At 66.5% G+C, this 55,591-nt stretch carries 51 protein-coding genes (2 of these 51 only partly in view); 20 read left to right on the top strand and 31 right to left on the bottom strand.

Annotated features, from left to right (window positions below):
* Both ABZ720_RS10205 and ABZ720_RS10200 read left to right on the top strand, forming a co-directional pair.
* Positions 1-934, top strand: partial view of a TRAP transporter large permease gene (locus ABZ720_RS10205; protein ID WP_366555413.1) — the 3' portion only. 341 nt of this gene lie to the left of the window's left edge; 934 of the gene's 1,275 nt are visible here — the last part of the coding sequence; its start codon lies off the left edge, out of view; its stop codon occupies positions 932-934.
* 22 nt (positions 935-956) lie between these two features.
* A complete protein-coding gene (locus ABZ720_RS10200) occupies positions 957-2,345 on the top strand; it encodes an SAF domain-containing protein (protein WP_366555412.1) in 1,389 nt (462 codons plus the stop codon).
* 23 nt (positions 2,346-2,368) lie between these two features.
* Here ABZ720_RS10200 and ABZ720_RS10195 read toward each other — a convergent pair whose 3' ends face one another.
* Positions 2,369-3,379, bottom strand: coding sequence for a 4-hydroxythreonine-4-phosphate dehydrogenase PdxA (locus ABZ720_RS10195; RefSeq protein ID WP_366555411.1), 1,011 nt, complete (start codon positions 3,377-3,379; stop codon positions 2,369-2,371).
* An 86-nt stretch (positions 3,380-3,465) separates the two neighbouring features.
* On the opposite strand from ABZ720_RS10195, the gene ABZ720_RS10190 reads away from it, so the two are divergent.
* On the top strand, positions 3,466-4,188 hold the full coding sequence (locus ABZ720_RS10190; RefSeq protein ID WP_366555410.1) for a GntR family transcriptional regulator: 723 nt from the start codon (positions 3,466-3,468) through the stop codon (positions 4,186-4,188).
* Between the two features lie 35 nt (positions 4,189-4,223).
* Here ABZ720_RS10190 and ABZ720_RS10185 read toward each other — a convergent pair whose 3' ends face one another.
* The 7 genes from ABZ720_RS10185 to ABZ720_RS10155 form a co-directional block, all read right to left on the bottom strand.
* A complete protein-coding gene (locus ABZ720_RS10185) occupies positions 4,224-5,438 on the bottom strand; it encodes a CaiB/BaiF CoA transferase family protein (RefSeq protein ID WP_366555409.1) in 1,215 nt (404 codons plus the stop codon).
* A gap of 22 nt (positions 5,439-5,460) precedes the next feature.
* Positions 5,461-6,243 carry an enoyl-CoA hydratase/isomerase family protein gene (locus tag ABZ720_RS10180; protein ID WP_366555408.1) on the bottom strand — a complete coding sequence of 261 codons (783 nt, stop codon included), beginning with the start codon at positions 6,241-6,243 and terminating at the stop codon, positions 5,461-5,463.
* Between the two features lie 13 nt (positions 6,244-6,256).
* A complete protein-coding gene (locus ABZ720_RS10175; RefSeq protein WP_366555407.1) occupies positions 6,257-7,540 on the bottom strand; it encodes a TRAP transporter large permease in 1,284 nt (427 codons plus the stop codon).
* Positions 7,537-8,061: a TRAP transporter small permease gene (locus tag ABZ720_RS10170; protein WP_366555406.1), complete on the bottom strand. Its 525-nt coding sequence runs from the start codon at positions 8,059-8,061 to the stop codon at positions 7,537-7,539. Before ABZ720_RS10170 ends, ABZ720_RS10175 begins: the two co-directional genes overlap by 4 nt.
* Positions 8,062-8,199: 138 nt before the next feature.
* A complete protein-coding gene (locus ABZ720_RS10165; RefSeq protein WP_366555405.1) occupies positions 8,200-9,195 on the bottom strand; it encodes a TRAP transporter substrate-binding protein in 996 nt (331 codons plus the stop codon).
* Between the two features lie 174 nt (positions 9,196-9,369).
* A complete protein-coding gene (gene argC, locus ABZ720_RS10160; RefSeq protein WP_366555404.1) occupies positions 9,370-10,299 on the bottom strand; it encodes an N-acetyl-gamma-glutamyl-phosphate reductase in 930 nt (309 codons plus the stop codon).
* An 81-nt stretch (positions 10,300-10,380) separates the two neighbouring features.
* Complete coding sequence (locus ABZ720_RS10155) at positions 10,381-11,823, bottom strand: aldehyde dehydrogenase family protein (RefSeq protein WP_366555403.1); 1,443 nt, start codon at positions 11,821-11,823, stop codon at positions 10,381-10,383.
* Positions 11,824-11,946: 123 nt separating this feature from the next.
* Here ABZ720_RS10155 and ABZ720_RS10150 point away from each other — a divergent pair, with 123 nt between their 5' ends.
* Positions 11,947-12,702, top strand: a complete 756-nt coding sequence (locus ABZ720_RS10150; RefSeq protein WP_366555477.1) for a 4'-phosphopantetheinyl transferase family protein — start codon at positions 11,947-11,949, stop codon at positions 12,700-12,702.
* Positions 12,703-12,706: 4 nt separating this feature from the next.
* Here the strand turns inward: ABZ720_RS10150 and ABZ720_RS10145 are convergent, their stop codons facing one another.
* The 4 genes from ABZ720_RS10145 to ABZ720_RS10130 all read right to left on the bottom strand — a co-directional run bounded on the left by ABZ720_RS10145 (position 12,707) and on the right by ABZ720_RS10130 (position 16,201).
* Positions 12,707-13,573 carry a metallophosphoesterase family protein gene (locus ABZ720_RS10145; RefSeq protein ID WP_366555402.1) on the bottom strand — a complete coding sequence of 289 codons (867 nt, stop codon included), beginning with the start codon at positions 13,571-13,573 and terminating at the stop codon, positions 12,707-12,709.
* A 108-nt stretch (positions 13,574-13,681) separates the two neighbouring features.
* The gene (locus ABZ720_RS10140) at positions 13,682-14,473 is read right to left on the bottom strand and encodes an ABC transporter substrate-binding protein (RefSeq protein WP_366555401.1); all 792 of its coding nucleotides are present in this window, start codon (positions 14,471-14,473) and stop codon (positions 13,682-13,684) included.
* A gap of 296 nt (positions 14,474-14,769) precedes the next feature.
* The gene (locus tag ABZ720_RS10135) at positions 14,770-15,495 is read right to left on the bottom strand and encodes an ATP-binding cassette domain-containing protein (protein ID WP_366555400.1); all 726 of its coding nucleotides are present in this window, start codon (positions 15,493-15,495) and stop codon (positions 14,770-14,772) included.
* 4 nt (positions 15,496-15,499) lie between these two features.
* Entirely contained in the window at positions 15,500-16,201 is a 702-nt protein-coding gene (locus ABZ720_RS10130; RefSeq protein ID WP_366555399.1) for an ABC transporter permease, read from the bottom strand.
* 82 nt (positions 16,202-16,283) lie between these two features.
* Here ABZ720_RS10130 and ABZ720_RS10125 point away from each other — a divergent pair, with 82 nt between their 5' ends.
* Entirely contained in the window at positions 16,284-17,171 is an 888-nt protein-coding gene (locus ABZ720_RS10125) for a substrate-binding domain-containing protein (protein ID WP_366555398.1), read from the top strand.
* Positions 17,172-17,195: 24 nt separating this feature from the next.
* Here ABZ720_RS10125 and ABZ720_RS10120 read toward each other — a convergent pair whose 3' ends face one another.
* Positions 17,196-17,975 carry an enoyl-CoA hydratase-related protein gene (locus ABZ720_RS10120; RefSeq protein WP_366555397.1) on the bottom strand — a complete coding sequence of 260 codons (780 nt, stop codon included), beginning with the start codon at positions 17,973-17,975 and terminating at the stop codon, positions 17,196-17,198.
* 239 nt (positions 17,976-18,214) lie between these two features.
* Between ABZ720_RS10120 and ABZ720_RS10115 the strand changes: the two genes are divergently transcribed.
* The 3 genes from ABZ720_RS10115 to ABZ720_RS10105 all read left to right on the top strand — a co-directional run bounded on the left by ABZ720_RS10115 (position 18,215) and on the right by ABZ720_RS10105 (position 21,707).
* Positions 18,215-19,096 carry an alpha/beta fold hydrolase gene (locus ABZ720_RS10115; protein WP_366555396.1) on the top strand — a complete coding sequence of 294 codons (882 nt, stop codon included), beginning with the start codon at positions 18,215-18,217 and terminating at the stop codon, positions 19,094-19,096.
* Positions 19,097-19,218: 122 nt separating this feature from the next.
* Complete coding sequence (locus tag ABZ720_RS10110) at positions 19,219-20,223, top strand: GlxA family transcriptional regulator (protein WP_366555395.1); 1,005 nt, start codon at positions 19,219-19,221, stop codon at positions 20,221-20,223.
* Positions 20,220-21,707 carry an L-lactate permease gene (locus ABZ720_RS10105; RefSeq protein ID WP_366555394.1) on the top strand — a complete coding sequence of 496 codons (1,488 nt, stop codon included), beginning with the start codon at positions 20,220-20,222 and terminating at the stop codon, positions 21,705-21,707. The genes ABZ720_RS10110 and ABZ720_RS10105 overlap by 4 nt, the downstream gene beginning before the upstream one ends.
* Here the strand turns inward: ABZ720_RS10105 and ABZ720_RS10100 are convergent, their stop codons facing one another.
* Positions 21,708-23,423 (bottom strand): ShlB/FhaC/HecB family hemolysin secretion/activation protein, encoded by a 1,716-nt coding sequence (locus ABZ720_RS10100; RefSeq protein WP_366555393.1) that lies wholly within the window; start codon positions 23,421-23,423, stop codon positions 21,708-21,710.
* Positions 23,424-23,743: 320 nt separating this feature from the next.
* On the opposite strand from ABZ720_RS10100, the gene ABZ720_RS10095 reads away from it, so the two are divergent.
* The gene (locus tag ABZ720_RS10095; RefSeq protein ID WP_366555392.1) at positions 23,744-24,667 is read left to right on the top strand and encodes a hypothetical protein; all 924 of its coding nucleotides are present in this window, start codon (positions 23,744-23,746) and stop codon (positions 24,665-24,667) included.
* A gap of 62 nt (positions 24,668-24,729) precedes the next feature.
* Positions 24,730-26,058 (top strand): hypothetical protein, encoded by a 1,329-nt coding sequence (locus ABZ720_RS10090; RefSeq protein WP_366555391.1) that lies wholly within the window; start codon positions 24,730-24,732, stop codon positions 26,056-26,058.
* A 12-nt stretch (positions 26,059-26,070) separates the two neighbouring features.
* Here the strand turns inward: ABZ720_RS10090 and ABZ720_RS10085 are convergent, their stop codons facing one another.
* The 5 genes from ABZ720_RS10085 to ABZ720_RS10065 form a co-directional block, all read right to left on the bottom strand.
* The gene (locus ABZ720_RS10085) at positions 26,071-27,189 is read right to left on the bottom strand and encodes an NAD(P)/FAD-dependent oxidoreductase (protein WP_366555390.1); all 1,119 of its coding nucleotides are present in this window, start codon (positions 27,187-27,189) and stop codon (positions 26,071-26,073) included.
* Positions 27,190-27,257: 68 nt separating this feature from the next.
* Positions 27,258-28,502: an energy transducer TonB family protein gene (locus ABZ720_RS10080; protein WP_366555389.1), complete on the bottom strand. Its 1,245-nt coding sequence runs from the start codon at positions 28,500-28,502 to the stop codon at positions 27,258-27,260.
* Positions 28,499-28,915, bottom strand: a complete 417-nt coding sequence (locus ABZ720_RS10075) for an ExbD/TolR family protein (protein WP_366555388.1) — start codon at positions 28,913-28,915, stop codon at positions 28,499-28,501. Before ABZ720_RS10075 ends, ABZ720_RS10080 begins: the two co-directional genes overlap by 4 nt.
* 11 nt (positions 28,916-28,926) lie before the next feature.
* Positions 28,927-29,373: an ExbD/TolR family protein gene (locus tag ABZ720_RS10070; protein WP_366555387.1), complete on the bottom strand. Its 447-nt coding sequence runs from the start codon at positions 29,371-29,373 to the stop codon at positions 28,927-28,929.
* Positions 29,357-30,190, bottom strand: coding sequence for a MotA/TolQ/ExbB proton channel family protein (locus ABZ720_RS10065; RefSeq protein ID WP_366555386.1), 834 nt, complete (start codon positions 30,188-30,190; stop codon positions 29,357-29,359). Before ABZ720_RS10065 ends, ABZ720_RS10070 begins: the two co-directional genes overlap by 17 nt.
* Positions 30,191-30,432: 242 nt before the next feature.
* Between ABZ720_RS10065 and ABZ720_RS10060 the strand changes: the two genes are divergently transcribed.
* From ABZ720_RS10060 to ABZ720_RS10050, 3 genes are all read left to right on the top strand, one after another.
* Positions 30,433-31,818 carry an FAD-binding oxidoreductase gene (locus ABZ720_RS10060; RefSeq protein ID WP_366555385.1) on the top strand — a complete coding sequence of 462 codons (1,386 nt, stop codon included), beginning with the start codon at positions 30,433-30,435 and terminating at the stop codon, positions 31,816-31,818.
* 114 nt (positions 31,819-31,932) lie between these two features.
* Complete coding sequence (locus ABZ720_RS10055) at positions 31,933-32,202, top strand: hypothetical protein (protein WP_275822852.1); 270 nt, start codon at positions 31,933-31,935, stop codon at positions 32,200-32,202.
* Complete coding sequence (locus ABZ720_RS10050) at positions 32,199-32,540, top strand: type II toxin-antitoxin system RelE/ParE family toxin (protein WP_366555384.1); 342 nt, start codon at positions 32,199-32,201, stop codon at positions 32,538-32,540. The genes ABZ720_RS10055 and ABZ720_RS10050 overlap by 4 nt, the downstream gene beginning before the upstream one ends.
* Before the next feature lie 35 nt (positions 32,541-32,575).
* Here the strand turns inward: ABZ720_RS10050 and ABZ720_RS10045 are convergent, their stop codons facing one another.
* Positions 32,576-33,193 carry a TMEM175 family protein gene (locus ABZ720_RS10045; RefSeq protein ID WP_366555383.1) on the bottom strand — a complete coding sequence of 206 codons (618 nt, stop codon included), beginning with the start codon at positions 33,191-33,193 and terminating at the stop codon, positions 32,576-32,578.
* An 85-nt stretch (positions 33,194-33,278) separates the two neighbouring features.
* A complete protein-coding gene (locus ABZ720_RS10040; protein WP_366555382.1) occupies positions 33,279-34,505 on the bottom strand; it encodes an alpha/beta hydrolase family protein in 1,227 nt (408 codons plus the stop codon).
* 447 nt (positions 34,506-34,952) lie between these two features.
* On the opposite strand from ABZ720_RS10040, the gene ABZ720_RS10035 reads away from it, so the two are divergent.
* Together ABZ720_RS10035 and ABZ720_RS10030 are read left to right on the top strand one after the other, a co-directional pair.
* Positions 34,953-36,113 carry a hypothetical protein gene (locus tag ABZ720_RS10035; protein WP_366555381.1) on the top strand — a complete coding sequence of 387 codons (1,161 nt, stop codon included), beginning with the start codon at positions 34,953-34,955 and terminating at the stop codon, positions 36,111-36,113.
* Between the two features lie 57 nt (positions 36,114-36,170).
* A complete protein-coding gene (locus tag ABZ720_RS10030; protein WP_366555380.1) occupies positions 36,171-37,076 on the top strand; it encodes a DUF4339 domain-containing protein in 906 nt (301 codons plus the stop codon).
* A 15-nt stretch (positions 37,077-37,091) separates the two neighbouring features.
* Here ABZ720_RS10030 and ABZ720_RS10025 read toward each other — a convergent pair whose 3' ends face one another.
* The 6 genes from ABZ720_RS10025 to ABZ720_RS10000 form a co-directional block, all read right to left on the bottom strand.
* Positions 37,092-38,357 (bottom strand): MFS transporter, encoded by a 1,266-nt coding sequence (locus ABZ720_RS10025; protein WP_366555379.1) that lies wholly within the window; start codon positions 38,355-38,357, stop codon positions 37,092-37,094.
* A 7-nt stretch (positions 38,358-38,364) separates the two neighbouring features.
* The gene (locus ABZ720_RS10020) at positions 38,365-39,654 is read right to left on the bottom strand and encodes a TRAP transporter large permease (protein WP_366555378.1); all 1,290 of its coding nucleotides are present in this window, start codon (positions 39,652-39,654) and stop codon (positions 38,365-38,367) included.
* Entirely contained in the window at positions 39,630-40,157 is a 528-nt protein-coding gene (locus ABZ720_RS10015; protein ID WP_366555377.1) for a TRAP transporter small permease, read from the bottom strand. Before ABZ720_RS10015 ends, ABZ720_RS10020 begins: the two co-directional genes overlap by 25 nt.
* A 65-nt stretch (positions 40,158-40,222) precedes the next feature.
* The gene (locus ABZ720_RS10010) at positions 40,223-41,233 is read right to left on the bottom strand and encodes a TRAP transporter substrate-binding protein (RefSeq protein ID WP_366555376.1); all 1,011 of its coding nucleotides are present in this window, start codon (positions 41,231-41,233) and stop codon (positions 40,223-40,225) included.
* 48 nt (positions 41,234-41,281) lie between these two features.
* Positions 41,282-42,451, bottom strand: a complete 1,170-nt coding sequence (locus ABZ720_RS10005) for a CaiB/BaiF CoA transferase family protein (RefSeq protein ID WP_366555375.1) — start codon at positions 42,449-42,451, stop codon at positions 41,282-41,284.
* A gap of 8 nt (positions 42,452-42,459) precedes the next feature.
* A complete protein-coding gene (locus ABZ720_RS10000) occupies positions 42,460-43,431 on the bottom strand; it encodes a hydroxymethylglutaryl-CoA lyase (protein ID WP_366555374.1) in 972 nt (323 codons plus the stop codon).
* 132 nt (positions 43,432-43,563) lie between these two features.
* Here ABZ720_RS10000 and ABZ720_RS09995 point away from each other — a divergent pair, with 132 nt between their 5' ends.
* The gene (locus tag ABZ720_RS09995) at positions 43,564-44,274 is read left to right on the top strand and encodes a GntR family transcriptional regulator (RefSeq protein ID WP_366555373.1); all 711 of its coding nucleotides are present in this window, start codon (positions 43,564-43,566) and stop codon (positions 44,272-44,274) included.
* A gap of 31 nt (positions 44,275-44,305) precedes the next feature.
* On the opposite strand, the gene ABZ720_RS09990 is transcribed toward ABZ720_RS09995, so the two are convergent.
* Positions 44,306-45,028 (bottom strand): spermine/spermidine synthase domain-containing protein, encoded by a 723-nt coding sequence (locus tag ABZ720_RS09990; RefSeq protein ID WP_366555372.1) that lies wholly within the window; start codon positions 45,026-45,028, stop codon positions 44,306-44,308.
* A gap of 67 nt (positions 45,029-45,095) precedes the next feature.
* On the opposite strand from ABZ720_RS09990, the gene ABZ720_RS09985 reads away from it, so the two are divergent.
* From ABZ720_RS09985 to ABZ720_RS09975, 3 genes are all read left to right on the top strand, one after another.
* Positions 45,096-45,689, top strand: coding sequence for a hypothetical protein (locus ABZ720_RS09985; RefSeq protein WP_366555371.1), 594 nt, complete (start codon positions 45,096-45,098; stop codon positions 45,687-45,689).
* Between the two features lie 66 nt (positions 45,690-45,755).
* A complete protein-coding gene (locus ABZ720_RS09980) occupies positions 45,756-48,719 on the top strand; it encodes an FAD-binding and (Fe-S)-binding domain-containing protein (protein ID WP_366555370.1) in 2,964 nt (987 codons plus the stop codon).
* 147 nt (positions 48,720-48,866) lie between these two features.
* Positions 48,867-51,560, top strand: coding sequence for a cation-transporting P-type ATPase (locus tag ABZ720_RS09975; RefSeq protein ID WP_366555369.1), 2,694 nt, complete (start codon positions 48,867-48,869; stop codon positions 51,558-51,560).
* Positions 51,561-51,568: 8 nt separating this feature from the next.
* Here ABZ720_RS09975 and ABZ720_RS09970 read toward each other — a convergent pair whose 3' ends face one another.
* From ABZ720_RS09970 to ABZ720_RS09960, 3 genes are all read right to left on the bottom strand, one after another.
* Positions 51,569-52,738: a mandelate racemase/muconate lactonizing enzyme family protein gene (locus ABZ720_RS09970; protein ID WP_366555368.1), complete on the bottom strand. Its 1,170-nt coding sequence runs from the start codon at positions 52,736-52,738 to the stop codon at positions 51,569-51,571.
* A gap of 71 nt (positions 52,739-52,809) precedes the next feature.
* On the bottom strand, positions 52,810-53,340 hold the full coding sequence (locus tag ABZ720_RS09965) for a PAS domain-containing protein (RefSeq protein WP_366555367.1): 531 nt from the start codon (positions 53,338-53,340) through the stop codon (positions 52,810-52,812).
* Positions 53,337-53,732, bottom strand: coding sequence for an acyl-CoA thioesterase (locus ABZ720_RS09960; protein WP_366555366.1), 396 nt, complete (start codon positions 53,730-53,732; stop codon positions 53,337-53,339). Before ABZ720_RS09960 ends, ABZ720_RS09965 begins: the two co-directional genes overlap by 4 nt.
* Positions 53,733-53,824: 92 nt before the next feature.
* Between ABZ720_RS09960 and parE the strand changes: the two genes are divergently transcribed.
* Positions 53,825-55,591: the 5' portion of a DNA topoisomerase IV subunit B gene (gene parE / locus ABZ720_RS09955; protein WP_366555476.1), read on the top strand. 237 nt of this gene lie beyond the right edge of the window; the window shows 1,767 of its 2,004 coding nt (coding positions 1-1,767); it begins with the start codon at positions 53,825-53,827; its stop codon lies off the right edge, out of view.

Raw genomic sequence — 55,591 nt, 5'->3', positions numbered from 1 at the left:
CGGGCTCGGCCGCATCGAGGTCAAGGCGATGACGAAGCGCGGCTTCACCCCGCAGTTTTCCGGCGCCTTGACCTGTGCCTCGGCGGTCGTGGGACCGATCTTTCCGCCTTCCATTCCCCTGATCATCTACGGCTCGGTCACCAGTGTCTCCATCGTGCAGCTCCTGCTGGCCGGCATCATTCCGGCGCTGATCTGTGTGATGCTGCTGATGCTGACGGTCGCGATCATGTCGCGCTGGCGCAAGTTTCCCCGCTCAGAGCGCTGGTCTCGGCCGAGCGAAATTTGGCGCGACCTGAAGCCAGCAGCCCCGGCGTTGCTGACGCCGGTGCTGCTCGTGCTGGGCATGCTGCTGGGATACTTTACACCGACGGAAGCCGCCGCAGTCACCGTGGTCTATGTGCTGCTGATCAGTGCCTTCGTCTATCGCAGCCTTTCCTGGGCCCACATCCGCTACGCGGCTTACGAGACGCTGAAGAGCACCTCGGCCATCCTGATCATTGTCTCCGCGGCGGCAATCTTCGGCTGGATTATGGCCATCGAACAGGTGCCGCAGGTCTTCGCTCAGCAGCTCCTCTCGCTCAGCACCGATCCGTTGGTCCTGCTGCTGATCGTCAATGTCATCTTGCTGCTGGTCGGCATGATCCTGGACAGCACCACGGCCACGCTGCTGGTCATTCCCATCATAGCCGGCCCGTTGCACATGGCCGGCGTCGATCCGGTGCACCTTGGTGTCGTGGCGATCCTTAACCTCATGCTGGGGCTGCTGACGCCGCCCATGGGACTGGCGCTCTTCCTGATGACCGATATCGCCAGGGTCTCCATGCGCGCCATCCTGAGGGAACTTGTTCCCTTCTATATCCCGCTGTTTGGGACCTTGATGTTGATCACCTTCTTCCCGGAAATTTCGCTCTGGCTGCCGAAAATGCTTCGGTAAGCCCGGGCAGACAGGAGTCCCCATGAACCTGCAAGCCCTGCTCCCGGCGCCCGGCGCGCGCCCCGTCGAAGTCGCTCTGGTCGGAGCGGGTGAGTTCGGTCGGACCTTCCTGTCCCAGGTCCGACGCGTTGCGGGCATGCGCGGGCGGGTGGTCTGCGATCGCGACGGTGCACGAGCCGTGGAGACGCTGCGCGCCATCGGTATCGCGGCGGAGGACATCCGGCGCTGCGAGAGCGCGAAGGCGGCCAGCGAGGCCTTCGAGGCGGGCCGGCATGTGGTGGTCGAGGATTCGACGCTGCTGCTCGATCTGCCGCTCGACATGGTCGTGGAGGCAACCGGCATTCCCGAAGCCGCCGCCGCCATTGCCGAGCGGGCCCTGTCCAGCGGCATGCACGTCGCCATGGTGACCAAGGAGGCGGAAAGTGTCGTGGGTCCGATTCTGGGTCGGCGGGCGCACGACGCGGGACTGGTCTACACGCCAGTCGACGGCGATCAGCCCAGCCTGCTCATCGGGCTGGTGGGCTGGTGCCAACTGCTCGGCCTGGATGTCCTCTCCGCCGGGAAGGCCAGCGAGTACGATTTCGTCTACGATTCCGCCAGCGATGAGGTCAGCGCCCAGGGACGCAGCGTCTCGCTGCCCGAGATGCGAGCGCTTTGGGATGTGCCGGCCGACCGGCTCGCGGACAGCGCCCGGCAGAGGGCAGCGTTGCTCGCCGACTTCTGGCACCGCACCGTGCCTGACCTCTGCGAGATGACCATCGTGGCAAACGCCACGGGTCTGCTGCCGGATGCACCGGCATTGCATGCGCCGATCGCCCGGACCGTGGAACTGCCGGATCTCTTCGGCCTTCAGTCGGAGGGTGGACTGACTGCACGGCGCGGCAGCGTCGACATCTTCAACTGCCTGCGCCGCCCCGACGAGCTGAGCTTCGCCGGCGGCGTCTACGTCATCGCCGCCGCTCCGGACCCGGAGACGGCGGGCCTCTTCGCCGAAAAGGGCATCCCGGTGAGCGCCGACCGCAAGCGTGTCCTGGTGCATAACCCGGTTCACCTCTTGGGGGCGGAGGCGCCGATGTCGGTGCTGTCAGCCTGCCTGGCGCGGAAATCCACCGGCGGTGCGGCGCCACAGCCGCTTGTCGACCTGGTGGCCCGTGCAGAGCAGGACATTCCGGCCGGGACGGTTTTTGAACTTGGCTGGCGGCACAGCATCGCTGGCTTGGCGCCGGAAATGCTGCTGACCGGAGAGATGGGCGGGGCCGAAAGCCCCTTGCCCTATTACCTGCTGCCGGGCGCGCGGGCGCGGATGGATATACCTGCCGGCGCCCCGGTCACCCGCGCTATGGTGGCGCCGCCCGAAGACTCGGTCCTCTGGCGGCTGCGCGCTGAGCAGGACCGGGTCTTCACACAGTAACGCGACCCGCTCGAGCGCTCACATCACTTGCGGCTTGCGGCCATCTGCTTCGCCATGTTGAAGGCGAGACGCGTTGGCTCCAGGCGGGCGATGCCCTTGCCGGCGATGTCGTAGGCGGTGCCATGGGCCGGGGTGGTGATCGGCACGGCGAAGCCGGAGAGCACGGTGATGCCGCGGTCGAAGCCCAACAGCTTGATGGCGATCTGCCCCTGGTCGTGGAACATGGTCAGCACCGCATCGAAGTGCCCGTCGCGCGCACGCACGAAGACCGTGTCGGAAGGGTAGGGACCCTCGACCACGAAGCCCTGCGTCTGGGCCAGCGCCTGCGCCTTGCGCACGGTGGGCTCGATCACGTCGATCTCTTCCCGCCCGAAGGAGCCGCCGTCACCCGCGTGTGGATTGAGCGCGGCCACGGCAATCCGCGGCCGCTCGAAACCCGCTTCCTTCAGGGCACGAACCGCCAGGTCCAGGTGCTCCAGCAGCCGCTCCTCGGTGATCAGATCGGCCACATCGCGCAGCGGCACATGCGAAGTCACTCGGGCGTTCCAGAGATTGTCGACGACATTGAACTCCGCGACCGTGCCGCTGTGACCCAGGCGGTCGGCGGCAAAGCTCATCTCGTCATCGAAGGGATTGCCACCGAGACGCAGCGCTTCCTTGTTAAAGGGCACGAAGGTGATGGCATCCATCTGCCCCTCGCGGGCGAGGTCGAGGGCAAGGCCGAAGTTCTCCAAGGCCGAGCGGCCGCCGATGGCAGACGCCGTGGCGGCGGGCAGTTCGGCCGGGTCGAGATTGCCCATGTCGTAGAAGATCGGCCGGCCGGGCTCCGGCTGGGGCGGAGCGGCGTCGCGAGGGCGGGTTTCGATATCCAGGCTGATGCCCAGTGCCGCCTCACCCTTGGCCAGCACACGCCGGTCACCGATGGCGAGCACGCCGGCGTCCGCGCAGGATTCCGGCAAGTTGAGCACACCCGCCATCAGTTCCGGGCCGATGCCTGCCGGGTCGCCCATGACCAGTGCGATTCTTGGTGTCACGCTTCTGTTCCTCCAGTGGTAAGGGTGGCGGGGTTGGACTTCCGCGCAGGTCGCTTGCCGTGGTATGCAATATGCGGAGGCAAGGAATGACCAACAAGATCACACAGATTGCCGATCCTGCGGCGCTGAGCGCTCCGAGCGATGGGGGGCGAAAAGGCTCCCGCGTGGCGGCGCGCATCCGGGAAATGATCATTCAGGACGAGCTGCCGCCGGGCGCTCCGGTGCGTGAGCGCGCGCTGTCGGAGCGTCTGCAGGTGTCGCGCACGCCCCTGCGCGAGGCGATCAAGATTCTTTCGGCCGAGGGCCTTGTGGAGGTGCAGCCGCACCGGGGCGCGGTGGTGGCCAATCCGAGCAATGAGGAACTGCGCGGTCTGGTCGAACTGCTGGGCGTGCTCGAGGCCTATGCCGGTGAGCTGGCCTGCCGGCACCGCACCGAAGCGGACTTGCAGGAACTTCGTTTGCTGCAGAATGAGATGGAGCAAGCCTTTGCTCGCGACGACCGCTTGGGGTATTTCCGCTGCAACCAGGCGATTCATGTGAAGATCGTCAGGGCATCGCGCAACCGTTCCCTGATCCAACATCACGAGGTCGCCAACGCGCGCCTCTACCGGGCGCGCTATATCTGCAACCTGCGCACCCGGCGCTGGACCTCGGCCCTGCAGGAGCACGAGGAAATCCTGGAAGCCCTGGAGGCCCGGGACGAGGCGCGGATCACCAGCATTCTGCGCAACCATGTGCTGCAGGCCTGGGACAAGATGGTCGTGATGCTCGAAGAGGCGGCGGCCGAACCGAAGCGCAACGCCTCCTGAGCTGCTCGACCGCGCCACGCTCGACCTCCCGCGCCTCAGGCGCCTGAGGCGAGGTCGGCAGCGATCACTGCACCCTCGCTCACCAGCCGGTCGATCTCCTCGGCCGTGAAGCCCTGCTCCGCCAGCACTTCGCGGGTATGCTCGCCCAGCACCGGTGCCCCCTGACGCGGCCCGCCGGGCGTGTCGGAGAACTTGATGGGCAACCCCAGGGTCTTCACGGAGCCCAGCGTGGTGTGGGGAATCTCCGTCACCATCTCCCGGGCCAGGACCTGCGGGTCCTGGTGCATCTGCACCACGTCGTTCACCGGGCCCGAGGGCACGCCGGCAGCGTCGAGCAGTTCCAGCCACTCGGCACTGTCACGCTGCCGGAAGCAGGCGTTGAGTTCCGCTTCCAGGGCCGGGAGGTTGGTCATGCGGTCCGCGTTGGTGTTGAAGCGCGGGTCTTCGGCGAGCTGCGGGGCTTCCAGCACATCGACGAGACGCAGCCAGTTGGCCTGATTGGCCCCACCCACGACAATCCAGCCGTCGCGCGCCTCGAAGGCCTGATAGGGCGCGGAAAGGGGGTGGGCGGAGCCCATGGGCCCCGGTGCCTCGCCGGTGGCCAGGGCCATGGCCGACTGCCAATAGGTGTGGATGATGCCGGCCTCCAGCAGCGAGGTCTCCACCATCTGTCCCTGGCCGGTGCTCTCGCGGTTGCGCAGAGCCGCCAGGATGCCGATCACCGCCAGCAGGCCGGCCGTGATGTCGGTGAGCGGCGGGCCGCACTTTACCGGCGGTTCGTTGGGTGAGGTGCCGGTGATGCTCATGATGCCGCTCATGGCCTGCGCCACGAGATCGAAGCCGCCGCGATCGGCATAGGGGCCGGTCCGGCCGAAGCCGGAGATGGCGCAGTAGATCAGGCCGGGGTTCTCCTTGCGGAGATCCTCATAGTCGAAGCCAAGCTTCGGCAGGGTCTGGCGTCGGTAGTTCTCGACCACCACATCCGCGTCCTTGAGCAGGCGGCGCAGCACTTCCTTGCCGCCCTCGCTGCGGAGATCCACGGCAATGCCGCGCTTGTTGCGGTTCATCATCAGGAAGGAGGCGGCCTGGTCCCCGACACTGGGAGGAATGGAACGGCGGGTGTCGTCGCCACCGGGGATTTTCTCCACCTTAATGACGTCGGCCCCCATGTCGGCCAGCATCAGGGTGCAGGCCGGACCGGCCATGATGTGAGTCAGGTCGACGACCTTGAGGCCCTTCAGTGCAGTCATGTCTTCTCTTCTGACTAGGAGTTCAGCGGCCGGTGAAGGCCGGCTTCTGCTTGTCCAGGAACGCGCGGTAGCCGATCTGGAAATCCTCGGTGCCAAAGCAGGTAAAGCTCTCGTCGTTCTCTTCGGCGGTTAGGGGTGCGGGGTCCAGCAGGCGTCGCGCGAACTTCTTGTGCCAGCGGGCGACCAGCGGTGCGCCTTCGGCGATGCGCTTGGCGGTGGCGAGACTCTCCTCCGCCACCTGCGCGTCCTCGACCACGCGGTTGATCAGGCCCATGCCCAATGCTTCCTCGGCGCCGAAGATGTCGCCCTCCAGCAGGATGCGCAGGCTGTTCGAGCGCCCCACCGTTTCGATCAGGCCGCGCATCTCGTCGTAGGCGACAACCAGTCCCAGGCGCTTCACCGGAATGCCGAAGCGTGCGCTCTTGCCGGCAATGCGCAGGTCTGCACAGAGCGCCGTCTCCAGCCCGCCACCGACGCACAGCCCGCGGATCTCGGCAATCACCGGATGGCGGCAGGACTGAATGGTGCGCAAGGCGCCGTGAGTGCGCTTGGCATAGGCGCGGGCCTTCTCGACGGTCGAGCGGTTCTCCTCGAACTCGGAGATGTCCGCGCCGGTGCTGAAGGCCTTCTCGCCGGCACCGGTGATAACGATGCAGCGCAGGTCGCTGTCGGCATCGAAGCGCTCGAACAGGCTGCGCAGCTCGTCCCACATGGCGTTGTCGATGGCATTGAGGCGTGGCTCGTGGTCGAGCACGACGCGCGCGATGCCGTCATCGAGGATTTCGTGTCGGATTGTTCCGGACATGGTGACTCTCATCCTATCGATAGAACATTTCCACCAGCGTCATCGACACCGGCGGCACGTAGGTGATCAGCAGCAAAAGTGCCACCAGCACGCCGATGAAGGCGACGTTCACCTTGCTGACGTCCCAGACATCGGCTTTCGCGATAGAGCAGGCGGTCATCAGCACGCTGGCAACCGGCGGCGTCTGCTGGCCGATGGCGAGGTTGAGGGTGACGATCAGGCCGAAGTGCACGGGATCGATGCCGATGGTGTGCACAATCGGCATGACGATCGGCACCACCAGGATGATCGCCGCGGCCCCATGAAGAAAGCACCCCAAGAGCAGGAAAAGCACGTTCAGCATGGCGAGAACCGCGTAGGGGTTCTCGGTGACCGAGATGATCGCCTGGGTGAGCTGCTGCGGCACCCGCGCCTGGGTGAGATACTGGCCCAGCAGCGCCGAGGTGGCCACCAGCAGCATGACCACGGCCGTCTGGATTACGCCGCTGCGCAGGCTGTCGAAAAGCTCGCGGAAGCTGAGCTCGCGATAGACGACGCCGCCGACGAAGAGTGCGGCCGCGACCGCGAGCCCGGCGCCTTCGGTAGCGGTAACGAAACCGCCGAAGATGCCGCCCAGGATGATCAGTGGCAGCAGGAAGGCCCAGGCGGCTTCCTTGAAGGTCACCCAGACGCGCCGGAGCTGGAAGGTTTCCTCGACGGGGAAATTGTAGCGAACGGCGAACCAGTAGGCGAGCCCGGCCATCATGGCGGCGCCGATGATCCCGGGGACGATGCCGGCCACGAAGAGCTGCACCACCGAGGCATCGGCGATCACCGCATAGAGGATCATCGGGATCGAGGGCGGGATGATGATCGCCAGCGAGGCCGAGGAAGAGGTGATCGAGGCGGCGAACTCCTTGGAATAGCCAAGGCGCTTCATGGCCGGGATCAGGATCGAGCCCAGGGCCGCCACGTCGGCCACGGCCGAGCCGGAAATCTCTGCGAAGAAGAGCGAGGTGCCGATGTTGACCATGGACAGGCCGCCGCGCACGAAACCGACCAGCGCCGAGGCAAAGGCGATCAGCCGGCGCGAGATGCCGGAGGTGTTCATGATCGCGCCGGCCAGGACGAACAGCGGTATGGCGAGCAGCGGGAAGGAGGTGGCGCCCTCGAAGAGCACCACTGCGGACATCACCAGATTGTCGAAACCATAGGTGTACCAGAGCGCCCCCATGGCGACGACGCCCAGGGAGACCGCAATGGGGACGTTGATCATCACCAGGGCGATCAACACCACGAACATGAGAATGGGGGTCATGTCTTGATCTCCCCCCCGAGGACCCGCTCAGGGTCGACCGGCCCAGCGCCGCGTGCGGCCTCCTTGAGGCGATCGGGGAGGGTGAGCAGCTCGGCCAGTATGAAAAGCGCGCCCGCAATGGGGATGACGCTCTGGCTGAACTGGGTGGTGACCCAGGGCAGGGAGATCAACGTGTCGCCCCAAAGGATCATCACCACCTGAAAACCGAACCAAGTCACCAAACCGAAGAAACCGATGACGATGGTTTCGGAGAAGATGACCAGCGCGATGCGCAAGGGTGGGGGCGCCAGGGCGACCAGGTTGGGGAAGCCGAGATGCGCCCGTTTCAGGGCGGCCAGGGCGGCGCCGTAGTAGGTGATCCAGGCCAGCATGATCGAGGCGACCTCGTCATACCAGCTCAGCGATGCGCCGAGTTTCCTCGTGGTAACCCCCCAGACGATCAGAATGGCCAAGGCCGAAATCAGGAACACGCAGAAGACGATCAGTATCCATTCCAGGCTCTTGCTCACCGCTTTGAGCATCGCTCACTCCCTGTACAGCCCCATGCCGTTCTCCCGGTGCGCGGCGGGCGCAGGCTTGGGCCCGCCGTGCCCGGGGGTGGTGTCGATGGGCTGCCCCCGCTGCGGAACGGATCACGCGCCGCAGCGGGGGCAACGCGATCAGCAGCCGTCGGCCAGAGCCAGGGCGCGCTCGATCAATTCCGCCCCGCCGGGAACCTCCTCGGCGAAAGTGTCGTAAACCGACTGGGAACCGGCGACGAAGGCCTCGCGATCGGAGACATTGAACTCCATGCCGGCGTCGAGGAGCTGTTGCTTGGTTTTCTCTTCCAGATCTGCCGCTTCCTCGTAGGTCCAGTCCTGGGTTTCGCGACCGGCTTCAAGCAGCGCTTCCTGCACCTCTTCCGGGTAGCTCTCGAAGCGCCGCAGGCTGGCTGCCGGGAAGCTCGGCGTGTAGACGTGCCGGGTTTCGGTCAGGTAGGTCTGCACCTCCTGGAAACGACCGGCGTAGATGTTGGAGTAGGGGTTTTCCTGGCCGTCGATGACGCCGGTCTGCAGGCCGACGAAGACCTCGGAGAAAGCCATCGGCGTCGGGTTGGCGCCGTAGGCCTCGAACATGCGCACACGCCACACACCCTGCGGCACGCGCAGTTTCACGCCATCGAGATCCTCTGGGGTGTTGATGGGGCGGACATTGTTGGAGATGTGGCGGAATCCGTTTTCCCAGATGCCGATGAGCTTGTAGCCGGCTTCTTCCACCTTGGGCGCCAGTTCGGGCCAGACGATTTCCTCGCCGATGCAGCGCATGTGCTCGCGCGAGGCCACGAGGTATGGCAAGTCGAAGAGGCCAAACTCCGGCACGATGGTCGACATGATCGTAGAAGGCTGGGACATGTCCTGGGTGCCGAGTTTCAGCTTCTGCAACATCTCCCGGTCACTGCCGAGCTGGCTGTCGGTATAGACGGTCACGGCTCCGGCATCGCCCAGCTTCTCATTGACGCGCCGGGCAAACTCCTCGGCGGACATGGATTGCATGTTGCCCGGCGGGCTGGTGGTGCCGAACTGCATGTCGAGGCCTTGGGCCTCGCTCTCTTGTGTCGAGAAACCGGCCAGCAGGCCGAAGGCGACAGCGGGAACGAGATACTTCCAGCGGGTCATTGTTTTCCTCCCAGAAAACAGGGGCGGATTGTTCCGTCCTCCTGCGGCGCGATCTACGCCAGGGCAGGATTGCATACCATTTTTTTGCAGCGGTCAACGCGCTCGACCGTGATCGAATGTAAGAAAACGTCGAGAGCGGCAGCGTCAGCTATTCAAAAGCGGGAAGGGCAGACGTCAGCGCAGAGCCAGCATCAGCTCCAGATTCTGCACCGCCGCGCCGGATGCGCCCTTGCCCAGATTGTCCAGGCGGGCCACCAGCAGCGCCTGCTCATTGTCCTCGTTGCCGAAGACAAACAGCTCCATGTCGTTGCTGTCGTTGAGCGCTTCCGGCTCCAGGCCGGTGGGCGGTGAGTCGGTGAGCGGCTGAACGCGGACGTGGCGCTGGCCCTCATAGTGCTCGGCCAGGATCGCATGGATGTCGCGGCCGCTCGCCCGTTTCGGCAGGGACCAGAGCTGCAGCGGCACCTGCACCAGCATGCCCTGGCGAAAGCGTCCGACCGCCGGGAAGAATAGAGGCTTGTGCGCCAGCCCGGCGTAGCGCTGCATTTCCGGCAGATGCTTGTGGGCCAGTCCCAGGGCGTAGAGGCGGTAGTTTTCCTGCGTGGGCGTGTCGCCGCGTCCCTCGAAGGACTCGATCAACTGCCGGCCACCGCCGCTGTAGCCGGAGACGCCGTGAACGGCCACGGGATAGTCGCCCGGCAGCAGGCCGGCATCGGTGAGCGGGCGCAGCAGCGCGATCGCTCCGGTGGGGTAGCAGCCGGGGTTGGCCACGCGTTCGGCCTCGGCGACGACCGCCTGCTGTTCGCGCGTCATCTCGGGAAAGCCGTAGGCCCAGCCATCGGAGATGCGATGGGCGGTGGAGGCGTCCAGCACCTTCACGCCGGGGCGCTCGATCATGGCCACGGAGTCTCGTGCTGCATCATCGGGCAGGCACAGCACCACCAGATCGGCGGCATTGAGGAGACGCCGGCGTTCGGCGGTGTCCTTGCGCAGCTCCGGGTCGATGGTGAGAAGCTCAATGTCGGGGCGCTGTTCCAGCCGGCCGCGGATCTGCAGTCCGGTGGTTCCGGCTTCGCCGTCGATGAAAATCCGTGCTTTCGCCATCGTGCTTGTGACCTTCGTGCCGCGATAGAGAGATGTTGCCCCGGCCGCAGGAAAAGACTGCGGCCGGGACGGTAACGCCGGTCAGAGCGGCAGGGTGTAGCTGGTCTTGACCGTGGTGTAGAACTCGGCGGCGTAGCGACCCTGCTCGCGCGCGCCGAGCGAGGAGCCTTTCCGGCCGCCGAAGGGCACGTGGTAGTCAACGCCCGCCGTTGGCAGGTTGACCATCACCATGCCGGCCTGGGAATGGCGGCGGAAGTGGCTCGCGTACTTCAGGCTGCCGGTGCAGATGCCCGACGAGAGGCCGAAGCTGGTGTCGTTGGCAACGGCCAGGGCCTCGTCGTAGTCCGCGACCTTGATGACAGTCCCGACCGGGCCGAAGATTTCTTCCCGGTTGATCCGCATGTCGTTCTTGGTCTCGGTGAAAAGCGCCGGCTGCAGATAGAAGCCCGGAGTGGCCCGGTTCAGGCGCTCGCCGCCCCAATGCAGCTTCGCGCCTTCCTGGCGGCCAACGTCGATGTAGGAAAGATCCTGCTCCAGCTGGCGCTCGTCGACCACCGGGCCGATGTGGGTGCCGTCCTTGAGGGCATCGTCCACCACCAGGCCCTGGAGCCGCTCGGTGACCGCATCGACGAAGCGGTCATGGATGCCCTCCGTGACCACCAGGCGGGAGGAGGCGGTGCAGCGCTGGCCGGTGGAGAAGAAGGCTCCATTGACGGCGGCCTCGACCGCCGACTTGAGGTCGGCGTCATCGAGGACCACCAGCGGGTTCTTGCCGCCCATCTCGAGCTGGACCTTGCGCATCTTCTCGGCGCAGGCGGCGGCGACACGCTTGCCGGTGCCGACCGAGCCGGTGAAGGTCACGGCGTCGATGTCGTCGTGGTCCAGGATGGCCTGGCCCACCACCGAGCCCTTGCCCATGACGAGGTTCAGCACACCCGCCGGCAGGCCCGCGCGCTGCAGGATGTCCACCAGTGCCCAGGCGCAGCCTGGCACCAGGTCGGCCGGCTTGAACACCACCGTGTTGCCGTAGGCCAGGGCCGGCGCGATCTTCCAGGCAGGAATCGCGATCGGGAAGTTCCAGGGGGTGATGATGCCGACCACGCCCATGGGCTCGCGGGTCATAGTGACCGAGACGCCGGGCCGCACGCTGTCGAGCATCTCGCCGGACAGGCGCAGGCATTCGCCGGCGAAGAAGCCGAAGATCTGCCCGGCACGTGCTGCCTCGCCGATGCCCTCGGCCAGCGTCTTGCCCTCTTCGCGGGCGAGCAGGCGGCCGAGCTCTGCCTTGCGGGCGAGGATCTCGTCCGAAGCGGCCTTCAGGATGTCGTGGCGCTGCTGGATCGAGGAGGTTCCCCAGGCCGGGGCTGCAGCCTTGGCGGCGGCGATGGCCTGCTGCGTCTCGTCGGTCGTGGCCGAAGCGTAGAGGCCGACCACGTCGTCGGTGTTCGAGGGATTGATGTTCTTGCGGGCGTTGGTGGCATCAATCCACTCGCCGTTGATGAGGTTGCGATGGACGTCGGACATGTCTTGCGTCTTCCTCGTTCTTTAGATTCTAGGTGCCTTGCTTGTGCGAGCGTCTGAGCGGGTTTAGCAGAGCCGGCCCGATAGGTGTAGCCTGAGCTTGTTTGGACACGGCCCGTGCAGGGCATGTCTTGGGATATGGAGGTGGAAGGCAAGGGGATGCAAGGAGCGGCGCTGGAGAAGGTGGAGGCAGAGGTCTGGGTCTTGCCCACCAGCAGGCTCGCGTTCGACCGGGAAATGGCCATGGCGGGCCTGCTGGGCGCCGAGGAGCAGGCCCGCGCCGCACGCTTCGCCTTCGAGCGCGATCGCCGCGACTACCGCTTCGCCCACGGTCTGCTGCGGGTCCTCCTCAGCGCCGCCGCGCCGCGCGACCCGCGCGACTGGCGCTTTCGCCCCGGCCCCGGGGGCAAGCCGGAGCTGCAGCCGGGACAGGCGGATCAGCTCTTCTTCAACATCTCCCACACCCGCGGCTGCGTCGCCTGCGTGGTGGGGCGCCGCCCGGCCATCGGGGTCGATGTGGAAAGCCGAGACCGGCGAACGGCGGCGGAGGTCGGACGCAGGCTCTTCGCGCCCAGTGAGGTGGCGCAGCTCGAGCATCCGGACGAGAGCGAGCGCTGGGACCGCTTCTTCCGGATCTGGACCCTGAAGGAGGCCTACCTCAAGGGCAGCGGTATCGGCCTGCGCATGCCGCTGGACTCCTTCGCCTTCGACCTCGATCCCTTTCGCCTCAGCTTCACTCCGTCCGTGGATGATGATGCCAAGGCCTGGCACTTCGAGCAGCGCCACCTGCCCGAGGGCTTCATCGTCGCGGTGAGCCAGCGGGAGCCGGCCGGTCCGCCGCCCCTGCGCTGGCGCCTGCTGCAGGACCTTCCGGACCGCTGATGCGTCAGTGCCCGTGGAAGATCGTGCCCGGTTCCTCGGCCGGTGGCGGTGGGCCGGGCAGGATTTCCCGCAGGTAGGGCTTCAGGCCCTCGCTCTGGCGCCACTGCTTGGGGTAGCCCAGCGAGACCTCCTCGAAGCGCGTGCCGTCGCGCCAGTCGGTGCGGCGGATGTGCAGGTGACCGCTGATGCAGGCGAGCGCGCGATAGCGCCGATGCCAGGTCTCGGTGGCCCGTGTGCCGCACCAGGGGGCGAAACGCGGGATGCGCGGCAGATAGACGAACTCCTGGCGCAGCGGATAGTGGTTCACCAGGATGGTCGGCAGGTGCGCCGGCACTTCCCGCTCGAGGCGCGCGGCCGTGCGGTTGATGCGCTCCGCACACCAGGCCTGGCGCGAAGGGTGCGGCTCCGGCGACAGCAGCACTTCGTCGGAACAGACCGAACGCTCTTCGGCAGCCCAGTCCACCACCCCCTCCAGGGCGACGTCTGAGGGCCGGAAGCTGTAGTCGTACAGAAGGAACAGCGGCGCGATCACGCACTCACCCCCGGGTCCGGTCCAGCGCGGAAAGGGGTCTTCCGGCGTAACCGCCCCGGCGGCGCGCGCCGTTTCCACCATGAGCTCATACTTGGCTTCGCCGCCGATGCTGCCCTGGTCGTCGCGCAGGGTCCAGAGCTCGTGGTTGCCGGGGGTCCAGATCACCTTGGCAAAGCGCGCGCAGAGCGCTTCCAGCACATCCCACAGGGAATCCGGCCGCTCGGCGACGTCGCCGGCAACGATCAGCCAGTCCTGCGGATGATCGCCCAATTCAGCGATGGCATTGCGATTGCTTTCGATGGCAGCGTGCAGGTCGCTGATGGCATAGAGCGCAGGCAAGACAGATCCTCACAGGTTTCGAGGATACCTGTCTCTTGGTCGGCACGGGGTCAAGGCAAGTTGCGTGCCGCCCATATATGCAAGAACTGGATATGCAAGAACTGGCGGTCAGGAGCTCCCTTGTCCCGCGTTGGGGTAGAAGAGCTGCTCGCCGTCCAGCTTGTAGGACGCGATCGCGTCCTGGCCCTCGGGCGACACCAGCCAGTCGATGAAGGCTTGGCCCTCCTCGGCCTTCACGTGTTCGTGCATCTCGGGGTTCACCAGGATGACGCCGTACTGGTTGAACAGGCGGTTATCGCCCTTGACGGCGATTTCCAGGTCGCCGCGGTTCTGGAAGCTGATCCAGGTGCCGCGATCGGCCAGGGCGTAGGCCGGCATCTGGGCAGCGGTGTTCAGCGTCGGCCCCATGCCGGAACCGGTTTCCCGATACCAGCTTCCGCCCGGCTCGACAGCGGCCATGCCCCACAGCGCCAGCTCGGCCTTGTGGGTGCCGGAATCGTCGCCGCGGGACGCGAAGGTGCTCTCGTTCCCGGCGATGGTTGAGAAGGCTTCCACCACGTCGTCAGAGCCCGCGATGCCGGCCGGATCGCTGTTCGGCCCGACCACGACGAAGTCATTGTACATGACCTCGAAACGCTCGACGCCATAGCCTCCGGAGACGAACGCCTCCTCGGCAGCCTTGGCGTGGACGAAGATCACATCGGCGTCGCCGCGCCGCCCGGTTTCCAGCGCCTGGCCGGTGCCCTGGGCGATCACCCGGACTTCGATGCCGGTTTCCTTTTCGAAGAGCGGCAGAATGTGACCGAAAAGTCCGGACTGCTCGGTCGAGGTGGTGGAGGCAACGGTGATGAACACTTCCTGCGCGAGAGCCTGAGTGCTGCCCAGGGCGAATGAGGCCAATCCCGCGAGTGTAACGACAGCGGCTGCGGCGACGCGTCCTTCGCGTCCTCCGTCATGGCGAGCGCAGCGAAGCCATCCAGGGCAGATGGCAAGGCCAAAACCGCCGTCACTGCGAGCGACCGCAGGGAGCGCGGCAGTCCAGGGCCGCTGCCCGACAGCCCTGGATTGCCGCGTCGGCTGCGCCTCCTCGCAATGACGGTTGTGGTGAAGGGTTCTTCCCAGATCAATCGCCGTGCAGCGGTGCAAGCGGCTCGCAATGGCGGGGGGTTGTGGCAGAGATCGCGATTCTGCACACCTCACCATAGCAGTTCTCCTTTCATGAAGGCGTCTGCAGCCTCGCTGCGAGGCTGTTGGAAGAATTCGGTCGCCGGTGTCTGCTCTAGCAGTCGACCGTGGTGGAGGAAGATCACCTCGTCGGCGAGGCGGCGGGCCTGGCCCAGGTCGTGGGTGGTCATCACGATGGTCACGCCGGCACGGTGAAAGGCCTGGATCATGTCCTCGATGGTGCGGGTGGCACCAGGGTCGAGCGCGGCGCAAGGTTCATCGAGGAAGAGTACCTCGGGCCGCAGGGCCCAGGCGCGGGCCATGGCAAGGCGCTGCTGCTCGCCACCGGACAGAACCCGAGCCGGACGGTCCGCCAGGGCTTCGAGGCCGAAATGCCGCAGGGCTGCCACTGCCTGCTCCACCCGCTGCTCGCGGCCGATCCCCTGAAGCGACAGGGCGTGGGTAATGTTGGCCAAGGCGGAACGGCGCAGCATCACCGGGCGCTGGAAAACCATGGCGTGACGGCGCCGCGGCGACCTGGCTCCGGCGCCCAGCCACGCAACGCGTCCGTTCGTGGGCTGGAGCAGGCCGTGGCAAAGGCGCAGGGTCAGGCTCTTGCCGGCGCCATTGGGGCCGAGCACAAGGGTGCGCCGTCCGGCGGTGATGTCCAGGGAGAGGTCGGATAGCAGCGACTTGCCGCGGATCACGTAGCCGACCGCTTCCAGCCTTAGGGGGAGAATGCTCGGGAGTCCGTGCATCGCCCTATCCTGTGGTGCGCTGTGCAAGGCGCCCGGTTCCATAGGCCAGCGTGTTGAGCAGCAGCGTCAAAACGATCAGCAGGATGCCAAGGCCCAGGGCCAGGGCCAGATCCCCGCGGGCGGTTTCCAGTGCGATGGCGGTGGTCATGGTCCGGGTGTAGCCGGCGATGTTGCCGCCGACGATCAGCACCGCGCCCACCTCGGCGCTCGCGCGCCCGAAACCCGCCAGGACGGAAGTGATCAGGCTGAAGCGCGCATCCCAGAGCAGGGTGGGGATGGCACGGGCGGTGCCGGAGCCGAGCGAGCGCAACTGCTCCTCGTACTCCTGCCAGAGGTCCTCGATGACCTGGCGGGTGAGGGAGACGACGATGGGCAGGATCAGCAGCGTCTGCGCGATGATCATGGCGCCGGGTGTGAACAGCAGTCCGAGCCCGCCGAGGGGCCCCGCGCGCGACAGCAGCAGATAGACCACCAGCCCTGCGACCACCGGCGGCAGGCCCATCAAGGCATTGAACATCACAATGGCCGCGCCCCTGCCGCGGAACCGGTAGATCGCCAGCGCCGCCCCAATCGGCAGTCCCACGAGCGATGCAAGCAGCACGGCCGTCAGGCTAACGCGCAGCGACAGCGCGACGATCTGCACGAGTGCCGGATCCAGTTCCACGATGAGCCGCCACGCGGCCAGGAAGGCGTTTTCCTGCTCCATCCCTCTCCGTCCTTTGCAGGCAGTATGCGAATTCTCTATGATTAAGCCAAGAATGGAATCCATGCAGGATGTTGCGGGAGCGATGCAGCAGTCACCGGAGTTGATGACCACGGCAGAGGTCGCCGAGTACCTTCGGCTCGGGGAGCGCACGGTGTACGATCTCGTCCGTCGCAAGAGCATTCCCTGCTCGCGAGTCAGCGGGAAATTGCTGTTTCCCCGGCGCCTGATCGACATGTGGATCGAGCGCGAGGTGGCGATGGAGGGGCCCGACCTGAGCGAGCCGCCGCCCATCGTGGCCGGAAGCAGCGATCCGCTCCTGGAATGGGCTCTCCGGGAATCCGGCTCCGGGTTGGCCATCCTGTCTGAGGGCAGCGGGGAGGGGCTCGCGCGCCTGGCGCGCGGCGAGGCCATGGCTGCGGCGATGCATCTGCGCGATCCGGACAGCGGCGAGTACAACCTCCCCGCCCTGCGCGAGGCCGGCGGCCTCTACGACGCCGTGCTACTGCACTGGGCCTGGCGGCAGCAGGGCCTGGTGGTGGCGCCCGGCAACCCGCTGAACATCCAGTCGCTGAGCGATCTGGCCCAATGCAAAGGGCGGTTGGTGCTGCGGCAGAGCGGGGCGGGCGCGCAAAGGCTGCTGCTGCATTTGCTTTCGGAGGCCGGGGTGACGCTCGATAGCCTGCACACCCTGGATGGAGCGGCCCTGACCGAGAGCGATGTGGCCACCTTCGTGGCGGACGGTGAGGCGGACTGCGGCCTTGCCATTGCCTCGGTCGCGACGCGTTATCGGCTGGGGTTCGTGCCGCTCGTCCATGAGCGCTTCGATCTCGCGATTCGCCGGCGGGCCTACTTTCAGCCACCGTTGCAGGCGCTATTCGCGTTCATCCGCACGCCGGCCTTTGCCGCCAAGGCCAAGGCGCTGGGCGGCTATGACATCTCCGAAAGCGGGACGGTGCTCGACGCTGGATAGGCCGGACTTCGCTGCAGCGCTGGATCAGCGACCCTGGAAGCGGGGCTGGCGTTTCTCGGCGAAGGCCTGAACCGCTTCGCGATAGTCCTCGCTCTCCATCGCCCGTCGCTGCACGGCATCGATCACCGCTTCGTCCAGCTCCCCGGTGCCGTCGGACAGTTGGCCCAGGATGGCCTTCGCTCCGGCAATGGACAGGGGGGCGTTGCGGGCCAGTCGCCCGGCCAACTCACGTGCCGAAGCCAGGGCGTCGATCTCCACCAAATCGTCCACCAGGCCCATTTCCTGCGCCTGTCCCGCCGGTAGCCGCTCGGCGGCGAAGAGGATGCGCTTGGCGTTTGTCAGCCCGACGACATTGAGCAGATTGCGGGTTTCCTTGACGCCATAGACGATCCCCAGCCGGGCGGCCGGAACCGAGAAGATCGCGTTGGACTCGGCGATGCGAAAGTCGTTCGCCACGGCGAGGCCGCAGCCGCCGCCCACGCAATAGCCAGCGATGGCGGCGATGGTCGGCTGGGGCAGGTCCAGCATGGCATCGTTGGCTTCGTCCACCGCCTCGGCATAGGCCTCGGCCTGCTCCGGCGTGGCGCGGACCTTGGGGAACTCCGAGATGTCGGCGCCGGCACAGAACTGCCCGCCGGCGCCGGTCAGGATGACGCAGCGGACTTCGGGGTCGTGGGCAAAGCCGCGATAGAGTTCGGCCAGTTGGCGCCAGAGCGCGAGCGTGAGGCAGTTGCGCCGTTCCGGCCGGTTCAGTGTCACCACCACCACGCCGCCCGGCTCCCGGGCCAACTGAATCTCGCTCAAGGTCGCGCTCCTTTCCTGCCGTGCGATCGCCGCGCCGCGTGCCGGCAAGCTTGCCCCTCGACCGGCGTGACGGCAAGGCAAGGTGTCTGACAATTCGTCGCAGGGCGGGCTTCGATGGAGGCTGGCTCCGCCTTTGCAATGCTTGGCGGGCCCCCGAGCAATCGCTTCCTGTGCTACAGATCTTCCTGGCTATCCCATCTCCCACCCACGCAGGGCACAGGTGTAGAAGGATCGTGGTCATGTTGGACACCTTTCAGGAACACCGGATCGAACTAGACGAGGCAGAGATCTACCTGCGCAGCGGCGGCTCCGGACCGCCCCTCCTATTGCTCCACGGCTATCCGCAAACTCATGCCATCTGGAACCGTATTGCGCCGAGGTTGGCGGAGCGCTTCACGCTGGTCATGCCCGACCTGCGGGGTTACGGCCGCAGCCGGGGCCCCGCGCCCGATCCGGCGCATCGCCACTATTCGAAGCGCGCCATGGCCGGCGACATGGTGGCGGTGATGGAGCGTCTCGGCTTCGAAAACTTCGGCGTGGCAGGGCACGACCGGGGTGCGCGCGTCGGCTACCGCCTCTGCCTGGATCACCCGGAACGGGTTACGCGATATGCCAGCCTCGATGTGATCCCGACGCTGGAGGTCTGGGAGGCAATGGACGCGGACGGCGCGCTCGCCACCTACCACTGGCCCTTCCTGGCCGTGCCCGCGCCGGTGCCGGAACGGCTGATCGGTTCGGATCCGGACTTCTATCTCCGCCACCTGCTGGAGCGCTGGGCCGGGGATGTGACCGCCCTCGATCCCGCCGCGCTCGAGGACTGCCTGACGCATTTCCGCGACCCGGCGGTGATCGCGGCCACCTGCGAGGACTATCGCGCCGGCGCCACGCTGGACCGCGAGCATGACCGCCAGGATCACGAGGTGGGGCGCAAGATCACCTGTCCGGTACTGGTGCTTTGGGGGCGAGACTATCTTGGTCATGGCGGCGAATCGCCGCTGGATGTCTGGCGCCGCTGGGCCGAACAGGTGGAGGGCAAGGGCTTCGCAGGCTGCGGCCATTTCCTGCCCGAAGAGGCGCCGGATCGCACGGCGGACGCGCTGCTTCGCTTCTTCGGAAAGTAGGCGGCAGCGCAGGCACCGCCAGTCCAGGCGCGCGGCGGTGAGCGGCCGCTTTCATTCGCCACCGTCAGTGACGGTTGCGGGGCCTTGCCTTTAACCCCCGCTCGCCAGAAGCTTGGGGCATTATGACCACGGCCACCCAAACAGCTCGTACGGAAGAGTCGCACACGACCAAGCGGCGGATCGCCCTGGTGCTTTTGCCCGAGTTTGCACTGCTCCCATTCAGTTCGGCCATCGAACCCCTGCGCGCGGCCAACCGCTTTCTGGGGCATGAGGCCTACACCTGGGACCTGTTCGCGGCAACGGGACCGCGCGCCGAGGCGTCCTGCGGCATCGGTTTCGAGGTGCAGGCCCTGCCACCCGACCCCAAGGGCTACGACCTGATCCTCGTCTGCTCCGGCCTGCAGGCGCATCGCTTCACCGACGAGGCCCTACAGGCCTGGCTGCGCCGCGCGGCGCGCAGCGGCATCGTGGTGGGCGCGCTGGGCGATGCGACATTCGTGCTCGCCAAGGCGGGGCTGCTGACCAACCGGCGCAGCGTCATCCATTGGACCTGCCTTGACGGTTTCGTCGAGAGCTATCCGGAAATCGATGTACGCCCCGATTCCTTCCTGGTGGACGGCAACATCATCACCTGCTCGGGCGGTACGGCGGCCTTCGAGATGATGCTGCAGTTCATCGAGCGGGACTTCGGGCCCGCCCTGGCCGACCAGGTCTCCGACTACTTCCTCTATCTGCGCGAACAGGAACATGGCGCGCGCGGGCCCCTGCCGCTGTCGATCCGGCTGCGCATTTCCCATCCGCGCCTGCGCAAGGTCGTGGAGTTGATGGAAGAGAACCTGGAGGAGCCCCTGGCGATCCGGGATCTGGCCGAAGCCGTGGACATCTCCACGCGCCAGTTGGAGCGGCTGTTCCGCAGCCAGATCAAGACCACGGCGAAGAAGTACTACCTGGAGCGCCGCCTGCAGAAGGCGCGGCGTCTTCTGGCCCACTCCGCGCTGTCGGTCACGGAGATCAGCCTGTCTTGCGGCTTTCAGCAGCAGGGGCACTTCAGCCGCCAGTATCGCCTGGCCTTCGGTGAGAACCCAAGCGAGACGCGGCGGCGAGGATTGGGCAGCCTTCCGACATGACGCTGCTGCTGGCGGCTTCGCCGGTGCTGCTGTCCGCCGGCGCCCTGCTGTTTGCCCGCCAGTCAGCCACCCGCGCCGGATTGCTCGGCCTGTTGACGGCGATCGTGCTTGCCCTGGCGCTGGCACAGTTCCGACTGATGCCTACGGCTCTGCTCGATGCGGTGCTGCGCGGCGCGCTTACCACCCTGGTGGTCGCCTACGTCCTGCTCGGCGGCGTGCTGCTCTATCAGGTGATGCGTGCGGGCGGGGCGCTGGAGACCCTCTCGGCCGCTGTCGCCCGGGCCATACCCGATCCGGCGCACCGCCTCTTCACGCTGGTGCTGGGTGTGTCGGTCTTCTTCGAGTCGGCCACCGGTTTCGGCATCGGGATCGTGGTTTGCGCGCCGCTGTTCCTGGCCCTGGGCTTCACGCCGATGCGTGCGGCCTTCCTGGCCCTCCTTGGGCAGTGTGCGGTGCCCTGGGGCGCGCTGGCGATTGGCACCATCCTGGGCAGTGAGCTGTCGGGTGTGCCGGCAGGTGTCCTGGGCACCCTGGGGGTCGCGCTGTCGTGGCCCTTCATACTGTTATGCGGGGCCTTGGCCATGGTGGTGGGCGGGCAGTGGCGCCCGCTGCCCAAGCGCGCGCTCCAGCTTCTGGCCTATGCCGGACTGCTGTGCGCTGTACTCTGGCTCGCCTCGCTATGGGTCGGGGTGGAGTTGGCGGGCATTCTGGCCGGATTGGCCGTGACGCTCCTGGGTCTGCTCAGCGGGCGGCGTGCCCCAGTGGCACGGCGTGACTCAGCGACACAGCCGGAGGAACGGAAGCCTCCAGGTGCGCTTGCCCGCGCCCTGCTGCCGGTCTCGGTACTTCTGCTGGGCTTGCTGCTCACCCGGCTCTGGCCCGCACTGCGGGAACTGAGCAGCGGCCTGCTGGTGTTCGAGGTGGAGCGGCTGGGCTTCGCGCTGCCGCTTTTGCATCATCCGGGCTTCTGGATGCTGCTGGGCGCGGCCACAGGCGTCTTCGCCCTCTCCCTGAGCGGCCGGGAGGTGGTGCGCCTGTCGGAGCAGGCGCTGCGGCAGTGGGCGGTGGCAACCCTGGCGGTGGCCGGCTTTCTCTGCATGGCGCAGGTGATGTTCGATGCCGGCATGATCGCCGCCCTGGCGGAGCGCATCGCCGCGGCGCTAGGCGCCAACATGCTGTTGCTGATGCCCTTCATCGGCGCATTGGGTGGCTTTCTCACCGCCAGCAACGCCGGCGCCAATGCCATGTTCATGCAGTTCCAGGTCAGCTCGGCCCAGGCGCTGGCCTTTCCCAGCGATGCCGTTGCCGCTGCCCAGAACGCGGCCGCCGCCAATGCCACCCTGGCTTCGCCCGGGCGGGTGGTTCTGGCGGCAACCGTGACGCAGTGCGTGGGTCAGGAGGGCCGACTGCTGCGCTGGGCCTTGCCCGTGGTTCTGGCCGGCACCCTGCCCATGCCGCTGATCCTGCTCTGGATCGTCGGCTGATCAGAATTGATAGCTCAGCTTGAAGAAGGCGCGGGTCCCGAGGTCGTCGATGTGGCGGCTGCTGTAGGCCGGGGTCGAGATGCCGACCTGCAGGTAGTTCTGATAGGTGATGCCGACGCCCACCGCCGTGACATGGGCCGAGCGGAAATCCATGTCGTCCATCTGGTTGCGCAGCCAGGCGTGGTCGCCGAAGGCGAAGGCGGAGAAGCCGGACAGCGCGTCGCTGTGCGAGGCGAGGTCGTGTACCAGGGTCAGTGAACTGGTGACGCCGCTGTCGCCGGAGAGTGAGGCGGCCGCAAAGCCGCGGCCGAGGCTGTCGCTGCCGACTGACAGGCGCGCGGCCGAGGGCAGGCGGGTCAGCGCCACCTGGCCGCGGGCACCGAAGTCCGCGCGGAGGGTGTCCGTCAATCCATGACTGATGTTCAGGTCGCTGGAGACGAGACTGAAATCGGGGCGGCCCTTGAAGCGCGCGCTCATGGGGTCGTCGGCCGCCGTGGCACCGAGCGCGTTCAGGCCCTGGGAGACGTTCAGGCGGGCCAGCAGGCCGCCGCGCGTCAGACTGCGGTCGTAGCTGGCGCTGACGCTCAGCCAGCGCTTGCGATCATCCACCACCTCGAGCGACCCGGCACGGATGTTGTCGTTCTGCCCGGTGAGTTCCACCTGGCCGATCAGGTTGTGCTGAATGCGGCGCAGGAAAGGGTATTTCAGCCAGAGCGTCCCCACACGGCTGTCAACCTGCAGGTCCTGCTTGCGCGCATCGCCGCCGGGGGCAGAGCGGACGTAGGTCAGGCTGTAGCCGGCGCTGAGCCCGTGCGTGCCCAAAGGGTAGCTCTGAGTGAACTGGCCCAGGCGGAAGCGCCGCGGGGTGATCGGGTTGACGACACCCACCAGCATGCTCTGCTCGAACTGGTCGAGCAGGTTGAGACCCGTGCCCACGAGGGTGAGCTGCAGCGGGCCGGAATCCTCGTTGGTGAGGTTGTCGAGCTGCGTGACAGCCGAGCTGGGAATGCGTGAGATCACCAGAGTCAGGCGCCCGGCCCCCACACGCTCGGGCACCTGCTCCAGCAGCGCATCGACGTCGATCCCTTCCAGATCGGCGATCAGCAGCAGTTGCCGCTCCAACTGGGACACCCGCAAGGGCACCTGGCCGACCATCCGGTCGATGTAAGGTTGCAGGCGTTCGGTGATGTCGGGAATCTCGCTCTCGATCCTCACCTCTTCCAGATAGCCCTCGAACACCTCGATGCTGAGCACGCCGTTGTCCGTGTTCCAGGAGGTGACCAGGGCGCGGGCATAGACATCGGACTCGCGGTAGTAGCGCTCGATCGACTCGATCAGCGCCTCGATGTCTCTGCGCCCGATGTTCTGCTCGAGCAGAGGCTGCCAAAGCGGTGCCAGGTCGTCGCGCGTCAGGAATTCGGCACCGCTGATTTCGACCCGGGTCAGGCGGAAGGCCGCTTCCGGCAGGTCGACCAGGCTGCGCCGCTCCAGGGGCACGGAAAGCGCGATCCGGCGCTGCATCTCCAGCGGCGGGCGGAACTCCTGGATGACCCTGTTCTGTTCGACGATGACGCTCTGGATGGCACGGTTCTGGGCGTGGGCCTCATCGACTCCGGCCAGGCAAGCCGCGACGAGCAGCAATACGAGACAGAGCCCGGCACGCCGCCGCAGCCATTTCAGGGGCGATCGTTGGGGTGCGGCACAGCGCTTCGGCATTTCTGTAAACCGGGTCCTACTCTTGACGTGGCGATTCGGACCCGCTGGCCGGTCCGCTGGGAATGCTCGGAAGGGCCGGGAAAAGAGGGAGACGCTGCATGGGGCAGCAGCGTCTCCCAGTCCCGAAGCTTGGGAATCGATGCTTGTGGCATTTTGGGACTCCCATCCCCCTTTTGGGCTGCCCGAACCTACTATGTACCTCTTTTGGGCAGCCTGTCCCTCGTAGTGATTCGCATTGTTTTGCTGTTTATCGTAAAAAGCGGAGGCAAGAGCATGGGGCCACAATGCGCCATTTGGTTGAGATTGGTAAAAAGCTTGAGTTGACTGCCACCGCCTTGGGTTGTCTTACCCGAAAGGAACTCTGCGCCGCATTTGAGCGGGTCAATCCCAGTACCGTGCTGACGGTGCAGAACAGCTACAACTGGATGAGTGGACGCGCCGCGCCGCGCAATTTCAGCCTGTTCGAGGACTGGGCGCGGGTTCTGCGCCTGCCTGAAGGCCCGCACTTCATCATGTCGTCGAGCCTGGCGGACTTTGCCGCCGCCCTGAGCCAGCGCTTTGCGCTGCCGGCCTCGGCCTTGGAGCCCCTGGGTCTCTCGGGGCGAGGACGCAGGGAGGCAATGCAGACGCCGGCAAGCTGGCGCAACGGTTCGCTGCTGCAAGGCAGCTTTCTCGTGCTGAGCGCGGCCTGGTCGCCCCTGGCCCGGGGGCAACTGCTGCTGGGCGCGATCCGCTTCGAGCCCAGCAAGGAGGGCCTCTCCGCCGTCTACAGCGAGCAGCTGCTGGGGCGCTGCGTGCGCTTCAGCGGCGAGGGGGCGGAGGACGGCCGCAGCGGCCAGTTGGTGCTGCAGTGCGACGCCAATGCCGGGACCTACTTCATGTCCTTTCACCTCCCGACGCTGCCCGGCAATCTCTCCGGCGGCATCTTCGCCGGCAATGCGATCTATGATCCGCAAGCGCAGCCCACGGCCGGGGTTCTGCTCTTCCTGCGCAATCACGGCCAGGATCACGACGACTTGGAAGCAAAGCTCGGCTATGTACCGCTCGAGCCCAGCGAATTGGCGCGATGCCTCACCTGGGTCGGTTACGGCGAGGATCCGGACTTGGCCGCCGAGCGCGCCCTGATGACGCTGCTGACCGAGCGGGAAGCGGCGCCGGTGCTGTCGGTGCGGCAGGAGGCGGTGGCCGAGGCCGCTGCCTTGTTGGACCAACGCCGGCTTCTTATGTCGAAAGCTGTATCATAGGGCTTCGCGCCCCGCTGGTGGCTCGCTCCGCAGTTGCCGGCAGGCCGGGAAAGGGAGATTTGATGTCAGAGAACAGCGTCCCCGAAACGCCGTCGCTCGAAACGCGCCGGCAGAGCATCGACCGCGACTATCGCCAGACCAGCGCCGAGTACTACGTTCCCTTTCGCGGCAGCTATATCACCGCCCCGGTCATCACACTTTCCCACAACCTGCTGATCTACCGCGCCGACAACGGGCGCCTGATTGCCGAAATGCAGGAATACCTGCTCGGCCGCGGCCTGGAACGCGAGGCCTGGCAGCGTGAGCAGGGCAGCCGCGAGGTGCAGGTGACCCTGCACGAACTGCTGCTGGACAAGGCGCGTGATCCCAAGGGCCCGATCTATCAGGAACTGGAGCGCCAAGCGCAGCAGATCGAGCCACTGCTGATCACCGTGGAGGGCGTCGTGGTCAACGGCAACCGGCGCCTGGCCGCGATGCGCGAACTGCTGCATGGGGACTCGCAGCGCTATGCCGGCTTTGCGGAACTGCGCGTGGCGGTGCTGCCGGCGGATATTGAGCCAGCCGATGTCGAGTTCGTGGAAGCCGCCCTGCAGATGGCGCCGGAGACCAAGCTGGCGTACGGCTGGGTCAACCGTCGCATGAAGCTGAAGCACCAGCGCGACACCTTGAAGCTTGCGCCGGAGCGGATCTGCGAAGCCTATCGCATCGACGAGCCGGAACAGCTCGACCGTGAGATCGCGCAGCTGGCGCTGGTGGATGACTACCTGGAGAACTTCCGCGAGGAGCCCGGCCACTATGGCCTGGTGGGCGATTGTGAGGCGCTCTTCGCCGGCCTGCAGGAGCAGTTGGCTGCCTTGCCGAAGGAGTTGCGCGGGCATTGGCGTCTGGCCGGCTTCACGCTGATTGACGGGCGCCAGGCGGTGCAGGGGCCCATGGGCAGCTACTTTCCCTTTGCGGCCCCGGTCCCTGAACAGATCCCCAGCCAGGCATTGCGACGCTTTGCCCAGGAGCGGGCGATGGCGGTGGCCGAGGAAGCAGGCAGCGATACCGCAGGCATCGACGGCTCCGGCTGGCAGGAGGACGTCGATCTCATCCTCGCCAGCCCGCAGCACAGCCCACGCAACGCCAAGCTGCTCTATGAAGTGATGGAGGCGCTGCGCGCCGAGCACCATGAACGCCGTGCCCCGGCGCGTGCGCTGGCACGCATCTCCAAGGCGAAGGAGATGCTGGGCGACCTCACGCCGGAGACGCTCAACGACAAGCAGCGCCGTCGGCTGCGCGCCGACATGGCCGCGCTGCAGGCCCAGGCGACCTATCTCCTGGGCGAGGGCGAAGCGCCGACGAGTTCGGACGGTGTGATCGACCGGCTCTATCGCAAGCTGCGCGCTTGAGCGCGGACCAGCTCAGTCGAGCAGGGCGGCGACCTCTTCCGCCAGGTCCAGGCTTGCGGTCAGGCCGGGGCTCTCGATCCCGAAGAGATTGACCAGCCCGGCAACCCCATGGTCTGGCGGGCCCTGGATCACGAAGTCGGAGGCCGGCGCGCCCGGCGGCGTGAGCTTTGGCCGGATTCCCGCGTATCCCGGCAGCAGCGAGGCGTCGGGCAGGGCGGGCCAGTAGCGGCGCACCGCGGCATAGAAGGCCTCGGCCCGGGTCGGGTCCACGTCCAGCTCCTCCGGCCCCTCAACCCATTCCACATCGGGACCGAAGCGTGCCTGCCCACCCAGATCGAGGGTCAGGTGCACACCCAGACCGGCGGCTTCCGGCACCGGATAGATCAGGTGGCTGAAGGGCGCCCGGCCAGCCAGCGTGTAGTAGTTGCCCTTGCAGTACCAGGCTTGCGGGACAGCGGAGTCCGGAAAGCCCTCCAAGCTGGCAGCCAGTCGGGGTGCATGCAGGCCGGCGGCATTGATCACCTGGCCGGCCAGGAGCGTCATGGGCTCGGCGCCGTCGACCTCCAGGCGGATGCCGCCACCTTCCACGCCGCCCGCTTCCACGGCGCCGCCGGTGACCGGCGCATCGAATGCGAGCATGGCGCCGGCATCCTCGGCCTCTCCCTGGTAGGAGAGCATCAGGCCGTGGCTGTCGAGAATGCCGGTCGAGGGGGAGAGCAGGGCGCCCACGCTGGCAAGCGCCGGCTCGCGCGCCTTCACCTCGGCTGCGGACAGGAACACCAGGTCGTCCACACCGTTGGCCGCGGCCTTTTGCTGCAACGTCTCCAAAACCGGGAGCTGTGCCTCCTCCGTGGCGACGATCAGCTTGCCGCAGCGGCGGTGCGCGATGCCGCGACTGTCCAGGTAGTCATAGAGCAGGGCCTTGCCGCGCACGCAGCTTCGGGCCTTGCGCGAGCCCTGGGGGTAATAGATCCCGGCGTGGATCACCTCGCTGTTGCGTGACGAGGTCTCGGTGCCGATGGCCGTCGCCGCTTCCAGCACGATGACATCCCGCCCGGCACGCGCCAGGGCCCGGGCGCAGGCCAGGCCCACAACGCCGGCCCCGATCACAACGCAGTCTATGCGCTCCATTCCACCCTCAAATCCGTTTCGCAGCGCCGGCGATCATGCCGCTCCAGCCGCGACGAGGAAAGGTCGCTTCAGCGCAGCGAGAAGATCACGGGGACGGTGAAGCTGTAGCGTTCTCCGCCGATCTCCGGCGGCAGAGGGGGCAGGGGATCGGCCCGGCGGATCATCTCTTCCACCGCCTGGTCCAGCACGCCCTGGCCGGCACTGCGCACGATCTCGTAGTTCAGCACGCGGCCCTCGCGGTCCATCTCGACGTGCAGTTGGGCTGTGCCCTCTTGGCGCAGCCGCTGTGCACGCCGCGGATAGTCCTTGTGTCGTTCCAGCCAGGCGAGCAGCAGCGCGTGATAGTCGGCCTCGGCGCCCGGATTGCCGCCACTGCTGCTGTCCGGCCCGTTGCCGGCCTCCTCTGCCGTTTCACTGCCCGCCGTGCCTTGATTGCCGGCGGTGTCGCTCGTCTCGTCCGTTCCGCTGTCGGGCGAGGGTGCCTCCGCTGCCTCCGCCGGTTCGGGTGTCGTGGTCGGTTGCTGTGGCGCCGGGGTCGCCGGTGGATCCGCGGCAGGGGCCGGCGTCGGTCTGGGTGCAGAGCGGGGTTTGGGCGGCGGTGCCGTGGTCGGGGCAGGGCGACGCTCGGGTTCGGTGGCAGTTATCGTCTCGCTGCGTGCTTCGAGTGCCTCGTCAGGCGGCGTTTCTTGCGATTGAGGCTCAAGGCGAGCTTCGGTGGCTTCTGTGGGGGTAGCGTCCACCGTCTCAGCCTCAGGGGCCAGCGCGTTCTCGCGGGCAGGGGCCTCAGTCTCGGGCGGGGTATCGGCCTGCGCTTCGGGCTGCGCCTCACTCTTTGGCTCGTTCTCCACCGGTACAACTTCGACCCCCTGCGCGTCCGGCGCCGTCTCGCTTTCCACCGGCGCGGCTTCGTCCTGGGCTTCGGTCATCTCCTGGGGAGGCGAGGGCTCGCTTGGCGATGCTTCGGCCAACTGAGTTGCCTCCACCGTGTCCGGCAGTTCCGGCTGCTCCAGTGGCTCGCTCACACTCTCCTCGAGCGGGCTTTCCTCCACTGGCCTTTCGGGCTGCGGTGCCTCGGCGTGGCTGGCGGTCTCGCGCTCTTCGGCTGGCTCCGCCGTCTCACTGGCGGCGGTGGCGCTGATACTGCTCGGCGCGCTGCCGGCCGGGCCGAGCGCGATTTCCACACCGCCCTCGCCGGTGGCGGCCGCACCAGTCTCGGGTGTTTGGAGAAAGGCAGCCAGCAGCGCCGCATGCAGACCGAAAGCGATCAGCAGCGCCAGGATCCAGTGCTTGGGACGCAGCTCGCTCGGCGTCACGGTTGCGCGTCTCGTTGCGGTTGGGTGATGAGTTGCAGCCGCTCGACGCCGTGGCTGCGCAGCACTTCCATGAGGGCCACTACCTCCGGCGTATCGGTGCGGGCGTCGGCGCGCAACCGCAGCTTCGCCGGTCCCTCTCCATCCAGAAGCGGGGCCAGGTGCTGCCCCAGTTCGTCGCGCATGATGATCTCGCCGTTGAGCGCCAGGCTGCCGTCACGCCCCAGCAGCAGGGTTGGGATCTCCGGCTGTGGGATGCCTTCGCTGATTGATTCCGGCGCCTCGACCTCGAAGGGGTCGCTGCTGGCCAGTCGACCGGCCACCATGAAGAAGATCAGCAGCAGGAAGACGATGTTGATGAGGGGCAGCAGTGAATCATCGCTGCTGCAACGCCGATGTCGGGGAGCAAAGCGCACGGGTTTCCTCCTCAGCCGGCCGGCGGCAGCAGGGCCAGTTCCTGCAGGCCCAGGCTGTCCAGTCGGTCCAGCACGCGCACCGTCTCCTGCAGCGGCACGCCCGGGCCGGCCCGCAGCAGCACACGCTGATCCGGCACGCGCTCCAGACGGGTGCGCAGGCGCTGTTCCAGGTCAGCGACGCTGATCTGATCGCCAGCCAGACGAAGGATCACTCCAGCACCCTGGTCGGCTGCGCGCAGCTCCACCAGCATGGCGCCTTCGCCCCTGCCCGCCGCAGCCGTCTGCACCGGCGTGCCCAGATCGTAGGCCCGCCACTCCATGAAGTTCGAGGCCAGCATGAAGAAGACCAGGAGGATGAAGACGACGTCGATCAGCGGCGTCAGCGAAATGCCGGCGCGGCGGCTGCGGGGACGCGCGATCGCAAAGCGTCCGGCGGTACTGTCATTCCCCGGCGGCATGCAGGCGCAGTGCTCCTTCGCGGCTGTCCGCCGCGGACCGCTGGGGGCGCGGCGCCGCAGTGAGATCGACGGTGAAGACCTGGGTGACCAGACTTTCCATTTCGAGCGCCTGGCGCTCGACCCGGCGCTCCAGCAGGTTCAGCAGCGCCACCACCGGGATGGCCACGGCCAGGCCCACCGCGGTGGTCAGCAGGGCTTCCCAGATGCCGCCGGACAGGATCGAGGGATCGACGCGATTGCCCGCCTGTTCCAGCGCCTGGAAGGCGGCAATCATGCCCAGCACCGTACCGAAGAGACCCAGCAGGGGGGCCAGTGCACCGATCACTTCCAGTGGCCGGAAGCCGCCGCGCAAGGCCTCCACCTCCTCGCTGCCCAGCCGGGCCAATTCTTCGCGCAGCAGCGGCTCGGGCAGGTCGTCGCGCAGGCGGCCGCGGATCGCCAGGGCGAGCAGGCGCGCGCCCGGGTTTCGCGCACTGGCCAGGCGGCCGAGGGCTTCCTCTGCTTGGCCGCTGCGATAAAGCGCCAGGGCGGCGCGGGCATGGCGGTTGATGCCGACGCCCAGTCGCCCGAACTGCCAGAGCTTCATCAGGATGATGGCAAGGGCCACGACCGAGAGCACCAGCAGGATGGCGACGACCGCGCCACCAGCCTGAAGCAGCGCCAGCGGCTCGGCGAGCGGGCCCAGCATCTCGGCCGGCAGCCCCAGGATTTCCGGTGGCGCTGAATCCGAAATGCCGTCGACCCCAGGACTTCCGGCCTCTTCCGCTGTTGGCGCTGCAGTGCTGCCTTCGGCTGCAGGCGTTTCGCTTTCGTCCATACTGCTGTCCTCGCTTGCGATGCTCCTGTGCGACTGCCTGTCAGGCCGGAGCGTCCTTCCGCTTGCAAATGCGAACCACTATCGTTCGCGCCTTCTAGCCCATGCCCTCCGGCCTGTCGAGCCTCCTGCCGGCGGTTTCCGGACGCGGCGACCAAGCGGCTGGGCGGCAAGGCGCGCGATCCACTCTTGTGCCACAGGTGTAGGCGATTAGAGTCGGCTGCAACAGTCGGAGGATGAAAGCAATGGGCGCAGTGACTGCCGTCACGGATGAACTGATGGATGCTTTGAAGGCCCTGCTGGGCGAGCGGCTCTCCACCTCTGCCGCGGTGCGCGAGCAGCATGGCAAGGATGTGAGCTTCCATGAAGGCCATCCGCCCGACGCCGTGGCCTTCGCCGAATCCACCGAGGAGGTGGCGGAGATCGTGCGCCTCTGCGCCGCGCACAAGTCTCCCATCGTTCCTTTTGGCACCGGTACCTCCCTCGAAGGGCACATCTCCGCCCTGAAGGGCGGGGTCTGCATCGACCTGGGCCGTATGAACAGCATCATCGAGGTCAACGGCGAAGATCTCGATTGCCGCGTCCAGGCCGGCGTCACCCGCAAGCAGCTCAATGAGTATCTGCGCGATACCGGGCTGTTCTTCCCCATCGATCCCGGCGCTGATGCGTCTCTGGGCGGCATGGCGGCGACGCGGGCGAGCGGCACCAATGCGGTGCGCTACGGCACCATGCGCGAGAATGTGCTGGGTCTCACCGTGGTGACCGCTGACGGTCGCATCATCCGCACCGGCGGCCGGGCGCGCAAGTCGTCGGCCGGCTATGACCTGACGCGCCTTTTTGTCGGATCCGAGGGCACGCTGGGCGTCATCACCGAGGTACAGCTGCGCCTGCACGGCATCCCCGAAGCCATCTCGGCCGCCGTCTGCCCCTTCGAAACCCTGGAGGGCGCGGTCAACACCGTCATTCTGACGATTCAGTCCGGCATCCCGGTGGCCCGCATCGAGCTGCTGGACGAGGTGCAGATGGGAGCTTGTTCGGCCTATTCGGACCTCGGCTACCCGGCGTTGCCGACCCTCTTTTTCGAGTTCCACGGCACCGAAGCCGGCGTGAAGGAGCAGGCAGAGCGGGTTGCCGAGTTGGCGAGCGAGTTCGGCGGACGCGATTTCCAGTGGGCCACGCAGCAGGAGGATCGCACGCGGCTCTGGCAGGCGCGCCACGATGCCTACTGGGCGGCCAAGGCCCTCAAGCCCGGCAGCGGCGGATGGGCCACCGATGTCTGCGTGCCGATCTCTCGCCTCGCCGAGTGCATCATGGAGACCAAGCGTGACATCGAGGAAAGTGGTCTGCTGGCGCCGTTGGTGGGACACGTGGGCGACGGCAACTTCCACCTCGTCTACCTGCTGGCTGAAGGTGATGAGGAGGAGTATCGCCGCGCCAGCGCCCACAACGACCGCATGGTGATGCGCGCCATCGCCATGGGCGGCACCTGCACCGGCGAGCACGGCGTCGGCTACGGCAAGATTCCCTTCCTGCAGGCCGAACACGGCGAGGCCGTGGCCCTGATGCGCCAGATCAAGCAGGCCCTGGACCCCGACGGCATCATGAACCCCGGCAAGGTGCTGCCGGCGTGATAGCAGACTGGTCGAACCTCTACTACAGAGGTTGCGCTAGCGGGAGCGGCACATATTATTCCATAATCACTGCTGTCGTGTTGCGTAATTCAGAGTTAACCTCTGGAGGGGACTGTGACTGTAAAGACCACGCTTAGCTTTACCGAACGGCACCATCGTTACCTGCAGGAGAAGGTGGCGCAGGGCGAGTATGCCTCGCCGAGCGCAGCAGTCGCTGCGGCCTTAGAACAGGTGATCCGCGATGAGGAAGAGCGCAGCACTGCCCTTGCGGCGGCGGCAGATGAGATTGTTGCCCGAATGAAAACGCCAAGGGCGGAGTTCGTAGAGCCGAAGGTTGCTTTTGCTCAGGCCCGAATAGCTCTTCAGGCGACGCGCAAGGTGTGAGCTACGCGGTCTGGTTACACCCTGCTGTAGCTGGCGACTTTGAGGCTATTGGCCGTTGGCTCTTCGATTACGCCGGGCCCGAGACAGCGGTGCTCAAACTGTCTGAGATCGAAGCTGCAGTGATGAGCCTTGCGGAAATGCCGCATAGAGGATCAGTCAGGGACGAGATTGCTCCAGGATTGCGCGCTATTCCAGTCGGCCGTAAGGCGGTCGTTGCTTTCTCGGTAGATGACGCCACGCGAGAAGTGATGGTGTATTCGGTCACCTACGGCGGTGCCGACTGGATGAGTAGAAGTGTAACGCGTCAGCGGTCGCCGCACGCCCCATATCCAGACTGATCCTCTCCGGGTATTCCCGTGGTCTGGCGACTCCTCTACCACTTCTGATCTATTCCAACGGTTACCGAACGCCGGGCATAGAAGCCGTAGGGTATCAGCAGCAGCCATACATAGAGCGCTCCGGCCGTCGACAGTGGTGCGATGGCGAGGGAGACGCAGGCGACCAGCGGGCCGCCGAAGAGGCTGCGCCGGGCGGCGCGGATCTCGTCCCGCTTGTCCTCCGGGGCGATCCCTTGGGCGAAGGAGAGAATAGCGATCAACAGGCTCCAGCTCACCAGCAGCGTTCCTGAGAAGCCCATCACCGCCACGGGGTCGTCGGGAAAAGAGGTGATGTTGCTCAGGCTCCAGGGTGCCAGGGTCACGGTCGCCAGGAAGGCCATGGTCAGTGAGTGGTGGAAGGGCGTGCCGCGCGGCGTGAGCTCGCTTGCCATGTGCTGCAACCGCCACAACACGCCGACCACGAAGAAGGAGATTATGTAGCTCTCCAGCACCGCCGTATTCGCCAGCAGGACCCTCAGGAAACTCTCGCCGGCCTCCCGGTCGGGGATGCGCAGTTCCAGGGCCAGCAGGGTCAGCACGATGGCGAAGACCCCGTCCGAGAGGGCGTCGAGGCGCTGGGGCGCAGAGGCAAAGCGGATGCGGGGCAGGGGCAAGGCAGGTGCTTTCAGTTTGGGTGGTTTGGCTGCTCCGGCGATCCGGCCGTCGTGCCGCCTTCGACGCTGCCCATGTCATCACTCCTCAGCGTGCGCCGGAGAACGTCTCCTCCAGCCAGTCGAATAAGACCGCGTTGGAAAGCGGGAGATTACCCATCTGACAGTGCATGTCGGCTCCTTCGGCCGTGGTGAAGACGCGGGTCGTCACCGGGCCGGAAACCGAGCGCGCGAAAGCCTCGACCTGGCGCAGGGTTTCCTCGCCTTCTCCCTTGCCGGCGAGGGCAAGGGCGGGGCAACGGATGTCCGGAAGATTATCGACCCGATAGGTCTTCATGGCCTCGAGCCATTCATGGAAACTCTGCACGCCATAGCGACGGCAGGTCGCCTTGAAGCCAAGTTTGGTGGCCGGCGGCATCTGTTCGTCCGGTAGGCTGTCCACCTCGTCCACGCGCAGGTCCCCCATGTCGTCGGACGTGCCGGAGCTGCCTTTGAGGAATCCCGACATGTAGGCGTACATATCAATGATCGGGGCATTGGCGATCACGGCTTTGATCCGCGGTTCATGGGCTGTGCCACGCACCGCGAAGTAGCCGCCAAAGCTGATTCCATAGAGGCCCAGGCGCTCGGCATCGACTCCCGCTTGCGCCAAAGCGAAGTCCACGATGGCGCGCACCGGCACCTCATAGTCCGGGCGGAATGTAAGCTGGGGGTGGAGCCGCATCGTGGCTACCTGACCTGGGCCCTGGACGATCAGCAGGGTCCAGCCGCGATCGAGACCATCGCGCGCGGCTTCGAACCAGAGTTCTTCTGTGGTGCCGTCGAAGCCCGTCAAGCAGATGAGTGTCTTGTTGGGGGTGTCGCTGCGGTCGGGGCGTACGAGGTAGCCGGGCAGGGTCAGCCCCTCATAGGGAATCGCGACCGGTTCGACCACTCCAGGAAGATGCGGAACCGCGCCTGCGAAAGCGTCAGCGCAGGCCAGGCCGAGCCGCTGCGCTTCGGCTCCATAGGGATCCGAGAAGTACTCTGCTGAGCGGTAGTAGCTGGCCGCTCTAAGAAAGTGATCTCTCGCTGAGACAAGGTGGCCCTTTGTCTCGGCCACCTTGCCAAGTGCCATCAGGCTTTCGGCAAGTTCGGAAAATGCGGATACCCACGCGATCGGATCATCGCTTCCCATGCGCGCGCGGGCCGCCATGATTTCGCCCGGGCTGCCGCCGCCGGAGGTGCAACTGCCGAGCAGGCGCATGAGTTGGAAATCGAGCTCTCCCGACGCGAAGCCGCGGATACGCGTTGCCGTACGTTCGACCGACGCCATGACCATCCTCCCGTGTGCTGATTCAAGGAGAGACTGCCAGTTGGGGATTTCTGTCGTCAAGTTTCGGCGGACTATCCAGGGTAGCCCTCGAAATCGGTATCGTTACCAAAGGCTTTACACCTGCCATGGCACAGGCGGGTGCGGAATGATTGCGTTTCGCTTTGGAGGGACTATGGAGAGTCGCATTTTCCGCTTATACTGGTCAAACGGCAGGCGGATGGGTCGGCCGGCATAGGGGCCAGGGTGATGACACGATCCCGCATAAGCTTTGCCCTCGTAGCCGCCCTGATGGCGGGTGTCGCAGTGTTCCTCCCCTCGTTGGAGACACGCTCGGCGGAACCGCCGCCGCTGCCCACTGCCGCAACCGGCGGGCGGGCAGGGCCGCCGTCCCTTCCCAATGCTGGACCACCGCCCTTGTCCGGTGGCGCAGCAGGTTTGCCGCCGCCCATGCGGACGGGCCAGGATGGTCATGCACTGCCGCCGATGCTGCGCCTCCAGCAGCAGGTCTTCTACGACCGCCAAGGCTTCGGACAGGCTGTGGAAGCGGCTGCCGCCTTGCTGCCGACCGATTGGGAGGTGGAGGGCGAGATCGTCTGGGCCGGGGTCTCGCCCTCTCTGTCCTGTATGGCCAACGGCGCCCAACTGCTTCTGCAGGCTGGCAGCGCAGATGGACTCTGGGGGATCGAGGTCCTGCCGGCACCCAAGACCGTCTGGTATGAGCTCGATCTCTCCGGCGCCACACTGTTCCCGGGTTTAACCGGCGCGCTGGATCACGAGGCCTTGATGCTTCGCCCGCTCATGGTGCAGGCGGAAACCAGCATGCATCGTCCCGGCAGCTTCTGTCGCCTCACGCCGCGCACGGGCGTCGAGGGCCTGGCCGAGGATGCCTTCCTGCCCGCTCTGCGCCCCGATGCCCGTATCATCGACCGCGAGCCGGTGCCCGACGTGCTGGCCTATGTGGAGCGGGAACTGGGGCAGATCCAGACGGCGGGCCTCGACGTGCGCATGATGCCGCTGGCTGAGAGTTATCGCCTGCAGCGGCAAACCCCTGCCGGGCCGGTGGAGGAGATGCTGCTGTTCTCCGGCTGGCGCATGACCACGCGCCTGCCCATGGCCGACGGCGCGGCCACCATCAGCTTTGACGTGACCGGTCTGCCCGTGCTGCTGATGCGCTACCCGGCAGGCGCGCGCGAGCAGGCGGAGCCTCTGTTCACCGCAATTTTCTCGTCCTTGCGCTTCAGCCCACGCTGGGAAGCTGCCATGGCGGCGCATCGCGCGAAGATGGGTGAGATCGCCCGCAAGGGCGCCGCCGATCGCAGCGCGATCTGGGCGGAAACGAGCCGCCAGATCTCCGACATCCAGATGCAGGGCTGGGAGAACCGGCAACAGAGCGCTGAGCGCATGATGGCGCTCACCAGCGACCAGATTCGGGAGGTGCGACCGCTGCGCGACCCGCAGACCGGCGAGAGCTTCGAACTTCCGCAGCATTACGAGAGCTTCTACCGCAACCCGCAGGGCGAGCTTCTTATGTCCACGAACCCGGAGTTTCGCGCCCATGAACTCTTTCCACACGAAAACTGGGTAAGGCTCGAGAACGCGCCCCGATGACATGTTCAGGCAAGGCTTCGCGGGAACCGGGGCCGGTCACAAGGAAAGTCTGAGAGCATGAGAAAGCACGGCATCACCCTCTCCCTCGCCCTCGCAGCACTGCTGTCCTTCGCCTTGCCGGCACAGGCGGAGCAGCGTGCCGAATGGTATGCGGCCATCGAGGGTGACGGCCAGGGCCCCTTCACGGCCGAGGAACTCCAGGTGCAGCATCTGGCGCCCGATACTCTGGTCTGGCGCGAGGGAGAAGCCGACTGGGCTCCGCTGAGCGACTTTGCGGAACTGCAGGCCCCCGCCCGCACGGCGGCTGCACCACCGCCACTGCCCGGAGCGGCCAGCGAACCCCCGGATGAGCGGGAGTACTTCCTCGACGAAAGCGGCGCTGCGTCGGCGCCCCTTACCCGTGACGACGTTGCCTCGCGCCTTGCCGAAGGCCGGGCCTCGGCCGACACGCTGGTCTGGTTCGACGGCATGGCCGATTGGGCGCCTTTGCGCGATACACCCCTGGCTGCGCTGCTGTCTGCGGCGCCCCCTGCCGTGGCGGCACCCGAACCGGCTGGGCCAACAGCTGAGGTCGCCGGGTCCGATCCTCAAGCCCTGCTGCCGGGCCGCTGGCAGGCCGAGATGCGCGAACAGTTTGACGGCATGGCGCAGCCCATCGTGCTCACCATCTTTCTGGAGTTCGGGCAAGGCGGGGACTATTCGGGCAATGCACATTCCCGCCTCGACCTCAGTGCTCAGGGCATGCCTGAACCGGTCGATCTCGAACTGTTTCTGCAAGGGCGCTGGAGCGCCCGATCGCTCGATGCGAACCGTATCGAACTGCACACACAGGGCTCGCAGGTCGTGCGCCTGCCGGCGTTGGAGTTGGAAGAGCGCGAAGAGGTGGACGAGCGCTCCATCTTCGAGATCCTGGACCCGGACACCCTGCGCGACGAGGACGGAACAGTGCTGCGCCGGATGTGAGTGCTGTGGGGGAGGCTAGGCCCCCACCTCCGCGCTGCGGCGGCTGTAGCGCAGGGTGAGCAGGCCGGCGGCGCCGCCGATCAGCGCCGGGGCGATGAGCAGGGCGTAGGTGGCGGCGTAGCTGTCGATCCAGCCATAGAGCTGCACGAAAATTGCCGGCCCGACCAGGACGCCCGAGAAGGTGCAGAAGGTGGCGACACCCGTGGAGGTGCCCACCATGGAGGGGGGTGTGAGGCGCACCACCTCGGAGAGGAAAACGCCGTTCCAGCCCACGGCCGAGGCACCGAAAACCGCGGCGATGGCAAAGGCGAGCCAGCGCGGGGAGTCGCCGTCGAGCTGGGAAAAGCCGAGACAGCAGGCGGCGGTGATCAAACCGACGATCGCCAGCACCAGCGCATTGCGCTGCAGCCGGTCGGCCACCAAGCCCCAGGAGAGGCGCCCGGCGACGCCGAAAACCTGTACTGTCGCAAGCAGGCTGCCGGCCAGCACGGCGCCGAAAGCCAGTTCCGTGACTGCAAGCGAGACCACGAAGGTCATCAGGCAGAGCTGGATCGCGCCGAAGCAGAAGCCACAGAAGCAGAGCCAGCGCAGTGCCGGCTGGGCGAAAACCCGCCCCGCGCCGCGCAGCGCGCCGAGGCCGATGGGCGCATCGCCTCGGCGATCGCAGTCCCAGGTTTCCCGGGCTGGGGAGAGAATCACTGCCAGCAACAGGGCCACAGGCACGATGACGGCCACCGCCGGCTGCCAGCCCCAGTTCACTGCGATCCAGGGTGTGAGAAGGCCAGCGGCGATGCCACCGATGGGAACGCCGGTCTGCTTGATCGAAAAGACGAAGCTGCGGTTTCGCGTCGTGGTGTAGCGCGCCAGGATGTGCGCCGCCGAAGGGTTGGTCAGGCCGTAGGAGAAGCCAATGGCCACTGACGCCACCGCGATGGCCGGCAGGGCCGGTAGCACGACAATGGCGCAGCCCAGCGCGCAGCAGATCAGGGACACCTGGCTGATCCGGCAGGGGCCCCAGCGCGAGACCAGCCCGCCGGCGATGAGTGAGGTGCCGGTGGCCACGAAGTAGATGATCGTGATCTGGTAGCCCACCAGCACCGGCGGCAGGTCAAAGGCTTCCGCAACCGTGGGCGCGATGGCGGCCAAGGCCAGTACGGCCCAGGCACCGATCCCTTGGGTGAGGAGCGTGGCCGCGAGCACACCCGGGAGGCCCAGCAACAGCGAGCCTGCGCCGCGCGGCGCAGAGGGCTGTGTCTTGCTGTCCTCGCTTGCGGTGCTCACGACGGCATCACTGGATGATACTGGGCAGCCAGGTGACCAGGTTCGGTACCAGGATGAGCAGGACGATCACCGCGAAAATCGGAATGAGGAAGGGCAGGACGGCGCGCACGACCTTCTCGAAGGGTATGCCGACGATCTCCACCAACACGAAGAGCACGTTGCCAAACGGCGGGGTGATCACGCCGACCGACAGGGTGATGACCATCAGAACGCCGAAGAACAGTGGATCGATGCCGAGCGACTGCACCGTGAGCATGAAGATCGGCGTGAAGATCAACACGGCCTCCACCACGCTCATGAAGCAGCCGATGATCAGGAAGAAGGCAGCGATGAGGAAAAGAATGACCGTCAGACTGACGTCCAGGCTGGTGAGCGCCATCGCCAGTTCCTGCGGGATGCGCAGCCGCACCAGCAGCCAGCCGTAGAAGGTGGCGATCGCGATGATGAACATGATCACCGAGGTGAAACGCACGGTGCGTTCCAGTACGCCCACCAGATCGCGGACACTGACGTCGCGATAGACGACGAAGGCGAGGAACAGGGCGTAGACACAAGCCACGGCGCCGGCCTCGGTCGGCGTGAAGATGCCGCTCCAGATGCCGCCGACGATGATCAGCGGGGTGAGCAGCGGTGGCAGGGCGCGCCAGAACAGCCGGGCGACCTCCAGGACGGACGCGCGCGGCGAGCGCGGCAGGTCGATCCAGAAGGAGACGATGAAGCTGGTGGCCATGAGCGCCAGGCCGATGATGATGCCGGGGATCAGGCCGGCGATGAAGAGCGCGGCAATGGAGGTGCCCGAGAGCCAGCCGTAGACCACCATGGCGATCGACGGCGGGATCACCGGGCTGATGATGGAGGCCGCGCCGGTGATGCCGGCGGCAAAGCGCATGGGATAGCCGCGGTCTCGCATCGCCTTCAGTTCGAGCTGCCCGATGCCGGCCACGTCGGCGACCGCGGTGGCGGACATGCCGGCGAAAATCATGCTGGCCACCACGTTCACATGGCCGAGCCCACCGCGAATGTGGCCGACCAGTGCGTTGGCGAAGTCGAAGATCCGGTTCGTCACCGAGCCCACGTTCATCAAGGAGGCGGCAAAGATGAAGAAGGGGATCGCCAGAATGGGGAAGCTGTTGAGCCCGCGCATCATCTGCAGCGCGAACAGCTCAGTCGGAATGGCGGAAATGCCACCGTCGATCGCCAAGACAGCCAGACAGGTCAGGCCGATGGAGATCGCGACGGGAACCCCCAGCGCGAAGAGCAGGACCATCAGGCCTAGGAAGACGACGAGGTATTCCATTCCGTTTCCGTTTCCGTGACGGCCACCATGCTCGGCCCGCGGCGCAGCAGGCGCCCGAGATGCAGCAGGCTGAACAGGATCATGGCGCCCAGGCCGACGACCAGGGCGAGGTAGAGATAGCTGTAACTGATGCCCAGCGCCGTGGTGGAGTTGTTGGCGCTGACCGACATCATAGAAAAGGCGCCCTTGAAGGCCACGGCGAAGAGCAACAGCGAGGCGAGCTCAATAAAAATGCTGAGCACATAGCGCGGCTGCAGACCGATGTGTCGCAACAGCACGTCGATGGTGATGTGCCGGCGGCGTGACCAGGTCGCCGCGGCGCCCAGCATGACCATCCACATCAGCAGTCCGGCGCCGATTTCCTCGGACCAGGGCACGGAGATGTGAAAGACCTGACGTCCGACCACCGACCAGGCGATGACCGCCACCAGGGTGAGCATCAGGATCAGCGCGCCAATCTCCATTACCCGCGCGATGGCGGCTTCGATCCGATCCAGGGTCATGGGGGTTCCTGTATCCGGGCTGATCGATAGGGGCGGGGGCGCCGTGACGACGCCCCCGTACCTGATTACTGCCCTTCGGTGGCGGCGATTGCCGCCTCGATGTCGGCGGCCACGCCTTCCGCCTTGTCGGCGAGCGCGCGCTCAACCGCCGGGGCGGCCTTCTCGCGGAAGGGTGCCTGATCGACGTCGATGAAGGTCATGCCGTTCTCGATCAGGGCCTCACGATAATACTCGTCCTTCTCCAGCTCGACCTCGTAGCCATGCTGACGGGCTTCATGCACGGCCTCGGTCAGCATTTCACGGTCGGCTTCGTCCAGACCGTCCCACCAGGGGCCTGATGCGACCCAGTGCCAGGGGAAGGAGAGGTGAGAGGTGGTGATGATGTGGTCCTGCACCTCCCAGAGCTGGCGCGTATAGGGGGAGGCGAGGCTGTTTTCATGTGCCTCCACCTGGCCCGTACGCATGGCCAGATAGATGTCCGGGGCCGGGATCACCACGGCCTGTACGCCCAGTTCCTCCCACACGTCGACCCAGACCGGAATCTGCGGCAGGCGCATCTTCAGGCCTTCGAGATCGTCCGGTGAATTGATTGCCGGCGTCGAGGTCATGTGCCGGAAGGCGCGCATCTGCGGGCCGATGTAGTGCAGGTTGCCGCGCTCGCGCGAGACCTCCTGCATGGCCTGACCGGAGTCGGTCTCCATGATGTAGTGCTCGACCGCGCCCCAGTTGGGGAAGACGAAGGGCACGGAAACGGCGTCATATTCCGGCGCGTACTGGCCCATGAAGGCGCCGCCGGTGAGGGCCATCTGCGTCTGGCCGAGGTTGAGGAGTTCCAGCACCTCCACCTCGTCGCCGAGCTGTCCACCCATGTAGGCGTTGACCTCGAAGCTGCCGTCGGAGCGCTCCTCGACGATCTCCTTGAAGCGCAGCATGGCTGCTTCTTCGGAACCGCCGGCACTCATGGTGTTGTGCACCTCGATTACATCCTGGGCCTGGGCTGTCGCGACCAGGCCCAGGGACATGGCAACCGAAGCGGCCAGCGCCGTACGGCTGATAAGTCCAGTTCTCAGATTCATAAGGTTCTTCCTCCCTCTCTTTTTGCTCTTGCAAGACGTTACGCCGCGCTAATCGTCGTTTGCGGCGCGTTGCGGCAGATCCCGCAATGCCCCCAGCACTTCATCATTGTGCGCACCCAGATCGGGAGCGGGCAAACGGACTCTACAGGGTGTGCCGTCGAGTTTCACCGGAAAGCCGAGCATACGCACGCTGCCGTGTCCCGGGTGCTCCACCTCCATGACCATTTCCTGCGCGAGGACCTGGGGGTCGGCCAAAACCTCCACCAGATTCTGGACCCGCCCGCTGGGCACGCCGGCGGCGTTCAGGCGCTCGATCCAGGTGGCCTGGGTTTCGCTCTGCATGCGCCGGGAGATCAGGGCATTCAACTCGTCGCGGCGGGCGAAGCGCTTGTCGTTGTGATCGAAGCGCGGATCGTCCAGCAGCTCTTCCAGCCCGATGGTGCGCATGAAGCGCCGCAGGATGACCTCGTTGCTGGGCGCCACCGCCACTTCGCCGTCGCTGGCCTTGTAGAGGCCATAGGGCGCGACCAGGGGGTGGTCATTGCCGGTGCGCGGCGGCAACTCCCCGCTCATGAGATGCTCGCTGCCGAGATAGGCCATGAAGGAGAGGATGCCGTTCAGCATCGCGCTCTCCACATGCTGGCCGCTGCCGTTGATGTCGCGGGCGCGCAGGGCATTGACGATGCCGAAGGCGGCATAGAGGCCGGCAACCAGGTCGGTGATCGGCTGCCCGCTGCGCAGCGGCTCCTGATCCGCGCGGCCGTTGACGCTCATGAAGCCGCTCATGGCCTGGGTGATGAAGTCGAAGGCCGGCCGGTCGACGTAGGGGCCTGTGCTGCCGTAGCCGTTGATGTTGGCGGTCACCAGCCGCGGGTTCAGCTCCTTGAGTCGTTCCGGTCCGAAGCCCATGCGGGCCATCACGCCCGGCCGGAAGTTGTCGACCAGGACGTCAGCGGTCTCGATCAGCTTGGCAAGCTGTGCCTTGCCCTCCTCGCCGTAGAGGTCGAGCTCGACGGATTTCTTGTTGCGATTGAAGGAGGCGAAGTACCAGCTCAGGCCGTCGCGGATCCCGCCTTGCGCGCGAACGGGATCGCCCTTGCCGGGGGGCTCGATCTTGATGACCTCGGCGCCCATGTCGCCCAGCAGCATGGTGCAGAAGGGTCCCGAGAGCACCCGGGTGAGGTCGACCACCCGAATGCCATCCAATGGCTGACGCATGTCCTGGCTCACCCGCAGGCCGTTGCCACTTCGTCAAGCGCGCTGAGGCGCAGCCGCGGCCCCGCCTTCATCACCTGGCCGGGAAGCGTGCGGCCGACAACCTCTTCCACGCGCTGCGCCACGGTGCAGAGGCGCTCGAGGTCAATGCCGGTTTCCACGCCGCACTCGTGCAGCAGGTAGACCAGATCCTCGGTGCAGATGTTGCCGGTGGCACCCGGCGCGAAGGGACAGCCGCCCAGTCCGCCGATGGAGGATTCGAAAGTGGAAATACCCTCCGCCAAGCCGGCATAGACGTTCACCAGGCCAACGCCACGCGTGTTGTGGAAGTGCAGCGCCAGATCGATCTCCGGCAGTTCCGCCTTCATCGCGCGGCACAGCGCCGTCACCAGCGGCGGGGTCGCCATGCCGGTGGTGTCGCCCAGCGCCACATGGGTGATGCCGAGGTCGCGGTAGGCGCGGGCGATCTCCAGCACCGACTCCACGGGCACGTCGCCCTCGAAGGGGCAGCCGAAGGAGGTGGCGATGGCGCCCTGCACTTCGATCCCTGCTTCCTCCGCGATCCGGCAGACGTCGCGGAAGCCGGCCAGGGTCTTGGCCCGCGGACTGTTCATGTTCTTGATGTTGTGGCTCTCGGAGGCCGAGACGAAGACCACCATGGCATCGACACCGGCCTTGGCAGCCCCTTCGGCACCGCGGGCATTGGGCACCAGGGCCGTCAGCTTGGCGCCCGCCTTGCGCGTCACGCCCGCCATGACCTCGGCGGCGTCGCGCATTTGCGGCACGGCGCGTGGGGAGACGAAGGCCGTCGCCTCGAACTGCGGCACGCCCGCCTCGATCAGTGCGTTCAGCACCTCGATCTTCGTTTCCGTGGGAATCCACTCCGATTCCGCCTGGAAGCCGTCACGGGTGCCAACTTCGACGACTCGCGCCTTGGCTGGAAAGCCGTCCGGGCGGGGGGATCTGATCGTTCCGTCGGGCATAACGCGCTTGCTCCTCAAGGGTGTCTCTCGGCGGGACCGCTGTCGGTTCGGACGCTTTCCCGTTTTCTGGCGTACCAAACTGGTATACCGTTATCCTAGCCGGTCAAGCGGAGCAGGAAAAGGGGTGCAAGCGTGGAGGCAGTGGAATCACGTCAGGCGGGAAATGGCGGCGTTGGCGTTTACGAGCGTTTGCGTGCGGATATCCTGAGCCTGCATCTGCTGCCCGGGGAGCGCATTTCCGAACGGGCGCTGGAGGCGAGGCTTGGAAGTTCGCGCACGCCGATCCGCGAGGCCTTGCTGCGCCTCGAAGTGGAAGGGCTGGTCAGCCGCGCAGGCCGCAGCCTGCGCGTCGCCCCCATCGATCTGGCCGAGTTGCTTGAAGTCTTCGAGTACCGCGAGGTGATCGAAGCGGAAGCGGTGCGCCTGGCCTGTCGCCGTGCCAAGGCGAAGGACTTGGCCGAGGTGGCGCGCATGCTCGATCGGCTCGAGGGAGATGAATCGCCGGAAACCTGGTTCGACGTTGGAACCGAGGTGCATGTCAGCTTCGCGCGCCTCAGTGGCAATCGCTTTCTGGCGCGGGCGGTGCAGGACACGGTCACCCGTATCGCGCGTGCGCGCTGGATGATGGCCAAGTCCGAGCAGGGGCGGGCGGACTCCCTGCGCGAGCACCGCGAGATCCTGCAGTTTATCTCCCAGGGCCAGGCCGAAGAGGCGGCGGCCGCAGTGATCGCTCACACCCGCATCGTGCGCGACACCCTCGTGGCGGCGTTGCGGGAGGGCCAGCGCAGTTACCGGGCTCATGGCCTGGCAGTGCTCGACCGTGCCGTCGAGCCGGCTGACTGAAGGTTCAGTCCGCGGCCAAGCGCGGCGAGCCCTACGACCTTTCAGCTTTGCGCCCGAGGTAAACCGCCTGGACGACGGTGCGATTCTGCAAGGGATTGTGGAACTCCACCGGTACCGCCCAGGCCTGTGCAAAGGCAGCCTCCATGCGCCGTGAGAAGGCGGGATCCGGAGGCTCGTTCGACCAGAGGCCGAACACACCACCCGGCGCCAGGTGGCGGGCCAGAGCCTGCAGGCCTTCCGGTCGATAAAACGCTGTGCTGCGGTCGTCCAGCAGGGCGTCCGGCGAGTGGTCGATGTCGAGGAGGATGGCATCGAAGCGGCGGCCGGGCTGGTCGGGATCGAAACCGGCCTCACAGCGTGCCAGGGCAAAGAAGTCGCCGGCCAGGAGCCGACATCGCTTATCCTCGGCCAGAGCGCGCCCGATGGGCAGCAGGCCCTGGCGATGCCAGTCGATCACCGGCTCCAACAGGTCGACGACCAGGAGGGACCCGATGGGATGTTCGAGCGCTGCCTGCGCCGTGTAGCCCAGCCCCAGACCACCGACGAGGACCGCGGCATCCTGCTGCTCGGAAAGGGTATCGAGACCCAGGTGCGCCAGGGCAATCTCGGAAGCGGTGAAGAGGCTCGACATGAGAAACTCGTCGCCGAGCTTGATCTCGAAGACTTCGACCTTCAGAGAAAGCTCCTGCCGGCGGCGGAGGCTCAAGGGGCCGATCGGGGTTTCCCGATGATCCAGTTCTTCAAACAGGCGCATGCAGCACGGGCTCCTCGTTGAATTTTCGCCGCGCCCGGGGCGTCTGACGTTATAGTGATCGTTTGTTATGACACAGTCCTTGAGCAGCTCCCAACAGCAGCGCTTCCGCAAGCTCCTCACGCTTGCCGCGGAGAGCCCCTTCGCGGGCGAACGCGAGGCGGCCTTGGCCGCGGCCGAGCGCATGGCCGATTCTGCGGGCATGGACCTGGAGGAGGCGGCGCGCGCCTGTGGGCGCCAGGAGGAACAGGAGCGCGAAGCGGCCGGGCAGAGCCGCAGCGCTGGCGAGGAGATGGGACCGGGCTGGACCGAGACTATGAGCCCCTCCATGCGTCGGGCCGCCTGGGCCGGTTATGCCTGGGAAGCCGCGGCCAGCAGGGCGCGCCAGCGCCATCGCGAGGAGGTGGCTCGCCGCCAGCGCGAGGAGGAAGCCCAGCGCCGCGCCGATTCCAAGCGCGGGCGGCACAATCAGCCACGCAGTGACCGATCCATGCCGCGGGGCGACTTTGCCCGCGTGCTGCTGCTGGAAACGGGCCTGCCGTTGCGCGACATTGCGGAAATCACCGATCTCGGCATGTATGAGGTTGTCGGGCTCAAGCTCAAGCTGAGACAGGAGATCGAGCGGCAGCAGGCCCGGCGCCGGTCCCAGCAGGCGCACGCCTGAGACTTGCCTGAGACTTGCCTAAGACTTGAAGGAACAGTTGGCGCGAACGCGCCGAAGGAGAGAGCCATGCCACTCGACCAGTCCGCCGGGGCCGATGCGAGCGATTCCGCCCTGGCACGCCGCCTGTCGGCGGAGCTGGAAGGGGAGGTACTCTTCGATGGCTTCAGTCGGGGGCGCTATGCCACCGATGCCTCGATCTACCAGATCCAGCCGCTGGGCGTGGTGGTGCCGCGGAGCGAAGACGATGTCGAGAAGGCGCTCACCATCGCCCGCGAGGAGGGCGTGCCGGTGTTGCCCCGCGGTGGCGGCACCTCCCAGTGCGGCCAGACGGTGGGTGACGCGCTGGTGCTCGACCTCTCCAAGCACCTGCGCGGGCTCGTCTCTCTGGATCCCGAGGCGCGGCGCGCGACGGTGCAGCCGGGACTCGTCCTGGACCACCTGAACCGCCAGCTCAAACCGCACGGTCTCTGGTTTCCCGTCGATGTCTCCACCGCGAGTCGCGCCACCATTGGCGGCATGACCGGCAACAACTCCTGCGGCTCACGCTCGCTGCGCTACGGCACCATGCGCGACAATGTGGAGGGCATCGCCGCGGTGCTGGCCGATGGCAGCACGCTCGACTGCGGCGTGCTGGAAGCTGGTGCGCCGCGCAGCAATCACCCCTCCGCGCAGCAGGCCCTGATCGACGACCTGCTTGGGATCGCCACGCGTGAGCGCGAGGAGATCGCCACGCGCTTTCCCCGCCTGATGCGTCGGGTGGGCGGCTACAACCTGGACGCACTCCTGCCGGCCGGAGAAGCGCTGTCCGGCGAGATCGCGCGGCGGCCCGGCGACCCGCCCAACCTGGCGCACCTGCTGGTCGGATCCGAGGGGACGCTGGCCTACTTCAAGCAGATCGAACTGCGGCTTGCGCCCCTGCCGCGCAACAAGGTGCTCGGCGTCTGCCACTTCCCCACCTTCTACCAGGCCATGCAGGCGCCGCAGCACATCGTTGAGCTCGGGCCGACGGCAGTGGAACTGGTCGACCGCACCATGCTCGGTCTGTCGCGCGACATTCCGGCCTTTCGGGAGGTCGTGGATCAGTTCGTGCAGGGCGATCCCGATGCCCTGCTGCTTGTGGAGTTCGCGGAGGAAGACCAGGCGGAGAACCTGCGCCGGCTGGACAGGCTGGTGGAACTGATGGGCGACCTGGGCCATCCCGGCGCCGTGGTGCAGGCGGTGGACCCGGCCTTCCAGTCCGCCATCTGGGAGGTCCGAAAGCAGGGCCTCAATATCATGATGTCGATGAAGGGCGACGGCAAACCCGTCTCCTTCGTCGAGGACTGTGCTGTGCGCCTGGAGGACCTGGCCGAGTACACGCGGCGCCTGACCGAGGTCTTCGAGCGTCACGGCACCACCGGCACCTGGTATGCCCATGCCTCGGTCGGCTGCCTGCATGTGCGTCCCGTGCTGAACATGAAGGATCCGGTGGGCGCCAGCACCATGCGCGCCATCGCCGAGGAGGCCTTCGAACTGGTGCGGGCCTATGAGGGCAGCCATTCGGGCGAGCACGGCGACGGCCTGGTGCGCTCCGAAGCGCATCGGCAGATGTTCGGCGAGCGTCTCGTGAACGCTTTCGGCGATGTGAAGCAGCGCCTGGATCCCGAGGGGCGGCTGAACCCGGGCAAGATCGTCGCACCGCCGGCCATGGATGACCGCAGCCTGATGCGCTACCCGCCGGATTACGGCGTGTCACCGCTCGACACCGCGCTGGACTGGACCGCCTGGGGCGGCTTCGCCGGCGCGGTGGAGATGTGCAACAACAATGGCGCCTGCCGCAAGTTCGATGCTGGGGTGATGTGCCCCTCCTACCGCGTGACCCGCGACGAGCAGCACCTGGTGCGCGGCCGGGCGAACAGCCTGCGCCTGGCGCTCTCCGGCCAATTGGGGCCGGATGCCCTGACCTCGGATGAGATGACGGAGACCTTGAAGCTTTGCGTCTCCTGCAAGGGCTGCAAGCGCGAGTGCCCCACGGGCGTCGACATGGCGCGCATGAAGATCGAGGTGCAGCATCAGCGCGCCAAGGCCAAGGGTGTGCCGCTGCGCGAGCGCCTGATCGCCCATCTGCCACGCTATGCGCCCTGGCTGGCGCGCGCGCCCTGGCTAGCCAATCTGCGCGACAATCTGCCGGGAGCGGCGCGGCTCAGTGAGAGTTTGCTGGGCCTTGCGGCGGAGCGGCCGCTGCCACGCTGGTCTTCTCGCCCCTTCCTGCCGCGCGAAAGCATGCTGGGACCGGAAGGCGGGCGCGAGGTCGTGCTGCTCGCGGACAGCTTCAATCGCTGGTTCGAACCGGAGAACCTGGAGGCGGCCTGCGCCGTGCTGGTGGCTGCGGGCTGCCGGGTGCATCTGGCCAAGGCACCGGACGGCGAACGTCCGCTCTGCTGCGGGCGCACCTATCTCGCAGCCGGCTTGGTGGATGAGGCAAGGGCCGAGCAGAGCCGCTCCCTGGCGGCGCTGCGTCCCTTCCTGGAGCGCGATCTGCCGGTGATCGGCCTCGAGCCTTCCTGCCTGCTCACCTTCCGCGACGAGGCCATGGCCCTGCAGCCGGGGGCGGAAACCGACCGCCTTTCGCGCAAGGCGCTGCTTTTCGAGGAGTTCCTGGCCCTGGGACTGGACGAAGGCTGGTTGGACGTCCCGCTGCAGGCGCTGCCGCAGACCCGTGCCCTGCTGCATGGGCATTGCCACCAGAAGGCCTTCGCCGCCTTCAAGCCGGTGGAACGGGTGCTGAAACTGATCCCGGGCCTTTCGGTGGAAACGGTGGAGACCTCCTGCTGCGGCATGGCCGGTGCCTTCGGCTATCAGGCGGAAACCCTGGAGGTTTCCCGCGCCATGGGCGAGGCCGACCTCCTGCCGGCGGTGCGCGCCGCCTCCGCGGACACCCTGATCGTGGCCGACGGCACCTCCTGCCGCCACCAGATCGCTGACGGCAGCCAACGCGAGGCGCTGCATGTCGCACGTGTGCTGCAGCAGGCTTTGCGGCCCGAAACTTAGGCGGGAGCGCCAGGAGAGGCCAACCAGACTCAACCTGCTTTATACTGGGTAGGGCAATTCGGCCGGGAGCTTGATTCATGTCATGTCTCTCCGCCGCCCGACTCCCATATCAAGGCGGGATTCATCCCTTCATCCGGAAAGCTCTCCATGCCCGACGCGAGCGACACTCCCCCGTCCTGGCATCACCGGCCGGTTGGCGGAATCTTCGAGGAGCTCGCGACCTCCGAAAGAGGACTGGAGGAAGCGGAGGTCGAGCGCCGGCTGGCGGAGCATGGACCCAACCGTCTGCAGCCGCCCAAGGGACGTGGCCCGCTGCGGCGCTTTCTGGCGCAGTTCGAGAATGTCCTGATTCAGGTTCTGGTCGTGGCAGCCTTGGTCACGGCGCTTCTCGGCCATTGGATCGACAGCGGCGTCATTTTCGGCGTGGTGATCATCAACGCCTTCGTCGGCTTCTTCCAGGAAGGCAAGGCGGAGCGTGCCCTGGAAGCCATCCGCGACATGCTCTCGCCGGAAGCCACTGTCGTGCGGGAGGGCCAGCGCAGGACAATCGACGCCGGTGCACTGGTGCCCGGCGATCTGGTGCTGCTGAAATCGGGCGATAAGGTCCCGGCCGACCTGCGACTGCACCAGACGCGCAGTCTCCAGGTGCAGGAGGCAGCATTGACCGGCGAATCGCTGCCGAGCGAGAAGGACAGCGAGCCGGTCGAGATCGATGCTCTGCTGGGCGATCGTCGCTCCATGGCTTATGCCGGCACGCTTGTGACCCAGGGCAAGGCGGCCGGCGTTGTGGTGGCGACGGGCCCGCGTACGGAAATCGGTCGCATCAGCGGCATGATGGCGGATGTCGCGCCCATGACCACACCGCTGCTGCATAAGGTGGCGCAGTTCGGCCGCTGGCTGAGTCTGGCTATTCTGCTGCTTGCCGCAATCACCTTCGCCTTCGGCATACTGTTGCGCGATTACAGTTCCAGCGAAATGTTCCTGGCTGCGGTCGGTCTGGCAGTGGCAGCCATTCCGGAAGGTCTGCCGGCGATCCTGACCATCACGCTGGCGATCGGGGTCACTCGCATGGCCGGGCGCAATGCCATCATTCGGCGGCTGCCGGCGGTGGAGACCCTGGGCTCGGTCACGGTGATCTGCTCCGACAAGACCGGCACGCTGACGCGCAACGAACTGTCTGTTCAGCGCCTGATCACCGCGGAGTACGACCTGGAGGTGACCGGCACGGGCTATGGACCCGAGGGCACCTTCTCCTGCGATGGCAGCCGCTGCGATCCGAAAAACCTTCCTGCCGTGGAGGCGGCGCTGCTGGGCGGACTGCGCTGCAACGACGCCGAGCTGCGCGAGACCGCGGAAGGCTGGATCCTGCACGGCAATCCAACGGACGGAGCCCTGCTGGCGCTGGCGGCAAAGTCGGGCAGGGATCTGGGCTATGAGCAGAAAGCCTGCCCGCGCAGCGATGTTATCCCCTTCGAGTCCGAGCACAAGTTCATGGCAAGCCTGCACCACGACCACCGTGGGCAGCGCATGATCTATGTGAAGGGCGCCCCGGAGATCGTGCTGGAGCGCTGCGACCGGGAACTGGCTGAGGCGGGACGGCGGCCCATCGATCGGGAGGCCTGGCTGGCCCGGATCGAATCCCTGGCCGACCAGGGCATGCGCGTCCTGGCCATCGCCGAAGCCGATGCGGCGCAGGACAAGCTGGCTTTGACCTTCGATGATGTGGAGGGCGGCCTGACCCTGCTCGGCATCTTCGGCATCATAGATCTGCCGCGCGACGAGGCGATCGCTGCCGTCGCCCGCTGTCGCCGGGCCGGGATCGCCGTGCGCATGATCACCGGAGATCACGGCGCTACCGCGCTGGCCATCGCGCGCAAGCTGGGGCTGGGTCAGAACGGCAAGGTGCTGACCGGCCAGGACCTGGCCACCATGGACCAGTCCGCGCTGGAAGAGGCAGTGGGCGAGGTCGAGGTGTTCGCTCGCACCACGCCGGAGCAGAAACTGCGACTGGTGGAGGCCTTGCAACGCCGCGGCGAGGTCGTGGCCATGACCGGTGACGGCGTCAACGACGCGCCGGCACTCAAGACGGCCGATGTGGGCGTGGCTATGGGGCAAAAGGGCACGGAAGCGGCCAAGGAAGCCAGCGAGATGGTTCTGGCCGACGACAACTTCGCCTCCATCGCTCAGGCGGTGGAGGAGGGGCGCCGGGTTTACGACAACCTGAAGAAAGCCATCCTCTTCATCCTGCCGACCAATGGCGGCCAGGCCTTCGTCATCATCTCCGCCATTCTTCTGGGCCTGGCCCTGCCGATCACGCCGGTGCAGATCCTTTGGGTGAACATGGTCACCGCCGTCACCCTGGCCCTGGCGCTGGCCTTCGAGCAGCCCGAGCCGGACATCATGGACCGCCCGCCGCGGCCACCGCGTGAACCGCTGTTGTCCGGGTTCCTGCTCTGGCGTCTGGTGCTGGTTTCGGTGCTGCTGCTCGGCGCGGCACTGGGGCTCTTCCTCTGGCTGACCCAGCAGGGCGCATCGTTGGAGGTTGCACGCACCGCGGCGGTCAATGCCGTGGTGGTCGGCGAGATTGCCTATCTCATCAACACTCGCCATCTGCGGGCGTCCTGCCTTTCCTGGGAGTCTCTCGCTGGCAGTCGCCCCGCCTTGATCGCCATCGGGCTGGTGGTGGTGCTGCAGGGACTCTTCACCTACGCCCCTCCGATGCACCTACTCTTTGGCACGGCCCCGCTGGGTGGGCAGGAATGGGGCCTGATCGTCGGCTGCGCCCTGCTGCTTTTCCTCGTCGTCGAGATCGAGAAGGCCGCACTGCGCCGCTGGTGGTAGGGGCTGCCTTACCCGAAGAGTTCGTCGAACAGCGCCATCAGCGCCGCCTTGGTCTCGAAGCCAATACCCGGCGTGTCGGGCAGGCGGACCCTGCCGTTTTCGATGGGGATTTCGTCGGCAAAGCCGCCGAAGGGCGCGAAGATGCCGGGGTAGGACTCATTGCCGCCCAGACCCAGCCCCGCGGCGATGCAGAGCGCGAACTGGTGGCCGCCGTGGGGAATGCAGCGGGCCGGTGACCAGCCGGTGCGGCGCATGGCGTCGAGCGTGCGCAGATACTCGACCAGGCCATAGGAGAGCGCCGGGTCGAACTGCAGCACATCGCGATCCGGGCGCAGCCCGGCGTAGCGCAGCAGGTTGCGGGCATCCTGGTGCGAGAAGAGGTTTTCTCCGGTGGCCATGGGGCCGTCGTAGAACGCGGCCAGCGTGGCCTGCAGCGCGAAATCCAGCGGATCGCCCGGCTCTTCATACCAGCGCAGACCATAGGGAGAGAGGGCCTTGGCGTAGGCGATGGCGGTTTCCAGGTCGAAGCGGCCATTGGCATCGACCGCCAGGCGGTGGCCGTCGCCGCCCAGCAGGTCCAGCACCGCCTCGATCCGCTCGCAGTCTTCCTGCAGTGTCGCACCGCCGATCTTCATTTTCACCGTGTCGTAGCCGAGATCCAGGTAGCCGCGCATCTCCTCCTGCAGCCCCGGCAAGCCCTTTTCCGGGTAGTAGTAGCCGCCGGCGGCATAGACGAAGGCGGAGTTTGCCGCCGTGCCGTTGCCGTAGCGCTCGGCCAGGAGCTGATGCAGCGGCTTCTCCTCGACTTTGGCGACGACATCCCAGAGCGCCATGTCGACCACGCCCACAGCCACGGAGCGCTCCCCATGCCCACCGGGCTTCTCGTTGCGCAGCATCACGTCCCAGGCCCGGAAGGGGCAGAGGTTGTCCCGCTCGCAATCGAGCAGACTCTCGGGCGAGGCATCCCGCAGGCGGGGAAGAATGCGCTCACGCAGGATGCCCGCCTGGGCATAGCGGCCGTTGCTGTTGAAGCCATAGCCCACGACGGGCTGGCCGTCGCGCTGCACGTCGGTGGTGATCTTCACCACCGAGACATCCATGCGGCTGAAGTCGATGTAGGCGTTACGGATGTCCGAGGCGATGGAGGCGGTGGCCTCCTCGATCGCGAGGATACGCATCGGCAGTCGTCCTCTCTGGCGCACAGCGCGGCGGACCAGTCTCCGCAGCGCCTATTGGTGGAGTCCTGGTATCATCCCTCCAGATCGCCGGCCACGGTCTGTGGTTCAACCTCATCTGTGGCCAAGGGCTGATAGAAGATGGCGCCGAGCAGGAAGGCGACGGGCGCTTCGTCCTGAGACAAGGGGAGGAGGAGACGTTCGGCCTCGAAGCGCCGGCCGTTGGGAAATCCCATGGGACCGCGGCGGTACTTGGGTGTCCAGTCGGACAGGATCTCGCTCCACTGGTGCGAGGTGTCGCTGCGCTGGACCAGCGGGAAGGTCTCGCTGAGCACCGTGCCTTTGAGCGAGCGGCCGTAACGTCCCTCGATCTCGTCGCCGACCAGACGGAAGCGCAGCTCAGGAAAGCTGCCAGCCTCGCCTACAGAGACGACCTCGATCAGCATGATGTAGGGCAGCAGCGGACCCAGGGGAATCGGATCAAGGGCGGCACGCGGCATGGGGCGCCCGTCGGGCGGACAGCGCTCCCGCCAGTAATGAAAGAGATGGCGCAGGCGCTCGTTCTCAAGTTCGGCCAGTCGAATTGGCTGGCGTTCCGGCGTCATGGATTGATCGCCGGCAGTGTGCGCGGGCGTCCCTGATCGTCGATGGCCACATAGACGAAGGTGCCTTCCGTCACCTTCACCTCCTCGTCGGAGAGATGCCGCTTGGCCCAGGTCTCGATCACCACGGTCAGGGAGGTGGTGCCGACACGGGCCAGACGGGCATAGCAGGAGACCAGATCGCCCACGAAGACCGGTTTGTGGAAGCGCATGGCTTCAACCGCCACCGTGGCGATGCGGCCCCGGGCCCGGGCGTGGGCCGGAACGGCGCCTGCAAGGTCCATCTGTGCCAGCACCCAGCCGCCGAAGATGTCGCCGTTGACGTTGGCGTCGGCGGGCATAGCCTGGGTGCGCAGCGCGGGTTGCTCGCGCGGTGGTGATGGGTCAGCAGTCATAGGTGGCGATCTCTACCATATTTCGTGGAGCCTCGCGTTCTGAAATACCGCATCTGCTTGCGGCATAGAAGGTGACTCCTATAATGCCGCGCATGGCCGATCTCTTTCAAACGCTTCCCGAAGACGAGCAGGACTACTCCGCCAAGGACATCGAGGTCCTGGAGGGTCTTGAGCCCGTACGCCGCCGCCCCGGTATGTACATCGGCGGCACGGACGAGCGGGCGCTGCATCACCTGGTGGCCGAACTGCTCGACAACGCCATGGACGAGGCGGTGTCCGGACATGCCACGCGCATCGAGGTGGCACTGGAGCAGGGCAACCGTGTGAGCGTGCGCGACAATGGCCGCGGCATTCCCATCGATCCGCACCCCAAGTTTCGCGACAAGTCGGCGCTGGAGGTGATTCTCACCACCCTGCATTCGGGCGCCAAGTTCACGGCCAAGACCTATCAGACCTCGGGCGGCCTGCACGGTGTCGGTCTGTCCGTGGTCAACGCGCTTGCGGAGGAGCTCACCGTCGAGGTGGCGCGCGACCGCAAGCTCTGGCGGCAGGTCTATGCCCGTGGCCTGCCCCAGGGGCCGCTGGAGTCCGCTGGAGCGGTGCACAACCGCCGGGGCACGACCATCGTGTTTCAGCCCGACCCGGAGATCTTCGGCGCCAACGCTCGCTTTATCCCGGCGCGGCTCTACCGCATGGCCCGCTCCAAGGCCTATCTCCACCGCGGTGTCGAGATTCGCTGGAGTTGCGATTCAGGCCTGCTGGGCGAGGGGGACAAGACGCCACCGGAGGCGACGCTGCACTTCCCGGACGGTCTGCGGGACTTCCTGCAGGCGGTCATGGGCGAGCGGGCGACCCTGGTGCCCGAGCCCTTTGCCGGGCAGGCAGAGTTTTCCGGCCAGGCGGGTCGCGTCGAGTGGGCCGTGACCTGGCCGGCCGATCGCGACGACGGCTTCACCTCCTCCTACTGCAACACCGTGCCCACGCCCGAGGGAGGCAGCCACGAGCAGGGCCTGCGCGCGGCCCTGTTGCGGGCGATCAAGGCGCACGGCGAGATGATCGGAAATCGCAAGGTGGCCCAGATCACCGGCGATGACGTGCTCGGCGGCTCCTGTGCCCTGCTGTCCCTCTTCATTCCCGAACCCCAGTTCCAGGGTCAGACGAAAGAGAAGCTCTCCTCTCCCGAGGCGGCAAAGTTGGTGGAAGCGGCGATCAAGGACCACTTCGACCACTGGCTTTCGGCCGATCCCGCCCGCGCTTCGGCACTGCTCGACCGTCTGGTGGAGCGCGCGGAGGAGCGCTTGCGTCGGCGCCAGGAAAAGGAGCAGTCGCGCAAGACGGCCACCAACCGGAAACTGCGCCTGCCCGGCAAGCTCGCGGACTGTGCGCGCAGCGGGGCGGATGGAACGGAGCTCTTCCTGGTGGAGGGCGATTCGGCCGGCGGCTCGGCCAAGCAGGCACGCCGGCGCGACACCCAGGCCGTGTTGCCGCTGCGCGGCAAGATCCTGAACGTCGCTTCCGCTTCGCCGGAGAAGCTGCGCGGCAATCAGGAGGTGCAGGACATCGGCCTGGCCCTGGGCTGCGGGCTGCGCAAGGATTTCAACGTCAGCAAGCTGCGTTACGAGCGGGTCATCATCATGACCGACGCGGACGTGGACGGCGCCCATATCGCCAGCCTGCTAATCACCTTCTTCTTCCGCGAGATGCCGGGCCTGATCGAGGCCGGGCGCCTCTTCCTGGCCCAGCCGCCGCTCTACCGCCTCAGCCAGGGCGGCAAGGTCGCCTATGCCCGGGACGAGGATGATCGCGAACGGCTGTTGCAGGAAGGCTTCGGCGGCAAGGGCAAGGTGGAGGTGAGCCGC

Source organism: Aquibaculum sediminis, from assembly GCF_040712085.1.
Classification (GTDB): domain Bacteria; phylum Pseudomonadota; class Alphaproteobacteria; order Kiloniellales; family DSM-21159; genus Aquibaculum; species Aquibaculum sediminis.
Note: the sequence above shows the minus strand (reverse complement) of the source record. Positions and strands in the feature narration are given on the sequence as shown.

Bases quoted from the DNA above. Each gene is read 5' to 3' on its own strand.
- ABZ720_RS09970 (WP_366555368.1), bottom strand. From the start codon at position 52,738: ATGCGTATCCTCGCGATCGAGGAGGCCACCGCCTCCATCGCCTCGGAC.
- ABZ720_RS10035 (WP_366555381.1), top strand. From the start codon at position 34,953: ATGCGGACGGGCCAGGATGGTCATGCACTGCCGCCGATGCTGCGCCTC.
- ABZ720_RS10115 (WP_366555396.1), top strand. From the start codon at position 18,215: ATGTTGGACACCTTTCAGGAACACCGGATCGAACTAGACGAGGCAGAG.
- ABZ720_RS09965 (WP_366555367.1), bottom strand. From the start codon at position 53,340: ATGACGCCGGAACGCCAGCCAATTCGACTGGCCGAACTTGAGAACGAG.
- ABZ720_RS10105 (WP_366555394.1), top strand. From the start codon at position 20,220: ATGACGCTGCTGCTGGCGGCTTCGCCGGTGCTGCTGTCCGCCGGCGCC.
- ABZ720_RS10015 (WP_366555377.1), bottom strand. From the start codon at position 40,157: ATGACCCTGGATCGGATCGAAGCCGCCATCGCGCGGGTAATGGAGATT.
- ABZ720_RS10130 (WP_366555399.1), bottom strand. From the start codon at position 16,201: ATGGAGCAGGAAAACGCCTTCCTGGCCGCGTGGCGGCTCATCGTGGAA.
- ABZ720_RS10110 (WP_366555395.1), top strand. From the start codon at position 19,219: ATGACCACGGCCACCCAAACAGCTCGTACGGAAGAGTCGCACACGACC.
- ABZ720_RS09960 (WP_366555366.1), bottom strand. From the start codon at position 53,732: ATGACTGCTGACCCATCACCACCGCGCGAGCAACCCGCGCTGCGCACC.
- ABZ720_RS10125 (WP_366555398.1), top strand. From the start codon at position 16,284: ATGCAGCAGTCACCGGAGTTGATGACCACGGCAGAGGTCGCCGAGTAC.
- ABZ720_RS09975 (WP_366555369.1), top strand. From the start codon at position 48,867: ATGCCCGACGCGAGCGACACTCCCCCGTCCTGGCATCACCGGCCGGTT.
- ABZ720_RS10135 (WP_366555400.1), bottom strand. From the start codon at position 15,495: ATGCACGGACTCCCGAGCATTCTCCCCCTAAGGCTGGAAGCGGTCGGC.
- argC (WP_366555404.1), bottom strand. From the start codon at position 10,299: ATGGCGAAAGCACGGATTTTCATCGACGGCGAAGCCGGAACCACCGGA.
- ABZ720_RS10100 (WP_366555393.1), bottom strand. From the start codon at position 23,423: ATGCCGAAGCGCTGTGCCGCACCCCAACGATCGCCCCTGAAATGGCTG.
- ABZ720_RS10010 (WP_366555376.1), bottom strand. From the start codon at position 41,233: ATGAATCTGAGAACTGGACTTATCAGCCGTACGGCGCTGGCCGCTTCG.
- ABZ720_RS09980 (WP_366555370.1), top strand. From the start codon at position 45,756: ATGCCACTCGACCAGTCCGCCGGGGCCGATGCGAGCGATTCCGCCCTG.
- ABZ720_RS10000 (WP_366555374.1), bottom strand. From the start codon at position 43,431: ATGCCCGACGGAACGATCAGATCCCCCCGCCCGGACGGCTTTCCAGCC.
- ABZ720_RS10190 (WP_366555410.1), top strand. From the start codon at position 3,466: ATGACCAACAAGATCACACAGATTGCCGATCCTGCGGCGCTGAGCGCT.
- ABZ720_RS10065 (WP_366555386.1), bottom strand. From the start codon at position 30,190: ATGGACGAAAGCGAAACGCCTGCAGCCGAAGGCAGCACTGCAGCGCCA.
- ABZ720_RS10005 (WP_366555375.1), bottom strand. From the start codon at position 42,451: ATGCGTCAGCCATTGGATGGCATTCGGGTGGTCGACCTCACCCGGGTG.
- ABZ720_RS10200 (WP_366555412.1), top strand. From the start codon at position 957: ATGAACCTGCAAGCCCTGCTCCCGGCGCCCGGCGCGCGCCCCGTCGAA.
- ABZ720_RS10040 (WP_366555382.1), bottom strand. From the start codon at position 34,505: ATGGCGTCGGTCGAACGTACGGCAACGCGTATCCGCGGCTTCGCGTCG.
- ABZ720_RS10085 (WP_366555390.1), bottom strand. From the start codon at position 27,189: ATGGAGCGCATAGACTGCGTTGTGATCGGGGCCGGCGTTGTGGGCCTG.
- ABZ720_RS10180 (WP_366555408.1), bottom strand. From the start codon at position 6,243: ATGTCCGGAACAATCCGACACGAAATCCTCGATGACGGCATCGCGCGC.
- ABZ720_RS09985 (WP_366555371.1), top strand. From the start codon at position 45,096: ATGACACAGTCCTTGAGCAGCTCCCAACAGCAGCGCTTCCGCAAGCTC.
- ABZ720_RS10165 (WP_366555405.1), bottom strand. From the start codon at position 9,195: ATGACCCGCTGGAAGTATCTCGTTCCCGCTGTCGCCTTCGGCCTGCTG.
- ABZ720_RS10030 (WP_366555380.1), top strand. From the start codon at position 36,171: ATGAGAAAGCACGGCATCACCCTCTCCCTCGCCCTCGCAGCACTGCTG.
- ABZ720_RS10020 (WP_366555378.1), bottom strand. From the start codon at position 39,654: ATGGAATACCTCGTCGTCTTCCTAGGCCTGATGGTCCTGCTCTTCGCG.
- ABZ720_RS10185 (WP_366555409.1), bottom strand. From the start codon at position 5,438: ATGACTGCACTGAAGGGCCTCAAGGTCGTCGACCTGACTCACATCATG.
- ABZ720_RS10170 (WP_366555406.1), bottom strand. From the start codon at position 8,061: ATGCTCAAAGCGGTGAGCAAGAGCCTGGAATGGATACTGATCGTCTTC.
- ABZ720_RS10155 (WP_366555403.1), bottom strand. From the start codon at position 11,823: ATGTCCGACGTCCATCGCAACCTCATCAACGGCGAGTGGATTGATGCC.
- ABZ720_RS10150 (WP_366555477.1), top strand. From the start codon at position 11,947: ATGTCTTGGGATATGGAGGTGGAAGGCAAGGGGATGCAAGGAGCGGCG.
- ABZ720_RS10175 (WP_366555407.1), bottom strand. From the start codon at position 7,540: ATGACCCCCATTCTCATGTTCGTGGTGTTGATCGCCCTGGTGATGATC.
- ABZ720_RS10090 (WP_366555391.1), top strand. From the start codon at position 24,730: ATGTCAGAGAACAGCGTCCCCGAAACGCCGTCGCTCGAAACGCGCCGG.
- ABZ720_RS09990 (WP_366555372.1), bottom strand. From the start codon at position 45,028: ATGCGCCTGTTTGAAGAACTGGATCATCGGGAAACCCCGATCGGCCCC.
- ABZ720_RS10060 (WP_366555385.1), top strand. From the start codon at position 30,433: ATGGGCGCAGTGACTGCCGTCACGGATGAACTGATGGATGCTTTGAAG.
- ABZ720_RS10070 (WP_366555387.1), bottom strand. From the start codon at position 29,373: ATGCCGCCGGGGAATGACAGTACCGCCGGACGCTTTGCGATCGCGCGT.